The sequence below is a fragment of the Akkermansia sp. 54_46 genome (genome assembly GCF_001917295.1).
Classification (GTDB): domain Bacteria; phylum Verrucomicrobiota; class Verrucomicrobiia; order Verrucomicrobiales; family Akkermansiaceae; genus Akkermansia; species Akkermansia muciniphila.
The window spans coordinates 1-57,671 of record NZ_MNUD01000021.1; the positions used below are offsets into that span (position 1 = coordinate 1).

The window sequence follows — 57,671 nt, forward strand, 5'->3', positions numbered from 1 at the left end:
AATGTACCTCTTCAAATGCTTAGGGGACATGTAATGGTAAACGCCATAGTAACCTCTCTTCAGTAGAGACCAGAAGCTCTCAATGGAATTGGTATGAACATTACCATTGACGTATTGTTTCCCTTTATGGTTGATAACTCATGGATAAATCCGACAAGTCCCTTGTAAGACTTGAACTCATCCGTAAACACATTGGAATTCCTCTCTACATGTCTTCCGATGAATCCTTGTAAATTGTAAGCGGAAGTATCGTCGATATGTTTGACGATCACCTTTCCGTTCCTCTGTTTGGCCCCGATGACAATCAATTTACCTACTGAACCTCTTCCCTTGTTCAGCTTCTTGGAAAAGTGTTTGTTGGATTCCTTACCTCCAATGAAGTTTTCATCTACTTCTACAATACCATCCAACTTCTCTTTTTTATCCTTCATCCAAAATTCCCTGATTCTTTGACAGAGGAACCAGGCACTCTTCTGAGTAATTCCGAGTTCTTTTGAAACTTGAATGGAGGAAATACCTTTACGAGATGTTGCCAACAGGTACATACACATCAACCATTTGTGAAGAGGCAATTTGGATTCCTCTAAAATTGTACCAAATCTGACTCTGAAAAATTTTCTGCATTTCCTACATCTGTAAGGCATTGGAGAGTGATCCTTACATTCGGTGATATGGTCAGAACCACAATGAGGACAACGGACACGACCATTCCAACGCTTCTTCTCAAAATACTTCCGGGCAGATTCCTCATTAGGAAATTCGAAGAAGAACTCATATAAGGAAGTGTATTTGAGCTTAGTTTGTCCCATATCATTGCTTGGTTGATATAGAAATTTTGTCGTGTTTTGATTAGTTCGTACGCGTTTATTTTCAGCGTATTGAAGATTATTTTGATAGTTTATTTGGTATACAATTTTCTTACCCATATAGGGCGAGTAGAAAATTGTCCTTATAAATCTTAGGCGAAGAGTTAGATGGAGCTAATTTTTGACAATGTAGCGATATAACAGTATGATGTCCTTATGTCAGAAGGATATAGAATTAACGCAGAAAGAATCTTCCAAGACCTTGCCGCCGATGCCTATAACAAATATCTAAATGACATTGAGCATATACACACAAGAGTTCCTATCAGCGAAGGTGATGAAATTTCGGAATTTGAAACAGTTATTTGTCCTGAGGGAATAAAGAATGCTATTTGTGCAATAATTTTTTGGGGGCTTAGTATTGAAGCCTTCACCAACTCTGTTTTTAAGCAGCAATTAGAAAAAACAATAGGTCGTGAACAAAATATATTAGTGAAAAAACTTATCACATCGTTTAATATAATTGATAAAATAAATTATTTGAAAGTTATACCACCTCATAAAATATCAATACTGAAAAAATTATACGATGATCGTAATAGATTTGCACATTATAAAGAAGGGATGAAGTATACATGTGCAACACCCGATTTTCATTTTTGGTTTCCGAAAGAAAAAATGAAATCCTATTATGAAATATTTTCTGAAACAATTTCTCTATTGAAAGAAAAATACCCTAGATTTGTATACTCGGATGAGTACATAGAGGTGTGGCAGTGATAATAAGGTATAAAAACTAAGCTCCTGATTAGTCAAGTATGTAGATTCCAAAAAATACCTAAGGAATGACCCGCATATCAAAAAAGGCCGGGACCGCTTCGCCTTCTTTCCAGGGACAATACGCGCAGCCGCTTGTCCTTTACCTTGAATTTCACCTCCCAGCCAGAGAACGAAAGGCCGTAAACCCGTTCCGGATCATCCTGATACTGGGGACGGGGATCCAGGGACAGCGTATCTTCCAGCGCACTCCTCTCTTCCGGAGACATGGAACCGCCAAAAGATTCGGGAATTTCCACATCCAGCCGTTCATAGGGGACAGCCGTAAACCCTTCCGACGCCTCCGGAATGCAGTCCGCCAGAGGAACATAGGGCTTGATATCCAGAATGGGGGTGCCATCCACCAAATCCACGCCGGAAAGATGCAATACCGGGCCGTCCAGAGGATGCAATTCCACCCGTTCCAGCCTGACGGCAGACAACCCGATGGGATTGGGACGGAACGGCGCACGCGTGGCGAACACCCCCATGCGCACATTGCCCCCCAGCCGCGGAGGCCGGACCGTAGGGCTCCACCCCTTATCCACGTTTTCACTGAACACCCAGACCAGCCACAGATGGGAAAACCCTTCCAGACCACGAACGGCATCCGGATGACGGAACGGCGGCTCAAATACCAGCCGCGCCCGCGCATCCGGAACCAGGCCGCTCTGGCGCGGCGCACCGAATTTGTCCGGATAACACGTGCTGACGCGGGCGACGGGCTGCAAGCGGAGACTGATAGTTAATAATTAATAGCTGCCGGCCTTTCTCCGTGACGCTTTCATCAGAAGCGGTGGAGCTGTTCTCCGAACACCACGGCATCCACTTTTCCCTTCAAGGTCTTGCCCAGGAATGGGGTGTTGCGGGCGCGGCTGCGGAGCGTTTCATCCGTGACGGGCGTTTCTCCTTCCGGGTCAAACACCACCAGATTGACCGGAGCCCCTTCTTCCAGGGAGACGGGGGCCAGCCCCATCAGCCTGCGGGGAGCGTCGCTGCAGGCGCGCACCACCGTCTGCCAGGACATTTTTCCAGGTTCCACCAGATACTGGTAAATAGCGGGCAGGAACGTATCCAGCGCAATCATGCCCTGCGGGGCGACAACGAAATCCTGAAGTTTGGAAAACGGCGTGCAGGGCGTGTGATCGGAAACAATGCAGTCAATGGTGCCGTCATTCACGGCGGCAATCAGGGCATCCACATCCGACTGGTCGCGCAGGGGCGGCAGCGTCTTGTAGCAGGTATCGTACCGGCCCACGTCCTCATGCGTGAACAGGAGATGGTGAAGCGCCGCTTCCGCGCTCAACCCGGCGGTTTTCCGCTTGCAGCGGCGCAGGATATCCACGCTGCCGGCCGTAGAGACGGTCTGCACATGCAGGGAGTTGCCCGTATCCACGGAAAGGCGGATGATGGTTTCCAGCCCTATTTCCTCCGCACAGGAGGGGGAGCCCATCAACCCCAGACGGTAGGAAGTAGTGCCCGGGTGCATGGCCGCCCTGGCCGTCAGGGACGGCACGTCTCCGCGCAGGGCGAAAGTAAGGTTCAAATTGCTGGCGTACTGCATGGCGCGGTACAGCAGCAGCATGTTGTCCGGCGCACGGTCCCCGTCCGTGATGAAACGGACGCCCTTGGCGCGCAGGGAGTCGTAGGAGGCCTGCTCTTCCCCGCCGTCCCCCTTGGTCAGGCAACCGGAGGGGATAACCTCCACCAGAGCATCCGTCCGGCATATTTCCATGAACGTGGTAATCTGGGCGGCATTGTCCATCACGGGTTCGGTATCCGGCATCGCCATCAGTCCGGTCACTCCTCCATGCAGGGCGGCGGCGGTAGCCGTAGCCACACGTTCCTTGTCCTCCCGGCCGGGCTGGCACAAATGGGCATGGATGTCGAACAGGCCGGGCAGAACAAGTTTCCCGGAAGCATCCAGCGCCTTTTCCGCGGCGCTCTCCAAAAGCGTTCCGGCAGGAGCTTTCGTTGTAATCACCCCCCCGGAAACCAGAAGGTCCGCCGGGGCGGAACCGTCCGTCAGCCGGGCGTTGCGAATAAGTACGGAAGTTTTCATGAACAATCAGTGCTGGGTTTGCGGAGTGAGATGGTAAAGGATGGACATGCGGCAGGCGATGCCGTTTTCCACCTGGCGGTTGATCAGGCAGCGCTCATAGTCCATCGCCAGGTCACAGATTTCCACGCCGCGGTTGACCGGCCCCGGATGCATGATGTACAGGCCTTCACCGGAAATGCGCTTCAGGCGTTCTTCCGTGACGCCGTAAATCTTGTTGTACTCCCGGGCGCTGGGGAAGAAAGGGGCGTCCTGCCGCTCTTTTTGAACGCGCAGCAGGTAAATTACGTCCGGCTTCCAGGCAAACGCCTCATTGAAATCGGAAAAACGGGGAATGCCGGAATGTTCGGTGCGCGGCACCAGGGAACCCGGCCCCAGGAAGGCGACCTCCATCCCCAGCCTCTTCATCAGCAGGGAGGTGGAACGGGCCACGCGGGAATGCAGGATGTCCCCCACAATCAGAACACGCTTTCCCCTCACATCCGGAAACACCTCCCGGATGGTAAAGGAATCCAGCAGCGCCTGAGAGGGATGGGCGTGGGCTCCGTCCCCGGCGTTCACCACACTGGCGCAGGTATGGCGCGCAATCACGTTCGGCAAGCCGCTGTTGTAATGGCGCACGATTACATAATCCACTTTCATGGCCTGGAGCGTGGCGATCGTGTCCTGTACGGATTCCCCTTTCACCACGGAAGAGGTGGACACCGTGAAATTGGTCACGTCCGCAGACAGACGTTCCGCCGCTACCTCAAAAGAGGAACGGGTGCGGGTGCTGGGTTCATAAAAAAGCGTCAGAACGGACTTGCCTTTCAGGGCGGGCACCTTTTTGACGCTTTTGGTAAAAAGCTCCTTCATCGGGCCGGCCGAATCCAGCAGCGTGTGAATTTCCTCGTCAGTCAATGAGGAGATATTAAGAAGATCCTTGCGGGGATGATTCATGGGAAACGGAGAATGGATTGGAAAATTTTCAGTGGGAAGGAATGACCACGCTGTCCTCGCCGTCAGCCTCCTTCATGCTTACGATGACCTTGGCTCCGGCATGGTCCAGCACGTGCCCCGTATAATCCGGCTGGATGGGAACTTCCCGCCCGCCGCGGTCAATCAGGCACGCCAGTTCAATACGGGCCGGACGGCCGTAGTCGAAAAGGGCGTTCAGGGCCGCACGTATGGTGCGCCCCGTATAAAGGACGTCGTCCACCAGCACGACCCTCATGTCATCCGTGGAAAACGGCAAATTGGAGGAACGGAGGGAAGGCCGGGCTTCCAGCTTGAAGATGTCATCCCGGTACAGGGAAATATCAATAGAGCCGTACTGGGCTTCCACTCCCAGCTCCTTTACCTTGTCCACCAGACGCCGGGCAATCACATCCCCCTGGCTGAGCAGGCCGACGATGGCGAGAGGTTCTCCGGGGAAACGGGCCACAATGCCGTGGGCCATGCGCTCAAGCGCACGGGAAATTCCCGGACCGTCCAATACGATTTCCTGTGAAGGAGGAGTCATTTGCCGGATGGGGGAAAAAGTTCACGTTACAGCCCCGCCAGTTTTAAAATGCGGTGGGCGGCCATGGCGGCATTGACGGGGGTCTTCTTATGCAAGCCAACCGTAGTGCAGGGCACGCCGCCGGGACACTGGGCAATCGCCAGCAGGGCGTCAATACCGTTCAGGGGGCCTCCGGGGACCGGCACGCCGATAACCGGGAGGGAACAGCTCATCACCACCACGCCGGGAAGGGCGGCAGACAGGCCGGCCACAGCCAGGATAACCGCTTTTTCTCCGCTGGCTTCCAAATCCCCCAGGAACCTGATCAGCTCCGGAAGGTCGCGGTGGGCGGACAGAACGGTTTCTTCATAAGGAACATTCTCCTGAGCAAAATACTCGCGGGCCGGTTCCATAAAGGGCTTATCATTCGGGCTGCCGTAGATGACGATGACTTTCATGGCTGTGTGCGGTTGTGAAACTTGCAGATTATGCCCCCAAGCCCCCTGCCCTGGCAAGACTTAACCTGCAAAAAAAGGAAGGCCCCGGGTGGAAATGAACAACGGGAGAAAGGAAACACAGGAGTTCCGGAACCGTTCCGGGAAATTGGCCCGGCATCCCGGTCATTCCTCCAACCCAGATTCGCCCATCCCTCCGCCCTCTCCGGGAACCTTCAGTTTTCCGGAGAGGATATCCTTCCTGATACGGTAAAGAGCCTTCAACCTTTCCTTATCATCCAATCCTTCCGTTTCCCGCATCAGGAATAAAGAAAACTGTACGGAACAATTCTCCAGCCGATATTTTTCCAGAATGCTCCCCCCCATTTTCATGTATTGGCCTCCGTACTTTCCGTAAGCGTTCTGAATTTCATCGGCAGTCATCTTCTCTCTTTCCACCCGTTCCAGCAATTTCCCGGACTCCCTAATCATCTTCAGATGCATGGCGCGGTAATCGGAAGGGCATTTATCCAGAATCCCAGCCCATTCGGGAGATTGAATATATTTCAGCGTGGCCACCAGCACCGCACGATTATCCTTTTCCTCCAACTCCACAATGCACGTCCAAATAATGCCCAGCTGCAAGTGCCTGGCCATGGCCTCCCTGTACGCCGCTATTTTCTTTTCATCCTCCATTTCCAAATCCACATTAGCCATGGAGGGCGCCGCTATATCCTGGGACATGCCGGAAAAAGTCATCAAAAACGCAGGGAGAATTCCCCACCGGAACAGATTTGACATGAAATCACGTTACAGGAATCTTTTGCGCAGGGTCAACAATATTCTTCCCTTCCGCCGCATCCCGCAGCATTGACGGCCGCCGCCACGGCGGACTGTCTTTCCTTCCCGGAAAAAACAAGCCTGCCCCCATTCCCGGCTTGATGGCATCCGGTTCCGGCATAACAAGGCTCACAGGGGCGTATCTTCATCCAGAAACGCAGAAAAGCTGCATCGCTCCGGCGGCCGGACGCTTGAAAAAACCTAGCGGGTCGCCTGCTGCGCCATGGCCTCCGCACAACGGCGTCCGTCCAGGGCGGCGGAAACAATGCCGCCGGCGTAACCCGCCCCTTCGCCGCATGGGTACAGGCCCTCCAGACCGGGATGCTCCAGCGTGGCGGGGTCCCTTGGAATGCGCACGGGGGAGCTGGTGCGCGTCTCACAGCCAATGAGCTGGGCGTCCGCTCCGGCAAATCCCCGCCATTTACGGTCAAACTGCCGCAGCCCCTCCCGCATGCGCCAGACAATCCCTTCCGGGAGCAATTCATGAAGGGGATGGGATACGATGCCGGGATGATAGCTGGTAGGCAGCAGGGAAGAAGAAACGCGCCCTTTCAGAAAATCCTCCACCTTCTGGGCCGGGGCTTTCTGCATGCCTCCTCCGGCACGGCAGGAAGCCGTCTCCAGCGCTTTCTGGTACGCCACGCCCGCCAGCACCCCGTGTTCCCTGCAAAACGGTTCCGTATCTTCCGGATGCACGCTGACTACAAAACCGGCATTGGCAAATGGAGAATCCCTCCGGGCCAGAGACATGCCGTTGACCACTACCTCATCGTTCTCCGTGGCGGCGGGCACGATGAAGCCGCCGGGACACATGCAGAAGGAATGGACGCCGCGGTCCTGGATGGTGGTCGTCACGGAATAACGGGCTGCCGGAAGCTGCTCCGGGCGCCTCTGCTCCGGATTCAGGTGGTACTGGCGCGCATCAACAAACGCCTGGGGATGCTCAATGCGCACACCCACGGCAAAGGATTTCTGTTCCAGAGCCAGCCCCTCCGCCAGCATCATGCGGTACACGTCCCGGGCACTGTGCCCGGTAGCCAGCAAAACGGAATCCGCCGCAAATTCCCGGCCATCCGCGCAGGCCACGCCGCGTATGCGGCGGCCGTCCGCAGAACGGAGCAGATGCTCCACACGGGCATTGAAATGAATTTCCCCGCCCGCGCGAAGGATGGATTCCCTGATGGCTTTGACGACATTGGGCAACAGATTGGAGCCAATATGCGGGTGGGCGTCCGTTAAAATTTCCCTGGGCGCTCCGTGGGCTACAAAAATCTCGTAAACCTCCCGGACGGGGCCTCTCTTGGTCGCGCGCGTAAACAGCTTCCCGTCGGAAAACGTGCCTGCCCCTCCCTCTCCAAAACAGTAATTGGAATCCTCCATCACCGTGCCGCGGCGCAGGATGGGAGCCAGGTCAAACCGGCGGGAGGAAACATCCTTCCCCCGTTCCAGAACCACAGGCTTCATACCCAGTTCCAAACAGCGGAGCGCGGCGAACATCCCGGCCGGTCCGAATCCAACGATCAGCGCCACGGGGGAGCCGGGACGGACGGACGGATAATCCCGGGAGGGAAGACGTTCCGGCGGCAGCGGGCTATCCACCCCGACCAGCAGCCGAAGCTGGAAGAGAATTTTTTTCTGCCGGGAGTCAATGGACTCCTTCACCAGCCGCACATCTTTGATACGGGAGGGGGAAATACCCAGCTTCCGCGCCACGGCAGCGCGGCGCACGCGCTCGCTGCCGGCCTTTTCCATCGGCAGAATCACATCCACCGTTATTCCTTCCCCTCCGCTCACAGTCCCTCCTTCCCCGGCCGGGGCTGCTGCTGGGTGATGCAGTGGATGGCGCCGCCTTCCAGCACCAGCTTGCGGGCATCCACCCCTATTACCTGTTTTCCGCTGAAACATTCACGCAAAATGCCCAGGGCGCGATCGTCATTCCGGGGCTGGTTGAATACGGGAACAATGACGGCCTCATTAACAATGAGGAAATTGGCGTAACTGGCAGGGAGCTGATCCAGGCGCCAGTCCTCCGCATGGAGGGGATCCGGCATCGGCAGGGGAATCACCTCCACCCCGGAACCGTCCACGCATCTCAAATCCTGAAGGCGTTCATTATTCTCCGCCAGAGCGCGGTAATGGGGAGAGGAAGAATCCGTTTCCACGATGGAGACTACGGCATCCCGGCACACAAAACGCACCATGTCGTCAATATGGCCGTCCGTATCATCCCCTTCAATGCCGGAACCGAGCCAGAAAACGGCTCTGACGCCCAGCATGCGCTTCAATTCCTCCTCAATCATGGCCCGGCTCCAATCCGGATTGCGGTTGGGATTCAGCAGCACGGACTCCGTCGTCACCAGCAAGCCGTCCCCATTGCCCTCAATCGCCCCCCCTTCCAGAATCAGGGAAGAACTGCGCACGGGAAGCCCCAGCGCCGCCCCAATCAGGGCGGGAACGCCGTTGTCCAGGTCCCACGGGGCAAATTTGCCGCCCCACGCATTAAATTGCCAATCCGCCAGCATCAGAGAACCGTCCTTCACATCCTGGACGAAAACGGGGCCGTGGTCCCGGCACCATACGTCGTTGGTCGGGTGGTTGAACAGGCGGAATTGCTCCTCACTCATTCCGGCGGCCAGCATCGCCTGCCTGACGCCGGGATGAAGGGGAGCTGCGGCATTCACGCATACAAGGGCATGCGGAGCAATGGCAGCGGCCACGCTCCCATAAGTCTGCTGCAACTCGTCCAGCCCCCCTTGCCATAAATCCCTGCGGTGGGGCCAGGACAGCCAGACAGCATCCTGAGGCTCCCATTCAGCGGGCCAGCGTACATCGGGTTCCTTGTTCATGGCGGTATCGGGCGGTTCAACTGGGCTGGTCCTGAAATTCATAAGGTTCTTCAAAAGCCTTGCGGAAGCTCATGAAGCCCTTGAAATCATCCAGGGAATCCTCCGGCTGTTTGGAAAAAACGTCTTCCTCAATCAGTAAAAAAACCATCTCCCCCACATTCTTCCCGTTCCTAAGCCCCCATTCCTTCATCACGGTGGAAGCCATGGGCCCGAACTGGGCGAGGGCGTAATCCCGGAACCCTTCCAGCAGTTCCTGCCCGCTGACATGCCTCTGAGAGCCGTTTTCCCTTTCTTCAACGCGCTGCATGGTAAAATCCAGCGCATCTTTCAGAAAAGAATATGCCCGTTCCGCAAAACGGGGATCCTTCCGTACGATACGGCTCACGGCATCTTCAAACGTAGGGGTGGTCATAGCGGCTCACCGCTACCCTATACGGCTCCTTGTGAAAATCAAGATTTTTGGGAGCGCTCCAGCTTCAGCCCTCCCTTGGGGACAGCATGGGGAAAATGAAGGCAGCCGCCCCCTCGCTGGAACGGAACGCCGGACGCGGCAGACGGCAAAATTCCCGTCCATGATATAGAGCCTCAAAAAACGCACGCGCCCGCATTTTGAATATCATGCTTCTGCATGAGCTACCCTCCGGCAAGCAGCGGTTTTTACGTTCTGATGCCGTCAAAAAGCCCTGTAAGCAGGAAGGAAACCTTGCCAGCCTATGGTCTGTTTGTTATGAACGGAATACTTTATGTTCCGTTCCTCCATCATGCTTCTGGCAACCATGCTGTGCGTTTCCTGCGTATCGCACCGGCCTATCCAGGACAGCAGCTCCCCGCCCATTGACGCGGCCAATCCCCTGGACGGCACCCCCGTGGCGCTGGCGTGGAGCTCCGGAACGCAATTAATGATGGGCGTAGACACGGGAGCAGTCCAGACATCCCTGCTTTTCTCCCCGGCAGTGGAATCCATCGGCGCACGCCTGCGCGGCAGGGGCGCCATGCGCACGGCCAACGTGCCCGTTTCCCTGAAGGATGACGGGGAACCCATTTCCCGGAAACAGGACGTAGTAATGGCAGACCAGGCCCCGTATGACGGTTTGCTGGGCTGGGAATGCATCCGGAAATATGTGTGGAACATCAACTATCCCAAACGCTCCCACCGTTTTTTCAATAAACTTCCCTCCAGAATAAAAAGCTGGAACAAGCTTTCCCTGATTCCCGGGTCCGACTATCCGCAAATCGCGGACAAGCACGGAAGGCGCATCATTCTGGACACGGGAGCCCCCCACGCCGTTTACATCTCCAAAAAACGCTGGAATGCCATTAAGCAGGCCTACCCGGATGCGTTCGTCAGCGTCTATTCCGGCTACAGCCCCGCCGCAGGCGGCTTTTACGCCCACGAATGCATGCATGTAAGCTCCTTCCAGCTCGGTCCACTGGAATTAAAAAATATCCTGCTCTGTGAAAGCTTCGCCAACCCGGAAGTGATGGGCATCCCCGATGACATCGACATCATCCTGGGCTACGGCGCTCTGGCCGCACGCCAGTTCTGGCTGGACGGCCCGGGGAACGCCCTTTATTTCAGCTCCACCAGCCACCGGATGCCCGCCCCCGCCTCCTTCAACCTGATGGGAGGCACCTTTATCCAGGACAGCAACGGGAACGGCCCCATGAAAGCTTACGTGGCAGAGTGGTCGCCCGCATGGGACGCCGGCCTCAGAACGGGAGATGTTCTTATTTCCATCAATGGAAGAAAGAATCCCTATCCGGACCTCGTAGAATATGTTACCACCCAGCGGGGGGCTCAGGCCAGCGTGGTGGTCCAGCGCAGGAACAGGCTGGTGCGCATCCAATGGGAAGTTCCGGCCGCGCCCCCTGCCGGGGATTATTACCCCACGCCCCAGGCCATTACGGAACAGGAATTCGAAAACCACGTCAGGCAGCAGGAAAAAAAAGAACAGACCCAGCCCTCCGCAGACGGCCAGCAGCCTCCGGCTACGGCCGGAGAAACTCCGGATGAAGCCTCTCCCGCAGCTGACGGGAAAACGGACAAGGCCTCCGCTGCCTGAGCCGGGCCAGCAACCAGCCATCTCTCTACACCGGCATGAACAACGAACAACATCAGAATACCCAAACTTCCGCCGCCCTCGCCATTCCCTCCCCTTTCCAGAAAAAAACCTGCTGGCATGCCCTGACAGGCGCCTCCATTCTGGTGATGCTGGGCATTGCGGCCTTCGTCATTTTTGAAGTGGTGGAACTTCTGGGGTTTCTGGAACCGGTGCTCCTGCCCATCCTGATTGCCGCCGTCGTGGCGTATTTGCTGGAACCCATCGTTTCCTGGCTGGTGCGTCTCAAATTCTCCCGCCCCTGGGCCGTAGTCACGGTCATGTTTGCGGCTCTGGCTGTCCTGGTAGGCTTTGGAGCCACGATTCTTCCTCCCCTGATCAGGCAAACGGACGAATTGATCGACAACCGGATGGAGCTATGGAACAAAACCTCCGAACTGATTGACTCCACCATTGAAATACCTTTCATTTCCCGCACCATTGACAGTGTTTACAGAACCAGTCTGCGGGAACTGAATGCCAGCCATTATACGGAGGCGGAAATCCATGACCTGAGAAACGCCCGGACCGCCCGGGAAAAGCTGGGAGCCTACATGACCATCAATTCCTCCTTTTACCAGGACAGGCTGATGAGCTGGCTCACTTCCGGAGGGCGAGCCCTGTACAGCACCATAGGAATCATGGTCAGCATCCTGATTACGCCCATTTTCGCTTTTTATTTTCTGCTGGAGGCGGATAAAATCAAAGAGAAATGGCCCAGCATCCTGCCCCTGAAAGTCTCCAAATTCAGAAAAGACGTGGTGGACACCATGGAGGAAATCAACGGCTACCTGATTTCCTTCTTCCGCGGCCAAATGCTGGTAAGCATCATTGAAGGCATTCTGATTGCCATCTGCCTGAAGCTGATCGGCCTGCCGTACGCCATTACCATTGGCGCCGCGGTCTGCGTGCTGGGCATCATTCCCTACCTGGGTATCATCACCGCATTTATCCCTGCGGTGTTGCTGGCCTGGTTCACATGGGGGGATTTCCAGCACGTGCTGATTGTTTCGAGCATCTTCCTGGCCGTCAACCAATTTGACGGATGGATCATCCAGCCGAAAATCGTGGGGGATTCCGTGGAACTCCACCCGCTCACGGTCATGTTTTCCGTGCTGATCTGGACACTCATCCTGGGCGGCTTAATCGGTGCCCTGCTGGCTGTCCCCCTGACAGCCGCCATCAAGGTCCTTTACAAGCGGTACATCTGGCAGAATGCCAGCATGCGCCCCATGACGGAACCCGTGCTTCCGCCGGAACATCCCGGCGAACAGCCTCCGGACACCCCCGAAGGTTCGGCCCACGCTTAAACAGCGGCATCCTTCCGACCGCCCTTTCCGGAAAATTATAATCACACACACCTGACAACATGAATAAATCCGCATTACACCTGATGCTTGCCCTGGCGGCGGCAGCGGCCTGCCCGGCCGCAGTCACGCCAACGGTCAAGCCCCCCAAGGCCATCGTCATGATTTACGCTGACGACCTCGGCTATGGAGACGTAGGCTGCTATGGAGCCAAGGGAATTCCCACCCCCTCCATCGACAAGCTTGCCGAGCAGGGCTGCCGCTTCACGGACGCCTATTCCACCACATCCGTCTGCACCCCTTCCCGCTATGCCCTGTTCACAGGAGAATATCCGTGGCGCAAGGAAGGCACGGGCATCCTGCCGGGAGACGCCGCCCTCATTATCGATACCAAGAAGCCCACCCTGCCCAAGATGCTCCAATCCCACGGCTACAAAACCTACATGATAGGCAAATGGCACCTGGGCCTGGGGGAAAAGGGGAAGAAAATTGACTGGAACAAACATATCTCCCCCAGCCCGAACGAAATCGGATTTGACGAGAGCTTTATCTTCGCCGCTACGGGCGACCGCGTTCCCTGTGTGATTCTGGAAAACGGCAATGTCCGCAACCTGGACCCGAACGACCCCATTGAAGTATCCTACAGGCACAACTTCCCCGGGCTTCCCAATGGCAAGGACAATAAGGACCAGCTCAAACTCATGTGGAGCCACGGACACAACCAGGCCATTATCAACGGAATCGGACGCATCGGATTCATGAAGGGCGGCAAAAGCGCCTTGTGGAAGGATGAGGAAAACGCCGATGTCATTACGGATAAGGCCATTGAATACATTCAAAAGAGCGCCAAAGCCAAGGAACCGTTTTTCCTGATGTTCGCCACGCATGACATCCACGTGCCGCGCTGCCCGGAAAAACGCTTTGTGGGCAAGAGCCGGCACGGCGTGCGCGGTGACGTGACCGTGGAACTGGATGACTGTGTGCGCCGCATTACAGAGGCTCTGCAACAGGCCGGTCTGGAAAAAGACGCCCTGGTGATCTTCTCCAGCGACAACGGCCCCGTGCTGGATGACGGCTACAGGGATTTCGCCGTCCGGGACAACGCCACCCATTCCCCCGCCGGCCCCTTCCGGGCAGGCAAATACAGCATTCTGGAAGGAGGTTCCCGCATTCCGTTCATCGTCAAATGGCCCGGCGTGATCAACCCCGGAACCACGAGCAAAGCCCTGCTCAACCAGATGGATCTGGGAGCCTCCCTGGAACAACTGCTGGCCCCCGGCAAGGCCAATTCCTTCCGTGACTCTGAAAACGTGCTGCCCGCCCTTCTGGGCAAATCCGCCAAAGGGCGTGACTACCATGTCATCAACAGCACTGGCAAGGCGTTGGCGATTCGCCACGGCAAATGGAAATTCATTCCCGCCGGCGTGGCCATTCGCGACGGCATCAACGGAGCCTCCGCAAAAATGAGCAAGTCCCCGGAAGGAGGAAGCCTCTTTGACCTGGAAAAAGACCCGAAGGAACTTGACAACGTAGCCTCCCAGCATCCGGACATTTGTGAACAGATGAAAGCCAAGCTTGAGGAAATCCGCCAGAGGCCCGAAACCAAGGCTGACCAGGAGGACCTGCTTCCCTTGGACGACTAACATCCATTCGGGCCAGATCATGAGAGAATCCGCCACATGCTCCCAATGCGGCCACGGGTACACCTACCCGGCCGGACTGGACGCCAAAACCGGCATGCGCTGCCCGGCGTGCGGCGTTTTGATTCATGTTACAACGGGGCTTCCCTTCGGGGAAGCCTCCTCTTCGCCATCCGGCCGCAAACCGGAAAACGCCATGAAAACGCAGGCCGCCCTGCCTCCCGTCAGGAAAAAGCGGCCGGCTTTCTCCGGACGCGATACTGACGAACGCGGCATCCGGCAGGAAAACCTGCCGCAGCTGCCAGCCGCAGCATCCGGCCGCCGGATTCCCGCTACATCATGGCTGGCATGGGGGCTGTCCCTGATAGCGTTGATTCTGGCCTTTATTTTCCCCTCCTACGGAAACGGTTCCACAGATCCGCTGTACATGCTTCAGTGCCTGCCCTCCATGGTATTCGGCTGTACTGCGGCCATCCTTTTCATCCAGGGCCTGGCGGCTTTGCGCCGCTAAAAAACAAAGTCTGCGGCCCCATCCGGGGCCCATGCGGCAGCCCCGTCCCAAAAACGGCCGGAATGCCTGGTTTCCATGCCCCTTTCCGCGGAACCGGGCTTTTAGGCTTGCCTGTCAAATGAACAGATTTTAAGTTACGTCCCGGTAAACGTTATGGAACGGGAGGCAGAGGCGAAGGATAACCTGTGGAGGGCCAGACTGGATGCCGTCCTGATGCACAGGATATGGGGTTCTCTTATCTTCCTGGGCATCGTTTATATTATTTTCTTCCTGAGCTTCGCTATCGGGGATCCTCTGGTCAGGCTCATCCAGACGGGCACCCAGCTGTTCAGCGTCTGGGCCAGCCGCATGCTGGAACCGTGGCCCCGCCTGCAATCCCTGCTGGGGGAAGGCGTGGTAGGAGGCGTGGGCGGCGTACTGGCCTTTCTGCCCAACGTGGTTCTCCTCTTCGGGGCCATTACCGTCCTGGAAAACAGCGGATACATGATGAGGGTTTCCCGCCTGATGAGCCGCATCATGAAAATCATGGGGCTGAACGGCAGCAGCTTTGCCCCCCTCCTGCTGGGATTCGGCTGTTCGGTTCCCGCCATCCTGTCCACCAGGAGAATTGAAACGCGCAGCGACCGCCTGGTCACCATCGCCGTGCTGCCCATGATGAGCTGTGCGGGCCGCCTGCCGATCTACATGATGTTCGTCTCCGCCCTGTTTCCTTCCCGCCTGCAGGCCCCCGTGCTGTTCGGGATTTATGCCAGCGGCGTCCTGCTGGCGCTGTGCTGCGCCCGGCTTCTGAAAAACACGCTTTTCAAGGCGCCCCAGAGGGATTCCCTCCACCACATGAAGCGCCTGCGCCTCCCCTCCCTGCGGAAGGTGGGCATCCTGATGTGGTCGCGGGCCTTCATGTACGTCCGGAAAGCAGGCACTTTCATTCTTGGGGCCTCCATCATCCTGTGGTTTCTGAACACCTACCCCAGGCCGGAAGAAGACACGGCGCCGACAAACGCAGCGGCCATGGAACATTCCTACGCCGGACAAATAGGCCATTGGATGGAACCCGTCACGCAAGTGGCCGGATTTGACTGGAAAATCAATTCCGCCCTGGTAGGAGCCTTTGCCGCCAAGGAAATTTTCGTCACCCAGATGGGTATCCTTTATGCGGTGGAAGACGGAAATTCGGCCCCGGCGGCCCAGCAGACATTGAACGCCCGTCTTAAAGCCAGCTACACCCCACTCCAGGGCATCAGCATCATGATATTCTGCCTGATCGCCCTGCCCTGCATCGGCACCGTCACCGTCGCCAAGAGGGAAGCGGGCACCTGGTGGTTCGCTCTGGCTCAATTCGGCGGATTGACCCTCCTGGGTTTTGCAACGGCTACGCTGATCTACCAGGCAGGGCTCCTTCTGTAAAGGCCAGCCATAAAGAAACCGGAAGCAGGAAATATCCCCCGGAAGAAGAAAAAATGAACCTCGTGAAAAAAGAGGCGTTTACGATGAACTTCCGCAAGTTCTCCTGCTCTACGGTCAAATGATCACAACATCGCCATCATCCGGCCACGAAAGCCGCAGCATAACACCATGCATGGCCGTGCAAGCCTCCCCTCCGCAACAATCCGGAATCAGTATGCACCGCTGAAGCCTTTCCTGTTTTTTCAAGCCGTCCGGGTATCCTTTTCCGTTTGCAGAGGGGGGGACAACCTGCGGCAAAAAAGATCATGCAGCCATTTCCGGAAAATCAATGCCCTTTTGACAGGGAGTAATCAAAAAAGGGGCACCAATTATCCATTCGGTAATCTTTGCCCTGGATATGGGCCTTAACCTCATCTCCCTGGGAATCCCTCAGACAGCCCCGCGCCCCCGTCCGCGGACCGGAAGGACGGTGTTCATTAATCGTCATCCCATAGCGTAGACGCCCTTTCCCCGGGTCCTTCTCCGTCAACAGCTGTACCGCATTTTTCCCCACCAGCCGGACAGACTTGATGGCAATATCCTCTCCCTCAGCCCCCACAAGGGAAAAACCATAATTGCCAGGATCGTCAACCGTCTTCGTGTCCAGAACCAAAGGGGGGCAGGGAGCATAAAATGCCACTTCCACCGTCCAACCCTTTCCGGACTTCCTGATTTTATGGGTCAGGGGATGCACGGGTTTCCAGTCCGCCCCATCCAACAGGACTTTCTTCATGACATAGCCCACATACTCCCCATAAAGGCGGGACATGGGCGCCGTCAAATGGACTCCGTCGCTATACTCGAAATGATACATCGGGGTCGTCATCACATACCGGCTGTCCTTCTCCAAAGCCATCTCCAGCTGTTCCAGGGCAATAGCCGGATAATCCGTAGGATTAAACTGATAATAATTCAAATGGGAACCAACCTGATAGCCGAAACAGACCACATCGTTTTTCTGCCCGGTCACGGCCCTGGCGTCATGATTTATGTCCCTGATCAGCTTTTCCATTTTTTCCCGGTACCATTCCCTCGTCTTTCTGTCCTGGTGATCCGTCTCTCCCTGGGTCCAGATAAACGCAGGCATGGAAAGGGTCTTCCCTTCCCGGTCAGCCAGTATTTTGGCGGCCTTCAAATCATCCAAAATGCGGTTGTAGGCTCCAGTTCCCCTGCCCAGGGAACCAAGGCTCGCCCCACCCACTCCCGTCGCAGAACAAATCAACCGGATACGGGAAGCCGTAACGGGAGAATAATGCTGCATCAGGCGGAACAAACGACAGGCAGCCCCGGATACGGGAGTTTCGCCGCGCGGACCGTTCACTCCTTCCTCCAGAGGAACCAGCATCTTGCGGTCACTGCCGTTCTCATACGCTCTCACCCCTCCCCTGAACATATACAAGCCCCCTTTCTCCTGCTTTTCCGTTACAACGGGCTTAGCCGTCCAGCCCACAGAAAGGGATTGACCGTAAGAAGTTAAATAATTCCAATCCGCCCACTCTGTTTTCCGGGAAGCACAGATGGATGCGGAAGCCGCCGCAGCCATGTGGAAAGCAAGCAAAATCAAGGTAACAGGAATATTCATCAGATAATTCAACGGACTCTGTCCGTGAACATACGTTAGCCGTTCCCTCTTTTTATCAATTCCTGAACACAAAGCTGTCCATCCATTGCTGCAGTACCATTACGCCAGGAAATACGGAATTGCCGTTCCAGCCGGGTCCACGCCATGTTTCGGTACCATGCCGTACCGGCAGGAAAACGCATTCAATATACCAACGGGATTTTTTATCCTCCAAAAGAAAGGCGGCAGAAACATTCTCCGTATTGAATAAACAACATGAACCATTTCCCGTCTATCAACGCCATATCCGCCTCCATCTGCCTTCTGGGATGCGGACTCGCCCTGCCTGTTTTCTCCCAACAGCCGGAAAAAGGAAAACCCGATGCCGCCCACATTTCCAAAACAAAAGCTGACTGGTGGAGCCAGAGGCACGCCCTGTTAAAGCAGACCCTGGCGGAAACACCATGCCAACTGCTGTTTATCGGCGATTCCATCACCCACCGCTGGGAAACCGACGGCAAAAAAATATGGTCCCAATATTTTTCCCCCTATGCTCCTGTCAATTTCGGGATAGGAGGCGACAGGACGGAACATGTATTGTGGCGCATTGACGATTCTGCCCTTAAAACGCCTCATTCCCCCCAAGTATGCGTTATCATGGTGGGCACCAATAACACAGGGCAATACAAAGGCAGGCAGACCCCGCAGGAAACGGCGGAGGGTATCCGGGAAATAGCTTCCCGGGTCCATCGGCTCCACCCCGCCACTGAAATTATTCTTCTGCACATCTTTCCCCGGGGGAAAACGGCGGAAGACCCCCTGCGCATCCAAAATGAAATGATCAACAGGGAGCTGGACAAAACAAATATGCCGAGAGTCCATGTCGTCAACATTAATTCCGCATTCCTGGACAAGGACGGCACTTTCCTGCCGGGAATTACCGGGGACCTCGTCCACCTTACAGAAAAAGGCTACCGTCTCTGGGCGGACGCACTGCTGCCGGAAATCAAAAAATACATGAAGTAAGTCCGCTACCCCCTTCCGCCCGGCCAACGGCCAATTCGGCCTCATCTGCGCAGAAGCGGCCAGCCAATCATGGTTGTCACTCCCGCACATAAAAAACCGGAGGGATTATTTTCCCTCCGGTTTTCGGATACGGCCGTTAAAACCGTTTAAATTGTCTTAATCACGGAAGAGTCGTCATCATCCCTGTCCTCGGCAGAAGCGGCCTTCCTGGTGGGAACAGGCGTCTTCCTGACCTTTTCCAGAGCCTTGTCCACCGCCGCAATCACCTTGTCTTCCCCGGTCTTCTGACTGGACAACTCATTATAAATCTTTTCCTTGGCCTCATAATCGGCCTTGGCTGCCGCATCGCCGGGATTGGCCTTGAACTTGTCCTCCGCCTTGAACAAGGCCTCCTCCGCAGCCTGGAACTTTGGTTCCACCGCGTTTCTCTGGTCTTCCGCAGTCTGCTTGATGCGGCCCAGCAGGCGAATCACATACGGGCGGTTGCTGAGTCTCTTGAATGCGGAAACCAGAAACTGGCGGCGTTCGCTGGTTTTGGCATCCGCAATAAGGGGGTCAAACAACTTGAGCGTGGCGTTGTCATCCCGGTCACGGTCCACGGAGAGTACGCGGAGAATCGAATCATGGGCCTGGGAACGCACGCGTTCATGCAGGGATTCGTCTTTCCAGGCCTTGAACAGGTACGGAACGGCGTCATCCGTATTCCAGTCCCCCCAGGCGGTAATGATGGCAAGCGCCTTTTTGGTATCCTCCTTATAGCTCTTTTCCATCATGTCCAGCACCTTGGGATCACCGGTGCGGGCCAGCAGCTTGTAGAGCATTTTGACGTTTTCCTCCGGCATGTTTTTCTGATACTGGAGCAGTTTGGAGGAAAGCGCCTTGCGCTTGGCTGGAGGAGCTTCGTCAATCAGGTAGCGCGCCGTACGGAAAGCGGAGGAAATCAAATCCGGGGAAGCATCCTTCTTCTGGAGGATCTTCATCACGTCGTCAAGGTCGTCCAGCTTCATGGCAAAACGCATGTACTTGAGCACCACGGCCTGCTTGTCCTGGATCTTCTTATTCTTGCTTTCGCTGATGGAAGCGTACAGGTCTTTCAGCATGTCGCGCATGGCGGGGCTGGAAGACTTGGCCAAAAGGGTCACCATCATGGAATATTTTTCCTTACTGTACCTGCCGACATTTTTTTTCATGTCTTCCACCACCTGGCGGGCAATGTTGTCATCCATCTGGGCCATGATGGAAACCAGGTGGGCGGCGCCGGGCCAGTTTTCCCTGTTGCCCTTGACTCCCCTCACATTGGCGAGCAGCAGAGCGGCATCCTCCGCATCGGGAACGACTTTCACATCCGGAACACGGCTGAGATTCTTGGAGTCAAACAGACGGCTGCGGCCCAGTTTCCCGCCTTCCACGACCAGCGCATTCAGGCGGGCGTTCTCACCTTCCACCTTTTCTTTCTTGCTGCTGGTGCTCCATGCATAAATCCCTACGCCGGCAGCGATGACAACCAGGGCGCATACCCCATAAAGGACACCCCGCAGCAGGGATTTGGATTTATCCACGGAAGCGGCCATATCCCGGGCGGATTCCGTTCCGGCGGGAGGCTGAATACCGCCGTCGCCCGCCGGAGGAGCGCCAGAGGCAGGGGAAGCTCCCGCGGCAGCCACAGGCTGGGGAACCGCAGCGGGAGCCATGGGAGAAGCTGGTGCTGCCCCCACGGGGGATTTTAATACTTTCAGCTTGGGAACGGCGCTTTCCGGAGCGGCGGCCGGGGATTTCTCCGCCGCAGCGGGAGCCGCGTCCGTCTTGAAAACTTTCAATTTGGGAGCCCCCACCGCAGGAGCAGGCTCCGGAACAGACGGTTCCGGGGTCTGCACAGCCGCAGGCGCTACCCCTGCGGCCTGGGCCAGTGCAGCGGCCTGAGCCTCCGCCAGGGCTTTCTGGGCCTCCGCTACCTTGGCAAGGGCATCCTGAATCTGGGCATCCACGGAGGGCTCGGGCTGCGGAGCGGAAGCGGCTTCCTTTTTCTCCAGCTCCGCCGCAAGGCGTGCTCTTTCCTCTTCGGCAGCTACACGGGCGGCCTCCTTTTCTGCGGCAATGCGCGCGGCTTCGGCAGCCTCCTGCTCCGCCTTGATTCTTGCGGCTTCCTGCTCGGCAGCTATTCTCGCCGCCTCCTTTTCGGCAGCAATACGGGCAGCTTCCTGCTCGGCAGCCGCCTTTTCCGCAGCAATCCTGTCCGCCTCCGCCTGTTCCGCTGCGCGGCGGGCGGCTTCCTCCTGCTCCTGAGCCAGCTTGGCCTGCAACTCAGGAGTGAGAAAACGCGGCTTGACAACCTCCACGCCTTCCGCGGCGGGAGAAACAAACTTTACCTTGGGTGCGGCCGCAGGGGCTGCCGTTACCAAACGGCGTCGCAATTTGGGAGGTTCCGGCGAAGAAGGGGTTCCTGTCTGATCGGTCATCGTGATAAAATGGCTGGGAAATTGGAGTGATTTTATACGATTCCGCGGTCCCCTGCAACCTCAAAATACCGTCTGGAAAACGGGCGGGGAACAGCCGCCGTGCGTGGTTCAACAGGCAGATTGCGAAAAAAGGCTTCACCCGAGATATAACATGGAAAAGCGTTTAAATATCCCGCGTATTCTCCCGCAAAATCATAAAAAACACAATATGTTAACAACAACAATCATGAATAAAGTAAAGCGCCCGTAATAGAACTTCAAGAATACGTACCAGTCATTTAAGAATCCTCTTAAAAAATGTTATAACACATATACTTTTTTCTTGCCAGACCAAGGATGATTAGTTAAATAAATAACCACTCGTCAACATCATGAACTCCAACGACAGTACCAAAAATAAGAGGCGCTACACGCCTGAAGAAAAACAATCCGTTCTTGATTTCATTGCTGAACGGAAAACCCAAAACAAAAGGGGTGCCCAGAAAGAAGCCGCCGAACGCTTCGGCATCAGCACGGTGACCATCTCAAGCTGGATGAAGGCATCCAAGGCCAAGCGCGGCCGCAAGCCCGGCACCAAAAATACAACTGCTCCCAAAACACAGCCTCTCGCAGCCGCCCAACCCGCCGACCTGCGCCGCCTGGCGGCCGTTCTGGAAGAAATCGCCGACCTTGAAGCCCAGACAGCCAAACTCGACACCCTGCGCACTGAAGCGGAGGAACTCAAGAACAGGCTGACTGCCAAGCAGGCCTGATTGCTTTTATTCCTTCCTTTTCCGGAAAACCGGCTTCCCCTGACAAGGGAAGCCGGTTATTTTCTTTACGGAGATCGCGCTTGCCCCCCCGGAACAATTCCTTTAATATCCGCCGTCGTGACTCAACCCGCCCACATTGCTCCCGCGAGTCAGTCTGTGGAAGGCATGTATGCCGACTACTTTCTGGATTACGCCTCGTATGTCATTCTGGAACGGGCCGTACCCAAGATCAATGACGGGTTTAAACCTGTGCAGCGCCGTATTCTGCACGCCATGGACCGCCTGGACGACGGGCGTTATAATAAAGTGGCTAATATCGTGGGAGACACGATGAAATTCCATCCGCACGGCGACCGTTCCATTGCAGACGCGCTGGTGGGGCTGGGACAAAAAGGGCTGCTTATCGACACGCAGGGGAACTGGGGCAATATTCTGACAGGCGACCCCGCAGCGGCTTCCCGCTATATTGAAGCCCGCTTCACCTCCTTTGCGCGTGACGTAGTATTCAGCCCCAAAGTCACGGAATGGCAGCTCTCCTATGACGGCAGGAACAAGGAACCGGTCAGCCTTCCCGTCAAATTCCCCCTTCTTCTCGCTCAGGGAGCGGAAGGCATCGCCGTGGGGCTTTCCAGTAAAATTCTTCCCCACAACTTCAATGAGTTGATTGAAGCCTCCATCGCCTACTTACGCGGCCAGCCCTTCCAGCTTCTGCCGGACTTTCCGACCGGAGGCGTGATGGATGCCACCAACTACCGTGACGGAGAACGAGGAACGGGCCGCGTCCGCATCAGGGCGCGCATCCTCACGGAATCGAAGAAACTTCTCCGCATCACGGAAATCCCGTTCGGCGTCACCACGGAAATCTTAATTGATTCCATTGTCTCCGCTGCGGAAAAGGGAAAAATTAAAATCGCCCGCATTGAGGACAATACGGCCCAGCATGTGGACATCCTGGTCCATCTCCCGGCCGGAGCGGATCCGGAGCAGACGAGGAAAGCCCTGTTCGCCTTCTCCGCTTGTGAAGTCAGCATCTCCCCGAATGCCTGCGTCATTGTGGAGGAAAAACCCAGGTTCATGTGTGTCAGCGACATCCTGCGCTACAATACGGACTCCACCAAGGAAATCCTGCGCCAGGAGCAGGAAATCCGACTCAAGGAACTGAACGAGGCGTGGCACCAGGCAAGCCTGGAAAAAATATTCATTGAAAACCGCATCTACCTCTCCATAGAAGATTCCGAAACGTGGGAAGAAGTGCTCGGCACCATTGACCGGGAATTGCAGCCGTTTGCATCCCGGCTGCGCGCCCCCATTACCAGGGACGACCTGGTAAGGCTGACGGAAATCAAAATCAAGCGGATTTCCAAATTTGACGCTTTCAAGGCGGACCAGCACATCCGCCAGCTTGAAGAGGACATCGAACAAACGCAGAAGAACCTCAACCAGCTTACCAAATTCACTATCCGCTGGTTTGAAGCCCTGCGTAAAAAATACGGCGCCGCCTATCCGCGGAAAACGGAAATTTCCTCCTTCGGCTCCGTAAACCGCGCGCAGGTGGCTGTTGCCAATGAAACATTGTATATTGATGACGAAGGCTTTGCCGGTTACGGCGTCAAGAAGGGAAACCCTGTCTGCAAATGCTCCACGCTGGATGACGTGTTGATCATTGACAATGCAGGCGTGCTCAAAATCGTGCGGATTCAGGACAAATTTTTCGCTGGTAAAAACCCCCTTTATATTTCCGTCATCAAAAAAGGGGACGACCCCGTGTTCAACCTGATTTACCGGGACGGAAAAGACGGCCCCGTGTACGCCAAGCGTTTCCGCATAGGAGGGTTCACCAGGGACAAGGAATATCCGCTTACCCGAGGCGCAAAGGGAACGCGCATCTTCCACTTCTCCGTGCATGAAACGGAGGAAAACAGTTCCCAGATAAGCGTAAACGTTTATCTGAAAGCCGTTCTGAAACTCCGTAACCTGATCAGGCCCTTCCACTTCGCGGACCTGAGAATCAAAAACCGCGGTGCCCAAGGAAATATCATTACCAGGCATCCTGTGGAACGCGTCTCCCGCATCATGCCTCCGGCCAAGTCCGGAAATGAGGAAACGGAAGGGCCAACAACCGCTCCTTCCGCAACAGCGGAACGGACGGAAGGCTCACCCGCCCCCTCCGCGGAAACGCTGCATCCTGAAACAGCCCCACATTTGGAGGAACCGCCTGCCGATCCGCCGCTGGAACAGGGCTCCCTGTTTGACTCCTGAAACGTTTTCAATCTCTTAAAATGGAAATATCCATGCCTGACTATCCATTTTCGGCTTGCCACAACGGGCCATCTTCTGTAGATATGGACCACCTCATTACCATGCCGCTTTAGCTCAGTGGTAGAGCACCCGCCTTGTAAGCGGACGGTCGTCAGTTCAAATCTGACAAGCGGCTCCATCATAACCCGCTCAAGGTCAATCCTTGAGCGGGTTGCTTTTATGAGGCGTGCGCCATTACTCGTTCCCATGAATTTCCGGCGTGCCGCTTTTGAACATTCATCATCCATTCATATCTCCGGCGGAATGCGGCAGCCGCAGGAAGCAAAGCGGGACGCAACATCTGGCAAGAGGCCATTCCACCCACAGGCATCCCCGTCAACTTCCGGCAGCGAAGGGCCATTCCCGGAGCGGGAAGAAGGTTCCGTTGGCGATAACGCCGCCTCAGCAAGCCGTTTCCCCCCTTGAATACGCCTCCATTGCCATTTCGACCAAGGGAACCATGATTCAAGCCAATGGATACTACAGAAAAAAAGATGGCCGCGGCTATCCTCCGGTTTGAAGACAGCCGCGTTACCGGGCCGGATTCCCTGCGCGTTTCTCGCCTTCCTGCCGCCGACAAGGGCGGCAAGTGGGAGATTTGCGGCATTTGCGACGGTATTGAACCGACCGTGTTTAACAGATTGAAGGCCCTGCTGGATGCCGGAAGACGTGAAGAGGCCTGGGAAGGTTGTCTCCAGTATGTCCTGGATAATACCGCCGCCGTGCGTTCCTGGCTGGGTTCCGACGCTTATCCTGGCGTTGAATTCATCCTGCGCGACCATTTTTTCAATTCCGGGAGCAGGAATACCGGGAAGATTTTGCAGCGCGCGCTGAACATTCACGGCGCCGGGCTTGTGGTGGACGGCATCCCGGGAAAACAAACCCGGCAGATGTTGCAAACCGTTCTCGCCCAAACGGGAGAGTCCGAATTTCTCTCCACTCTGAACGAACGGCGCAAATCATTTTACCATTCTTGCAAACAGTTCCCCGTGTTCGGCAAAGGATGGCTGAACCGCAGCAATGAGGCATACCGGTTCGCACAATCCCTGATTTAGGGAAGTTCCTGCAAAAAACTCCCGGAAAAGGAGTACAGGAAAATTTAACCATCGTTGCAGCAACCTGTTTCCATGCGCCGGATGCCATGAAAGAGCCTCCGTGCAAACATCCGCACGGAAGCTCTTTCATTAACAGGATCAGGAAAACGCTTCGTCCCCCACAAATGCTCCCAGCAGACGGCAAAACCGGGAAGCAGGTAATTTTACCAATCTCCCGTCCCCCCGCTTGCCATGCTGGGTCAGAATCCAGGGCAGGGAAAGAATCTCCCGTTTATAAGCCAGCAATTCCCGTACATCTCCCGCCAGAAAATGGAGATGCCAGGCATCACACCGTCCCGGCTCAAAACGGAAGCGGACATCGACAACCTTTCCGAAAGGTGCGGCGGAATCCACCCTGCGCGCCATCAGGACAAGCTCCGGAGTACGGATATAGACATCCTGGAGGCGGCCGTCTTCCTCCATTTCTTCCACCCTCCGGCCTGCAGCCAGATAATAGGAAAAGGCGGCAGATAAAGCGTTCATACCCAGTTTTTTCTTATGCCGCCCCAACCGCTGGCTCACCGGACAATCCCCATCGGAACGGCTCCTGAAGAGCCGTTTTTCCTGAAACCGCCGGGGCAAAAGATCGGACGGCGCCCAGTCATTTACCCTGCCGGATTTTCCGGATAACCGGAGGCATCTCCGTTTTCGGCTGTTTCTGGGAGTAGGACAAATGCCCCGGTTCCAGCACCAGGCAGGAATCGTCCCTGCATATCTCCGCCCGCTCTGCAGTCACGTCTACGGTATGCCCGCAGCCGGAGAGGAGGGAGGACGCCGCATAAGCCGCTCCGGCCAGAACCACCCACAAGAGACGTTCCCACCAGGTCAATCCGGGTCGTGTTCCGCTTTTTTCATAAGCGTTTTTCATGCCCTGTTTTCCTGCCTCCAGAGCCGCTTTCTTTTGTTCTTCTGTCAAATTGAAGTCCATTTGAGAGAGGGGGTGAGTGGTTTCAGGAATTCTCGCGCATGTTGTGCCGCAACGGTTCCGCGGGGAAAACTGGCGCTGCGGCAGGACTGTTTATTGCTATTCATTTTGTTCTTTTTTTGTTCATTGCCCGGAAACGGCCTTTGCCGGCATGGAACCGGCGGTGACATCAGACCGCTCCCGGACACAGACATCCTTGCCCTGCCCTTGGGGCGGGAGCAACACGCCTGATACGTCCGGGAACAAGGAATATTCCGCCAGAGACAAACGCCGGAATTTCCGCCGCGGATAACAAATACCCTGTTGAAAACGGAACCGGTTCATGCTAGTCTCTTCCCTGCTATGGCAAAACCGGCTCTGGGGAAAGGCTTTGACGCCCTTATCAATCAAAATTTGTCTCGTGAATCCTTGGCGGCTCCCCAGGCGGGAGACGTTGTGCATCAGCTATCCCATGCCGCCATTATTCCCAGCTCCCTGCAGCCGCGCGCCATTTTCACGCCGGAACAACTGGCGGAACTTGTAGATTCCATCAAGGAACACGGCATCATCCAGCCTTTAATCGTCCGTGAAACGCAAAACGGCAAATATGAACTGATTGCCGGGGAAAGGCGCTGGAGAGCCTCCGGCATCCTGGGGCTGTCCACCGTGCCCGCCATCATCCGGGAAGCTTCCGACAAGGACGTGCTGGAATTGGCCCTGATTGAAAACCTCCAGCGGGAAAACCTCAGCCCGCTGGAAGAAGCCGCCGGCTATATGCGCCTGAAAACGGAGTTCCGCATGAAACAGGGAGACATCGCCAAGCGCGTAGGCAAATCCCGCGCCGCCGTAGCCAACAGCATGCGGCTGCTCGACCTGCCGCAGCCGGTTCAGGACATGCTGGGCAATACCTTTATCAGCGTAGGGCATGCCAAGGTACTTCTCTCCCTCAAAAACAAGGACCAGCAAATCCAGCTCGGGCGCGACATCGTCAACAAGGGCTACACCGTCCGCCAGACGGAAAAGGCCATTCAGAAGATGCTCAACCCGCCGGATCCGGCTCCCGCTAAAAAGCCGTCCTCCCCTCAGTACAAGAAAATTTCCGGCATCCTCGCCAAACAATTCGGAACTCCGGTGAACATCTCCGGCCAGGGAAGCCGGGGCTCCATCGAAATCACCTTCTCCAGCAAAGCGGAATTCATCCGCATCCTTGAGCTTCTGGGCCAGGATGAATGGCCCGATTCCAAGTAAACTTCCTCCCCCCTTTTCCATGACGCCCCGCATCGGACTTCTCCTGTTCACGGCCCTGCTGATGCAGTGCGAAAACCCCGTGGAAACGCCCCTGCCCGGTGTGGAAACCGTTCCCGCGCAAATCCGGCAGACGGACTGTTTCAATGGAGGAAACGCTCTGTTCCACGCCGCGCGGATAACGGAAATGGGGAACCGCGCTTCAGGCACTCCCGGTTACCGCAGGCAGATGGACTACCTGAAGGAGGAACTGACCAAATACGGCTGGACCTGCCGGGAACAGGATTTTGAAAAGGAAACGCCCCAGGGCCCCGTCCGTTTCGTCAACCTGAGGGCTCGTTTTGGCAAGGCTCCAAATTTCCTGGATCCGGTTCGAGGCCTGCTGACCTGCCATATTGACACCAAGCGGGGCATTGACGGATTCACCGGAGCCAATGACGGAGCATCGGGAGCTGCGGCCATTCTGGAGACAGCCCGCATTCTGTCCGGAGACCCCGCACGCGCCAGAAATTTGGAGCTTGTGTTTTTTGACGGGGAAGAAAGTTTTGCGGAACATATGGACAGCGACGACGGCCTGTACGGCTCCAGGCATTACGCATCCTCCATGCAACAACCGCTCCCCAAATGGATAATCAATCTGGACATGGTGGGGCGGCAGGGTAAAAAGATACGCATCCCGGCCATGACGCCCCAATCCATGTACCGGGTTTATTCCCGCGCTATCCGTGAACTGGGTTATTCCCCGGAAGAATGGGGAGTATCCGGCTATGCCATCCTGGATGACCACGTTCCTTTCATGGAGCGCGGCGTGGACACGCTGAACCTGATTGACGACTTCCAGGACGGCAACTGGTGGCACACCTCCAAGGATAACATCGGCATTCTGGGCGAAAAATCCTTCCAGCAAACCGGAGAAATGACCCTTCATATCCTCCGGCAACTGCTGCCCGGACCGCCCTCCACCTGACCAGGCAGCTCTGACCCTCCAATTATCCCTGTCCCGCCATGTCCTTCAACTCTCCCTGGCTGCTGTGGGCTCTCTTTGCAGCCTCCGTTCCCATCATCATCCACCTGGTCAACCGGTGGCGGCACCGTTCCGTCCCCTGGGCGGCCATGGAATTCCTTCTCCGTGCGGCCAGGGAAACACGTGGAACGAAAAAACTGCTGCACTATCTGATTCTGGCGCTGCGCGTGATGGCCGTGGCGGCACTGGTAACGGCCTTTGCGCGGCCCCTGCTCGGAAGCTTCTTCGGCTGGGGAAGCTCCGGATTGAATGAAGTCCTGCTGGTTCTGGATCGTTCCGCCTCCATGGATGCCCATCCGGACAAAACCAGCTCCCTTCGGGATGCCATCCCCCCTCTGGTGGAATCCACTTTCGCGCAGCTCGGCCACTGCCGCCTTTCCCTGCTTGATTCCGCCACTGGAACCGTTACCCAGATTCCCGCTCCGGAAGCCCTGGCGGACCTGACTGTAAGCAAGACAACGGATGGAGGCGCAGATATTCCGGCACTTCTGCAAAAAGCCATCCCGTACCTGGAAGAATCCGGCGCAGGAAAGACGGAAATCTGGATTGCCTCGGACATGCAGGCCTCTTCCTGGAAGCCAGACTCCCCTCTCTGGCCCGGTGTGCGCCAGAGGCTGGCCGCCCTTCCCCTGCCCCCTTCCATCCGCATCATGGCCCTCCGCGACAGGCCGGAAAGCAACCGCGGCATCAGAGTCCGGCAGGCTCAGGTAAATAACGGGAAACTGGTGCTGGATATGGAAGTGCTGCGGCAGGGGTTCAATCCCAACCAGCCGGAGGACGTGCCGGTGCAGCTTTCCGTGGATAACGCCTCCACCGCTGCCACGCTGCAACTGGCAGGGGAAAACACCTCCATCCGGAAAGAAATCCCCCTGCCGCAGGGCAAGGAATCCGGCTTCGGCTTCGTTGCGCTTCCTCATGACGACTTCATCAGGGATGACATTTCCTTCTTCACCTTCGCCCCCAGGCCTCTCGCCAACATCCTGATTTTCGGTCCTTCGGGAGAAGTGGGGAAAACCCTTTCCCTGATGTCCGCCCCTCCCGGCCTGGCCAGCAGGAAAGCCACGATGCCCGGCAATACGCGGGAAGCTCAGGCTAATCTGGCCTCCCAGTCCATGGTCGTTTGGTACGGGCCGCCACCGCGCGCGGAAATGGGGAAAAAACTCCAGACATACATTGAAGAAGGAGGAATAGCCCTTTTCCTGCCTGACGACACGGAACACGGAACACGGCATTCCTTCCTGGGCGTTTCCTGGGGCGCAACGGAGACGGCTCCGTCCGAACAATACTACCGTCTGGAAACGTGGGACCGGCAAAGGGGATTCCTCCGCGACGGTTCCGATCAGACACCCATCCCCGCCAACCGTCTCCGCGCCGTGCGCAGGAAACCCCTGCTGGGCAAATACCGCACTCTGGCCTCCTGGGATGACGGTTCCTGTGCCCTGGCCCAGGTCAGGGCCGGAACGGGGTCCGCTCTGTTCCTGGGAACGCTGCCCAGATATTCCTGGTCCAACCTGGCGGACGGCCACCTGCTGCTCCCCCTGCTCCAGCGTATGGCGGACCGGGGGGCGGAACGCTTTTCCACCTCCATTTCCCTACGGGTGAATGACGCCTCCCTGCCGCAATCCGCCACGGATACCCCCGTGCGCCTGGATAATGCCCAGGGAAGCCACCCCTCCGGTTCTCCGGCTGATACGGCGGGCGTGTACCGACTGGGAGGACAGACCTACGCCGTGAACCGTCCCTGGCCGGAAGACATGCCTGACCAGATTACGGATGAAAAACTCCACCTCCTTCTGCCGGAAGCTTCCATCAGTTCCATGCAGAGTGCAGAGGAAGCCCCCACCCTGGTGCAGGAAGCATGGAAGCTCTTCCTGTTCTTCGCCCTCGACTGCCTGCTGATGGAAGCCCTCCTGTGCCTGCCCGGCCAGACGGCCAAACTCCCCTCCCCCACCACCCGTCCATGAACCTGAGCCTTCAACCTACTGCGTCAAGCGTCATCCTGACCGTCCTGGTTATGGCGGCCGGCATCTGGATGAGCTATATCGCCTGCAAGCGCAACCGCCGGCCGCTGACATTCAAACTGGAAATTCTTCGCCTGGCAATCCTTGGCTTCATCTGCTTCCTGCTCTTCCAGCCGGAATGGCTCATCACCTCCTCCCCGCAGGAAAAACCCAAGGTTTCCATTCTGGAGGACCGCTCCGGCTCCATGGAAACGCAGGATGTGGAAATCTCCCCCCAGCATGTCGTCACACGCACGGCCTACGTGCAGGAACTGCTCAAGGGCAACAGTACGGAATCCCTCAAAGACACGCATGTAGTGGAATACGCCTCCTTCGGCGCGCCACCTGCGCCGGACTCTCCGGATTATGCCATGGCCGGCACAGACCTGGCCAAACCGCTGGAGGATGCCATGCAATCCTCCGACAACCTCCGGGCGGTCATCATGTTCACGGACGGCAGCCACAACGCCTCATCCTCCGTGCTGACGCAGGCCCAGCGCATGCGCACCAGGGGAATCCCCCTGTTCATCATTTCCGCAGGCAGCCCGTATCCCCTCCCGGACCTGGCCCTTCAGGACGTGAAAGCCCCCACTTACGGCATCATCGGGGAAACGGTGCAAATACCCTTTACCATTAAAAGCACGCTGGGCAAGGAAACGCGCGCCACGCTCACCATGATTTCCAGGGACACAGGGAAAACCGTCACCCGCACGGTCACCATTCCGGCCCAGGGAGAGGTATCCGACGCCGTTCTGTGGAAAATAGAAAAAGAAGGGGCGGAAACGCTGGAACTCAAACTCCCCGCCCAGCCCCAGGAACGGATGCACAATAATAACGCCTCTTCCTTCAGCATCTCCGGCAGGAGGGAATCCATCAAAGCACTGGTCATCGATACACTGCCGCGCTGGGAATACCGCTTCATCCGGAACGCCCTGTACCGGGATCCCGGCGTGAACGTGCACACCCTGCTCTTTCATCCGGAACTGGAAGAAATGGGGGAAGGCCCCGGATACCTGGTCAAATTCCCGGACAGAATGGAAGACCTGGCCCGGTATGACGTCATCTTCATCGGCGATGTGGGGCTGGGCTCCAAAGGGCTGACGGAAGAACAGGCCTCCCTGCTCAAAGGCATGGTAAAAAACCAGGCCAGCGGCATCGTCTTCCTCCCCGGCTACCAGGGCAGGCAAATGGAACTCCTGAAATCGGAACTGGGGGACCTGATGCCCGTTACATTTCTCAACACCAAACCGGAGGGGACAACCCAACCTTCCCCATCACCCCTTATCCTGACGCCGGAAGGCCGCGGCTCCCTGCTTACCATGCTGGCGGATACGGAGGGCGAAAACGAAGAAGTATGGCGCAATCTGCCGGGCTTCAACTGGTACGCCCCCGTGGAACGGACCAAAGCGGGAAGCACTGTCCTGGCCGTGCATGCGGCGGATAAGAATGCCTATGGCCGCATTCCCCTTATTGTCACCCAGTCCTGCGGCAACGGGAAAGTCCTCTTCATGGGAACGGATTCCGCCTGGCGATGGAGGCGCGGAGTAGAAGATAAATACCATTACCGTTTCTGGAGCCAGGTGGCCCGCTGGATGAGTTACCAGCGCAACATGGCCGCAGGAGAAAGAATCCGTCTGATTCCCACCCCGGAACGGCCCCGGCCGGGAGACACGCTGACCGTCACCGCCATGGTCTCCGACAAACTGGGGGCCCCTCTCCAGAATGGAGAGGTTTTTCTGGACATTACAACTCCGGAAGGAAGCTCCAGCCGCGTGCAAATGGACACGATGAACCATACATGGGGCTCCTTTACCGCCTCCGTCAAAATCAACCGTCCCGGCACCTGGAAGCTCACAGCTTCATCCTCTGCGGAACCGGATAAATCCGTTACGCTTCCCATCATCACCATGAGTGAAACGCTGGAAAAAATCGGCAGCCCCGTCAATACCGCGCTCATGGAGGAAATGGCCTCCATCACACGCGGGCGCATGGTAAAAGCTGAGGAAATACAGCGGCTCATTAAGGAAATCAGGGATCTCCCGGTGCCGCCGCCCATGGAAACGCGCATCCTGCTCTGGTGCAGCCCGTATACGCTCTCCATCCTCATCCTTCTGCTTACCCTGTTCTGGATAGGGAGAAAACTCAACGGCACCATTTGAGACGCAGGTTTCCCACACCTCCCCGGCAGGAGTTTTTCTTCCCTCCCTTCCCGTTATTTTTCCGCGGACTTCCCGTCCGCGGCAGCAGAAGCCGGCTGAGAAAATCTCAGCCTCAATCCCATTTTTTTCCAGGCCGCGGCCATTTCCCCCTGTACATCCTCCGGAGTCTTCCCATCCAGCAAAACAGCACGCGCCTTCCCGCCGCCCTCCGCATCACGAACCCTCAAATAGCTTCTGAGGCGCTCCGCCTTTCCGTTCCCTTCCAGGTGGCTCCAGTAAACCATCCACAACAAATCGGCCCAATACTGAAGCGTTCCTCCCCTGGAGGAAACGCCATGCTCCGCGGCGGAATGTGCTGAATCCCTGGACAGCATGTCCGCCAGGGCCGGCAGAGTTTCTCTGCCCGTGCGGACGGCGCGCGGAACCATTGCGGCCAGCCTTTCCGGAATCTTCCGGAATACAGGCGCTTCCTTCTCCATGGGAAGAAAAGCCATGTACGCGGAAAAGCCGTCCACCAGCCAGTGCTCCCAATCCATGGACTGCGCCGCCCAGTGCGTGACGGCAAAGCGCGGATCCAGTTCCGGCTTCAGCAGCTTTCCCTTCTTATTCCGCAACAGCAGAGCCGTGAAACTGGTAGGGGAAAACTTGAGATGCCCGTTCCGCAGGCCCGGAGCCCTGTTGAAATCCTCTTCCTGGAAACATACCCTCACCAGATACTTGCGGGAAGGCCGGCGGGCCACCGCCAGATTCAACGGAACAGACGCCAGGGCAGACAGAACGGTTTCAAAGCGCCGGGCCAGGGCCATACGCTCCGCTTCCGGCAGCTTTCCGGGAGACTCTATAATGAAATGATCCGTTTCATACACGCTCAATTCCTCCGTCTCCTGTACGGTTTTCACCAGCAGGAAACCGGGAACGGCCACCCTCTCCGGCCAGGGAACATCCCAATTCGGCTCCAGAGGAACGTATCGGCTGCCGGAATCTCCCTGCGCAGGAGGGTTCTCCGCCCCTGCATCCGTATCCGGAAGCGTCCCGTCAGACTTTGCCCATTCCAGAATATATTCCTGATCGGCTCCGGAAAAAATATTCCGGGGAACAACCACCACGCGCCCGTCCTGAAGCTTCAAATCCACCTCCGCATCACGGACGGCCACCAGCACGGCTACGACGGTAGCGCCCCGGTCATTCGTCCAAATACGCGCCCGGGCGCTTCCAGCCAGGCTCAGCCCCGCCAATACGGACAGTATCTTTACAGGTACGGTCATAGGGTTCCCTTTGCCCGCACAAGCTATCACATTGTCCCGCAGACGCAACCCTTTTTCCATCCCCCTCTCTTCCGGAACCTGTTCCTTGAAAAGAATATGGGAAAGGAATCCTCCGCAGCCTGTCCCCCGGAGGGGTTGACACGCTCCGGCAAAACCCATAATCTTAGGGAAGGAAGGAAAAGAAAGTATGCATATCAGTCCCCTCAGAAAAAATATTCCGTTGACTGTCGTCACCCTGGCGGCCCTGGGCATCATGTTTTTCCTGTTCTTCATGCATCCCGCCTCTACGGAAGAATCACTGGAATTCTATGCGCCGGACGGCAACATCGCAGGCTCCTTCCGGGTGGAAATCACGCATGCGCCCACCAACCCCGCCTATACGGAAGTAACAATCATCCCGGAAGATATGGAATCCTTCCAGCGGTTTTTGACCCAGTTCCGCAACAAACCCGTTACTGCAAAAATTCCCTCCCGCGGCAGCCACATCATTGTTCCGGGCCGGGACATGCAATACGACGGCGTCCTGCGCCTGACCGGACATTGAGAGGGCGGGCAAACAGAGGCCCTCTTAAAGTTGTTCTCCCTTTCCCACGTCCTTCGCCCACTTTCGGGCCAGGAAGGAGCAAACCATCAACTGGAGCTGGTGGAACACCATGATGGGAATCACCAGCAGCCCGATGGGGGCTCCGGCAAAAATCACGTTCATCATCGGAATGCCGGTAGCCAGGCTCTTTTTGGAGCCGCAGAAAATAATCGCAATACGGTCCTCTCGGGAAAAACGGAGCCTGCGTGAAAGGAAAGCCGTCAGCCACAGGGCCGCGGCCAGCAGAAGGCCGCAAAAAGCCAGCACCTCCACCAGGGAAAGCCAGGGCAGATTTTTCCATACGCCGTTAATCATCGCATGGCTGAATGCCGTGTAAATAACCAGCCAGATGGTGCTGTGGTCTGTCCAGGAAGTGAGGTTCCGGTGCGTGACTACCCATTTGCCAATCCAGCGCTGGGCGAACTGGCCGGCCACAAAAGGCACCAGAATAATATAGCAGATGTTCAGGAAAGTGGAAAAATCCACGCCCCCTTCCCCTCCGCGGGACCACACCAGCCCCACCAGCAAGGGGGTGAGGAACACCCCCAGCAGGCTGGAAACGGAAGCAGAGCAAATGGCAGCGGCCACATTGCCGCCCGCCATGGAAGTGAACGCTATGCTGGACTGCACGGTGGAAGGCAGCATGCACACATACAGCATTCCCATGCACAAATCCGGCCCCAGCACACTATTCCACAAGGGCATGCTGACCATGCCCAGCAGGGGGAAAATAACAAAGGTGCTCGCAGCCACCAGCCCCTGAAGGCGCCAGTGCATCACCCCTTCCCATACGGAACGGCGGGAAAGCTTGGCCCCGTACAGGAAAAAAAGCAGAACGATGGCTGCATCGCTCAGGCGGCTGAACACTGTATCCCATACTCCGGAACAGGGAACCAGAATTCCCGCGCCCACACTGACGATGAGGCCGATGGTGAAGCGATCCAATTTGGCAAGGAATCCCGGCATGGAAAAGGAAAAAAGGTAAATACCGCCTCCGGCGTTCTATTTGAAACGCACAGCATGCTTCTTGCTCAGGCGCAGGACGTTGCCCGGAGCCAGTTCCAAAACGGCGGAGGGGTCTGTCATTTTCACATCATTCAACTGGATGGCGCCGGGCGTGAAATGCTCCTTGCGGAGAACGCCATTGGATTTTTTCACCTGGAAAACATTCTCAAACAGGAAGGAAACCAGAGCCAGGGCATTCATGCCGGCAGGCAGGGAGGCAATCTCCACTTCCGGCAAATCCGCGGCGGCCAAATCCCTCTTGGAAAAACGGGTTTCCCAGTCAGAACGCGCGGCATCCGCAGCGGCGGAATCATGATAGCGGGCCGTGATTTTCCAGGCCAGGAGCTTTTTGGCTTCCATCGGATGCAATCCCATGTCCCGCTTCTCACCCAGCAGCACCAGGTAATAGCGGTCCATCAGTTCGTCGCTGGCGCTCATCATCTTGCCGAACATCATCTCCGGAGCCTCATCCACGCCCACGTAATTCCCGTAGGACTTGGACATCTTCCGCACGCCGTCCAGACCTTCCAGAAGAGGCATCGTCATGGCGATCTGCGGCAGCATGCCTTCCTCCTTCTGAAGGTCGCGGCCCACCAGGATGTTGAAAAGCTGGTCCGTCCCGCCCAGCTCCACGTCCGCACGGATTTCCACGGAATCCCAGCCCTGCATAATCGGATACTGCATCTCATGTAGGCGCACCTCTTTACCTCCCTCCACACGGGCCTTGAAATCCTCCCGGGCCAGCATCTGCTGCATGGTCACGCGGGAATTAAGCTTCAGCACCTCCTCATACGTCATCTTGCGGAACCAGTCCCCATTATACACGATCTCCGTCTTGTCTCGGTCCAAAATCTTGAATGCCTGCTTGGTATATGTCTCCGCATTCTCCAGCACCTGTTCACGGGAAAGGGGGGGGCGGGTCACGGAACGGCCGGAAGGGTCGCCAATCGTGGCGGTGAAATCCCCGATGAGCAAAACAGCCTGGTGGCCAAGTTCCTGGAACTGGCGCAATTTCTCAATAGCCACGGTATGGCCCAGGTGGATGTCCGGCGCAGTAGGGTCCACGCCCAGCTTCACGCGCAGGGGGCGGCCCAGCTTGAGACGCTCCTTCAGCTCTTCGCGGCTGATCACGACGGCGGTACCGCCCATCAATATGTCTAATTGCTCATCTATAGTCATTGATCTGGCGCATAGAGTGCCGGGGGCACCGCGCCTTTTCAAGCCTATATCCTGTGCGCGGCTCATCGAACGCGGCCAAGAGTCCCCCGCCACCGGTCCCGACGTGAGGGAACAGGCACGGAATCCATTCCGAAAAGCGGAATAAACGGCACGCCGGTGCTGGCATTTTCCCCGCATGGCCCTTCCTCCTGTTCCATGTCACGGACCTGCCCTGCTCCCTTCCGGATGCAGAGAAATGTCCCCGCGAATCTACAGGAGCTGGTACAGGCGGGGATAGGAAGCATGATTGGCGGTTATGTAATGCGGGCGCGGCTTGGGGACCGGCTTTGTCCGCCTTTGCTCCCAGCCGTCACGGTCATGATGATAATGATCATGGCGCGGCGGCCCGGAACGGTAATAATCACGATCATGGTGGCGATGATGGCAGCCTGCGGCCAGAACGATTGAGGCTGCTGCGGCAAAAACAGGAATTATGTTCATCTTCATCTTTCTTCAGGGTAAGACAGTCCGGAGGGAGGAATGCGAACGGAAAAAGTCTGTCACCCGAACAAACGCTCCCTGTTGACGAAGAAAACGGCTCCCAATACACATAAAAACGCCCACAGGTAATCCCACTTCCATTTTTCTCCGATGTAGAACAGGGCGAAAGGAATAAACACGCACAGGGTAATCACCTCCTGAATAATCTTGAGCTGGGCCACGTTAAGCCCGCCCGCACTGCCCAGGCGGTTGGCGGGAATCATGAAGCAATATTCAAAAAACGCCAATCCCCAGCTCATCAGGATAATCATCAGCAGGGGCTTGCCATCCGCCCCGGAACCCTTCTTCAGATGGCCGTACCACGCCCACGTCATAAAAACGTTGGAGACCACCAGCATGGAAATCGTTAACGCAATCTTCATGATTTTTACTTAAAAACATCAGTCCTTGGAGGACTTGGGATCCAGGGCGTCCCGCAGTCCGTCCCCCAGGAAATTCAGCGCCAGCAGGGTAGCCGAAAACAGGAGCGCCGGGAACAAAAGCAATTCCGGACTTACCTCCATGCGGTCCGCCCCTTCCTTGATCAGCGTTCCCCATGAAGAATTGGGAGCCTTCACGCCCAGCCCCAGAAAGGACAGGACGGCTTCCAGCAACATGATGCCGGGAACGGCCAGAGTCGTGTACACGATGACGGCCCCGAACAAATTCGGAGCAATATGGCGGAACAGAATCTTCATGTGACCGATGCCCAGGGAGCGGGCGGCTTCCACAAACTCCTGCCCTTTCAGCTCCATCGTCTGCGTCCGGACAATGCGCGCCAGCGTCAGCCAGCCCAAAGCGCCGATGGCGATGAACAGGGGAATCAGCCCGGTCATGGGGCTCACCATTTCCACAGACCAGCCCGTCATGCCGGAAACCCACTGCGTCAGCCTCCGGGCCGGCTCCTCCACGGACAGGGAAAAAATAATCACCAGCACAATGAACGGCAGGGCAAAAAGCACATCCACCAGGCGCATCATCAGGGCATCCAGCCTGCCTCCGGCATAACCGGAAACCAGTCCGTACGCCACGCCAATCACCAGGGAAACGCCCGTGGCGACCACGCCCACCAGCAGGGAAATGCGGCCGCCGTACAGGACACGCGCCAGCAGGTCCCTCCCAAGCTGGTCCGTGCCGAACCAATGGTCCCAGGAAGGGCTTTCCGCAATCCGGGACAAATCCTGCACATTAGGATGAGGCAGCCACGGCAGCAGGGGCCCCAGAAAACAGGCCGCCGCAATCAGCGCCAGCGCCAGCAGGGAAAACATGGCTGCCCGGTTGCGGGAAAGACGCAGAAAAGCGTCCTTCCACAGGGAGGAACCCTGTTCCTCCGTCCTGTTCCATCCTCTTTTTCTCATGATTCCTTTCTCAATCTCGGGTTGACGGCCATTTGCACCAGGTCTACACCCAGGTTGGCTGCGACGATCAGAATGCCGTAAAACAGGACAAGCCCCTGGATGAGGAAATAATCCCGGTCCGTGGTTGCGTTCACGAAATGTTGGCCCATGCCGGGAACATGGAAACAGGTCTCCACCACAAAAGAACCGGTAATCATGGCGGCAAAAGCAGGCCCCAGATAGGAAAGGGCCGGAATCAGGCCGCCTCGCAAAGCGTGCTTCCAAACCGTACGGAAAGGCCCTGCCCCCTTGGCTCGAGCCGTCCGGATGAAATCCTGCCCCAGCACTTCAAGCATGCCGCCGCGCGTCAGGCGCGCCAGATACGCGGCATTCACCAGCCCCAGCGTCAGCGCCGGAAGCACCACGCAACCGGGAGAATCCCATCCGGCCACGCTCAAGCCGGGCACATGCATGCCCAGAGCTACGCCCAGCACCGGAGCCACGACAAAGGCGGGAATGCAGATGCCGGCCATGGAAACCAGCATCACCCACCAGTCCATCCACCGGTTCTTGTACAGTGCCGCCACAATTCCGGCGGGAACCCCCGCCAGAATGGAAATAGCCATGCCTATGACTCCAAGTTGGAGGGAAACAGGGAATGACTGGCCGATCATATCCGCCACGCTGACGCCTTCCTTCACCAAAGACGGTCCCAGGTCGCCATGAACCAGCATGTTCCACCAGTAACGCCCGTACTGGATCAGGGGAGCCTGATCCAGCCCGTAACTGGCCTGGAGCTGCTGGAGGACATGCTCCGGAAGTTTCTTTTCTCCCATGAAGGGGTGCCCCGGCAACAGGCGTATCAGGAAAAACGTCACAGTTTCCAGCACCAGCAGGACCAGAAGCCCCTGCCCCAGGCGTTTCAGAATCATCCTGGTCAAGGCGCGGCCTCCTTCCCATGTTCCCGGGCGTCGTCCAGGCTGATATCCTCAAACAAATGGTTGTCCAGAAGCAGGGGATGCCATCCCCGCACTTCCGGCCTCTTCAAATAGGACCGTTTGGCCCAATACAGGGGAATCACCGGGGATTCGGAAAGCATCAGCGCTTCCGCACGGGCCAGCAGGGCCATGCGCTTCTCCTGGTCTCCCGTGGCGCGGCTCTCCGCCAGCAGGCGTTCATACTCCGGATGAAACCAGCCCGTATTATTGTTCCCGGAGGCGGAACCCCACAAATCCAGAAAACTGGAAGGATCCAGATAATCCCCGGACCATGAGGAGGAACTAAAATCATACTGCATGGAATTCTGCGCGAACTTGTAGGCCGTCCACTCACAGGAACGGATATCCACATGAATCCCCAGATGCTTTTTCCACATGCCCTGGATGGCTTCCGCCATCGTCTTCTGAACTTCGCGGGATGTAGTCATCAGCTCCAGCCGGGGAAAACCCTTCCCGCCGGGAAAACCAGCCTGGGCCAGCAGGGAACGCGCTTTCTCCGGATTGAACTCCACCCCATGCGGCGTCTTGTATCCGGCGCCGTCCGGCGTAAAGCCGAAGCACGGCTGGCCGCCGCCGCACACCACATCCCGCACCAGGGCCTCCCGGTCTACCGCCAGGGAAAGGGCCCGCCTGACCCGGGCGTCATTCAGAGGCGCACGCGACGTATTCAAACGGTAAAAAATAGTCACGTAATAATCATCCTGGCAAAAATCATCGCCGCCGCGCTCCCGGGCGTAAGCCGTCATCTCCGGAGGCACGTTGTTGGTGACATGAAGCTTGCCGTTGAAAAACATGCGGGTTTCCGTAAAGCCGTTCACGGTGGGAAGAAAACGGACTCCATTCAGCCGGACGGCGGAAGCGTTCCGGTACCGGGGATTGCGGCGCACCTCCACATAATCATTGAAACGGTGCTCCGCCATGAGAAAAGGCCCGTTCCCTACGGCCGCTCCGGGCCGCGTCCATTTCCCCGTCCTGTCCAGCATGCCGCCGCGGGCTTCCACGGCATGGCGGGGAACCGGAAACCAGGTGCAGTGAAGCAACAGCAGCGGAAGCTGGGGCATCGGGGAACGCAGCTCCATCTCCAGGGTATAATCATCCGCGGCGCGCACGCCCACGCGGGCTTCCTCCCATAAATCCGGCTTTCCGGCCCGGACATCCTCCAACATCCGGGACGCAATCTTCCGCGCTCCTTCCTCCGGCATCCCATTCGGCCACTCCATCAGGGAAGGATCATCCCGCAGGGCCTCCAGCTCACCGGCTCCCATACCATCCAGCCTCTCCCAATCCACCCGGGCCAGAACCATCTCTTCCAGCCCCTCTTTCCCGGCCAGCCGGGAACCGGGACCGCACAGCAGCAGGCTACGCCTGTTCCGGTTATAGGCTTCCGCATTCTTCAACGGATAAAGCATGTCCGCGTACCTCCCTCCAAACCCCGGATGAAGCAGGCGGTGATAGGCATACACGAAATCATGGGCCGTCACAGGAACGCCGTCGCTCCACACGGCGTCCTTCCGCAGGGAAAAACGCCACTTATCCGCCTCCGGACTGTGCGTCCACGACTCCGCCACAGCGGGATGAAAAACGGCGTCATCCCTGGAATCCCCGCGCAGCAGCCCCTCCATAACGGCATTGATCATCTTGAAATCGGAAACGGAAGTGGCGATGTGGGGGTCAAAACTCTGGGGCTCCGCATTATTGCCCACGATGAGCACTCCTGCCTCCTGCGCCCGTTCCACGCTCGTGCGCGTATCGCATCCGGCGAGCAAAAGCATCACACAGAACATCATGAACAGGCGCATGGCGGGATTCTGTCAGGTTTCCTTCCCGTGCGCAAGGCTTCACGTCAAGAAACGGCAACAACTCCTGCCTTTCACCATTTCCGCAGCAAAACACGCCGAAAACACGCTCCACAAGAGAACAGCGTCCCTCCCATAAGCCACAATGCCTCCTTTCCATCATCCCTTTTGAGTAACCGGAGAAACAGAGAGAAAGCAAAAACCCCGCAACGGAAGAAAACCGTCGCGGGGCCATTTTCCCAAATCAGGGGAAAAGAAAAAGCAACTTTAGTTATTTGCTCTGCGCCTTTTTGGCGGCGTCAATCTGGGCCTTGATCTTATCCTTGTTGGCAAGAATGCCGGCCTTGATGCGGGGGGCCTGCATCCCGGCTTCCGTTCCCGTCTTCAACTCGGCCACCTTATCCAGAATCAGAACGGCGCCGTCCACGTCACCGGTGGAATTCAGATAGGTCCCGAACTCCATCATCAGCAACTGCTGCTGCGTCTCCGGCAGAAGCTTGTCACGGTCGGGATACGCCTTAACCACCTGAAGGGCTTCCGCAGGCGTCGTCTTGTCCGTCAGCTTGCCGGCAAGATAATTCTGAACGTCCTTCTGTTCCTTTTTAAGCAGGTCAGCATGGGCGTCTGCGGCTTTCAGGCCGGACTTATCCTCCTTGTCCAGCTTCTTGATTTCCGCTTTTACGTCACCATAAAAATTGTCCACATATTCCTGAGGAGCCAGCTTGAGCACTTCCATCAGAGCGGCAACCTTCGCTTCATCCGTAGCAGCCTTGGCGACATTCGCTTCCGCGGCGCTCAGCGCTTCCTTGTTCTTCAGGGCATCCTGCATGGCTTTCATCACATCATCCCCGGAACGCCCCCCGACAAATCCCCCAAAAGGCTTGCCGGAAGCGTCCGCAAACACAACGGTCGGGAATCCCCGCACGCCGTACTGCTGGGCAAGCTTTTCATTGGCGGCTTTCATTTCCTTGGACTGCTCCTTGCCGCGCGGATAATCCAGCTCCACCAGAACGAAATTTTTCTGCGCTTCCTTCTGGAAGTCAGGCTTGCTGAATACGTTGGCGCGGAGCTGCATGCAGGGAGGGCACCAGTCGGAACCGGTGAACTCAATCATTAAATCCTTTTTCTGTTCGGCGGCCTGTTTTTTGGCGGCATCCATATCGGTAATCCACCCTTCCGCGGCAAAACAGGGAGCGACGCAGGCGGCAACAACTACTGGCAGAATTTGTCTAATCATATCTACAATTTGATATTGTAAAATCGGACAGCCCGCGTCAATCCCCTGTTCAATCATTTTTAGAAAATCTCCAAAAGGGTGCGTCTTCCGCAGGGAAGTCCGCATCCGGCTGATGCCGGAAAAACTGATGCCCCATGGGAAGACGGTGTCATTATTGAAGCAAATCGGGAGTTGCCTTTCAGCCTGTTTTCACTTATGTACTGAACCTATCATGAACACGGTTTTAATCATTGGAGCAGGCGGCGTTGGGCATGTGGTAGCCAACAAATGCGCCCAGCTGCCGGATATTTTTCAAAACATTCATCTGGCCTCCCGCACGAAAAGCAAATGCGATGCCGTTGCGGAGGACGTACGCTCCAGAACGGGCGTCAGCATCACTACCCATTCCGTAGATGCGGATGACGTGCCCGCCACCGTAGCCCTCATCCGGGAAATCAAGCCGCAGCTGCTGATCAATGTGGCCCTTCCCTACCAGGATCTCACCCTGATGGAAGCCTGCCTGGAAACCGGCGTCAACTACCTGGATACCGCCAACTATGAACCCCGTGACGTAGCCAAATTCGAATACTCCTGGCAATGGGCGTACCAGGAGCAATTCCGCAACGCCGGGCTTTTCGCCCTGCTGGGTTCCGGCTTTGACCCCGGCGTCACCAATGTATTCACGGCATGGGCTCTCAAGCATCATTTTGACGAAATCCATACGCTGGACATCATTGACGTCAATGGCGGCAACCATGGCAAGGCTTTCGCCACCAACTTCAACCCGGAAATCAACATCCGGGAAGTAACGGCGCCCTGCCGCCATTGGGAAGACGGAGCCTTCCGGGAAACCGCCCCCATGAGCATGCACCAGAGTTTCACCTGCCCGCAGGAAGTGGGCACCTATGAAATCTACCGCATGTACCATGAAGAAATGGAAAGCCTGGTCAAGCACATCCCCACCATCCGCCGGGCGCAATTCTGGATGTCCTTCTCACCGAACTACCTCAAGCACCTGGAAGTGCTTCAGAACGTGGGCATGACCCGCATTGACCCGGTCATGTACAACGGAGTTGAAATCATCCCGCTGCAATTCCTCAAGGCCGTTCTGCCGGACCCCGGGGACCTGGGCAAGACGACCAGGGGAAAAACCTGCATCGGCAACGTCATCACCGGAATCAAGGACGGCCAATTCAAGGCTGTGTACATTTACAACATTTGCGACCATGAACAATGCTTTAAAGAAGTAGGTTCCCAGGCCATTTCCTATACTACGGGGGTTCCGGCCATGATCGGCGCGGAAATGATCCTTACGGGCAAATGGACTGGCGCAGGAGTCTTCAATATGGAACAAAATGACCCGGACCCCTTCATGGACGAGCTCAACAGGCGCGGCCTCCCCTGGCACTGCGTGGAACTCACGGAAGAACAGGCCAAAATACTGAAGGTCAACCAGCAATAAATTTCAGCCAGCGCTGTAGGCCCCCTCAAAGCCGGACATTGAATTTCCAATGTCCGGCTTTTCCGTTTTCAGCGGGGAACAGAATTCCCCAGGACAGCACGTCAACGCCTGCCTCGGGAAAAAGAAAAAGCCCCGGACGGCATCTTTCCGCCTCAGTCATAATTTTCTGGCGGGAAGAGCAGGCAGGTTGTAAAAATCCAGTGCCATGAAATATCTTGCGTTATTTCTCATGTTCCTGCTTCAGCCGGCACTGGCGGAAGATACAGCCCCATGGAAAATCGCGATCATCGGCGATACGCACGACTCCCCCAAGCGCATGGAAGGAAGCGAGGGAGTAGCAGTCAACTTCATCAAAACCCTCTATGGGGAAATCCTGAAACACAACGTGGACATGGTCGTCCAGGTAGGGGACATGGCGGATATCGAAGGAAGCGCCCCCGTCAAGGGACTCGCCAAACGCAAGGAACTCAACAACATTCTGAGAGAAAAAGGCATCCCCTTTTATGCCGTGCGCGGCAATCATGACTCCCTTCCTTTCCGGGCGGAACAATTCCGGGAACTCTTCCTGCCTACGCGGAGGCAGGGCGTCCAAGGGCTGGCCACCAGAAAACTGAACTACGGTATCCGCCATAAAAACGCTTCCCTGTATTTCATGGATATTGACCTTACTCCTGACCAGCTCGTGGACTTCAGCGCATGGGTTAAACGCAACAGAAGCAAGGCCAACACCGTTCCGCGACACTGCCTGGTTTTCACCCACCGCACCCTGCAGACGCCCATGCAATTCCGGGAATGCCTGTGGGGCCGTTACAATGACAGCGCGGCGGAACAGCAAAATATCTTTTACCGCAATCTCCGGGATGCCGGAGTGCGCTTCGTCATCACCGGGCACCTGCACGCCCATGACCTGTATATAATTACCTCCCCGGACGGGAAAAACACCCTTACCTCCCTGATCTGCGCCCCCGCGGGAAACAAGGTGCTCCCCATTCCCTTTTTGCCGCCGGCAAAATCCCGGGTAAAAACCCTGCAATACCGCTCCGGCATTACGGCCTACTATATCCTGACCATTTACCCGGATTCCATGACCCTGGACACCTACGCCGCCCCCAATAACGGCATTACCGACGAAGGCCCCCAAAGCGGAGAGTTCTACAAATTGAACTCCTACGCAATTCCGATGGATTAGAACATACAACTTCCCCTGTTTCTTCCATAACGCGGCATCCCGGAATTTGCCTGCTCCCGTCCGCTATGCACCCTGGCGTCCCTGGCGAAACAATGAAATTTCCGGGAAGTTCCCAATCCCCCATGTTATTTCATATGCCCGGAGCCACGGGACTTGATTTTTCTATCGTGCTGGCGCCCCCGGCCGCCCTTATATAAAAACTCCGTTTTTCCATCGCGGCCTACAGTCCGGTCAATCAAGTCTCCGATTTCCTGATCAGCGTACCCGGCCTTCTTAAGATACTTAACCACTTCACCAGCCTGCCCCGGATAAAAACGAACCAGCATCTCCACAAACGCAGGTTCCAATCTCTTTTCCAGAAAAAATCTGCATAAACTGTTTCTTTTTTCATTAGCCAACAACTTATTATTGTAGTAGAGGCTGCGGGAATCACCTCCTCCGAATAAGCTCAGCTTCCTGGCCTGCACCAACTCCCATGTTCTGGCAGCACTCATTTTATCATATTCCTCCTTCATCCTGGCCTGTTTCCGCTTTAATTCCGGATCATACTGAGTCCTGAATGTTTTCAATACGGCCGCTCCATATTCTGACCATATTCTGCACAACTCCTTTCTCTTTACGCCGCATCGGGAAACGATTCCGGATATATCCCGGGATAAAACGCTCATCCATTCCACAACCCTAACCTTCAGATTATAATCCATGTTGTCGCACAAGCCGTCCTTCGGAGTATTCTCATCATAATTCAGAGGAAATACATCCATTGAAGAGACAGCGTAAAAAATCCATGACAACACCCTGACGTCTTCTGCGTTCACATCTCCAGCTCCCTTGGAACTAAAGGCGCCAAGCCTCTTCCGCGCCTCCCGGCAACAATCCGGCAGCTCTTTTTCATGCAACAGGGAAAGGAACTCCTTCTTTTCCTGAGGAGACGTTTTGAACGCGGAGATGCTGTCGGGCAACGGAAGCCGGAACAGGGCAGGCTTTCCTTCACCGCACAGGATGCCGGTGGAACAGACGGTTAACAACATTATTTTAACGAACGGATTCATGATGATAGTAATATTTGTTGCGATAGGTTACGGTATCCCGATCCACACAGCATCCGAATTTAGAAATCGTCACGAGATGGTATCGCTGCGGCCCCCAGATTTCCTGCCTGTAAAATTCCGAAAAACTGAAATGGCACCGAACTTCCATGATTTCGCGGCCGTCAAGATATTCCGTTCCCTCTCCCCCTTCTCCATCATGGATGCTCCACGAACATACCCAGTCCCACGACTGGGGGAAACGGGCATGCTCCACATCTGCGGCAAAAATGCCGGCCATTACATTATCCTGCAGCTGATTTGTTTCTGAAACCTCCGCCGCTTCATTCGCACCATTCCTGGAATGACCGGGATCAAAATCCGTACCGGGAGGCTCCGAGCCCTTGTCCCTCTCTATAATCTTGACATTTTTGAAGCTGACGCTGGTCGGATGCAGCGTCAGCTTCAGGACGGCAGAGGCCCCTATGACGGACGTTTTCCCCTCAGGAAGCCTTTCCGTAGCCATTCCTCCATTTTTGTGTTCGGCTCTGATTACCGACGGAACAACCACATTTAGTGTCACCTTTACTTTTCTCCCCTCACTGGTAACAGCCAGGACGGTTGCGGAACCATCACGTTGAAGCCGTTTTTCGCAGTAACCACAATGGATATTTTACCCTTCGTTTCTTCAGGCATTTCTACGTATTTATCTCCATCTTCCACCAAATTCCATTCCAGTTCATCAACATTTCCCAACGGTTTTCCCGTCAGGGTCAATGTTATCCGTTCCCCCACACCTATCGTCTTTCTTTCCCTGTCAGCCTTCCGGTCATCAGTATTTCCCAAATATATATCAGCGGAATATTCCTCTGTTTCCGTTTCAATCCTCAACGCGCCGGAATCCTCTTCCTCCACGTCCGCATAGGAAAGACCGCACAGGAAAACTGCGCAACCTATTAAAAGGATTCTTATATTGTTAACAACAACTGCCATCAGACGCAGATGATATCTTATTGCCATTTCCCATTATTTCATAGCAAAAAGCTCTAACATTCCGCATCCTTTGCCTGCTAAAAGATTCTGATGCTCTTCACGCCATAATACATCGCCGCGCCTCTGTTGACGTAGTCTTCCGGGTTTTGCGACAGGTCCACCCAGAAAATGAAAGAACACCACGGGGAGGGAGGAGAGAGGGGAGGAACAATGATTTCCTGAATACCGGCCTTTTTCTGCTCCAGAATCAGGCGGACGCGCTTTTCATGCTGCCCGAACAGAAGCAGATGATCATGTATGGTTGAAAAAACACATATTCCGGACAACGCCAGAAAAACAGCCACAGTTATCTGCGGACGGGGCACGGCACCGGGGATGCCGTACCACATACGAAGAAGGGCCAGCACGCCGATACCGAACAGCAGGGTGGCGGAGAACATGGCATGATCCGCCGGAATGACGGCGGCGGCGAAAGAAAGAGCCATGGCATAAGACGCCAGAATATATGCCGCCGCTATTCCAAAGGGAATTTTCCATGCCCGGAAAGAGTTCCGGTCTCTGTGGAATTTTTTCCAAAGAACCCAGGCAGCCGCCACGCCCAGCAACACCGGAAGAGCCAGGTATTCATGCATCCGGAGCAGGAGCGAAGGGAGAGCTTCCCATCTGCTCCAAAAACCGGAAAGGGGTTCCGCGCAGCCGGGAGTGGCGGAATGCATCCGGGCGGAAATGCCGGGCGCAAGCAGCATGCACAGGGAACCTGCCACCTGAAACGCAAGGCCCGCATAAAACCACAGGGGAAGTTTTTCCTTCCGCACCAGGCGGACAAAGACGAACAAGGCTCCCAGCAACAGCCAGGTTCCCGGAATATTGTTTTCATTGGTCATGCCCGCCGGAAATCCCAGAACAGCCGCAGCGGCAAACTTTCCCCAGCTATTGTTTCTTCCGGAATCTCCCTTTCTCCCGGATTCCGCGTCTTCCAGCAAACCGCGGTACAGACACAGAAAGCCCAGCCAGACGGCGGCGCCCCAGGAATAGTTGGTGGCTCCGGAGAGCCAGTAAATCGTGACGCCGGGCCGGGCCGTGCACGTGAACAGCAGGAGAAGCCCCAATCCGAACAGACGCACGTCCGGCCAGGAACGGGGATCCACCCTGCGCCCGGAAGCCAGATAAAACATCATCAGCGCAAGACCGACCTGCACAAAGGGGTTGAGCAGCATGAAGAGCCATTTTCCCGCCGTCGCTACGGCAAAGGCCAGGTATTCCCCTATTCTGGGATTCCAGGTCATGTAGGAGGCTACGCAGCGCTCCCAGACCAGGCTGAAAGAGAAGCAGTGCTCCATGCCCGTCAGGGCATGATGGTACGTATCGGAAGTGAGAGGACTCCACCAGCTGAGCAGCGCCGTATACAATAAGGCGGCTGCGGTCAGCGCCCAAAACCACACCCTGGACGTGCGGGGGGACATCATCAGCTCGGATCCGGTTTCCTTTTCCGCAGTGCGGGAGGCAAATCCAGGTCTTCCCCATCAAGAATGAGGGGGCGCACACGGGCAAAAAGGCCGTGGCCCGCACGCTCTTCTTCTCCTTCCTCCGGAGGCAATCCTTCCTCCAGCTCCTTGATGTCAGGCATCGGGACTGACTCCAATTCCGGCTCCGCCTCCGTTTCGGAAATTTGCGCAACAGACGCGGACTCCCGGAGCGTTTCCCCTTCATCCGGAATATCGGAGACAGGCCTTACGGGCACCAGTTCCTCTTCCAATTCACGTTCATCCCTCCTGGAGACGGCAACAGGGGCGGGAAGATCCGGCTCCGGATGCCGTTCCGGTTCGTCAACCGGGGCAGGAGGAGCAGGCTGAATAATGGTTTTCCCCTCTCCGAGGAAAGATTTTTCCTCCGGCACAAGCACTGTCTGCGGCTCCGCTTCCCGCTGAAGCACAACAGACGGGGAAACAGAGGTCTCTGCCACAGGCACGGCGCCCAGCACGGTCAGGGACAGGCGGTCTTCCGGCTGCTGCTCCACGGAAGCGCCGATGTGGAGGCGCACTCCCCTTCCCAGAATTTCCGCCACACCATCCACCAGGTCTTCCAGACGCTGCAGCGTCAGGGAACCTCCGCCGCGCACCAGAACCAGGACATCGTCCACTTCTCCCAAACGTTTTTCCAGAAAAAGCGGGGAATGCCGGACCTGGTTCAATATATCCGCCACGGAAGCATCCGCAGACGCTTCACCCACGCCAAAGGAGCAAATCCCTTTTCCCGTTCCGGCTACGCTGAGCAGGTCGTCCAATCCCACCCGGAGCAGGTTTCCGGAAGAATTCAACAGAGACGGCACAATAAGCACGGCGCGGGCAATAAGAGCATTAACCACGGAAAAGGCTTCCAGCACCCCCTTGTCGGGATCTATGAGGCTTTCCATGGCGTCATTATCAAACCGCAGCACCATGTCGGAATACAGGGCAAGCCGGGCCAAAGCTTCATCCGCCTGGGCAGAGCGCCGTTCCCCCTCAAACCTGAAGGGACGGATGACAACGCTGACGACATAAGCCCCCTGTTCCTTGGCCAGACGGGCCGCTTCCGGAGCTACGCCGGATCCCGTTCCCCCTCCCAGCCCGGCGGCAAGGACGGCCAACGCGCTGCCTTCCAGCGCACGGAGAATGGAAGACTCGCTTTCACAGGCCGCCTGGGCTCCTACGGAGGCGTCTCCGCCGGAACCGAGGCCCCTGGTAAGCCTGGCGCCCAGATGAATCTTGCATGGAACGGATGAAGCGTTCAATAGGCGGGCATCAAGATTCATGGCGCAAACGGAAGCTGACTGGGGAGCCAGCAGCAGCACTTCCTCCATTACCTTGGTTCCTGCGGCCCCAATGCCGCACAGGCAGATTTTTCCGGGCAGGCCGGACGGCCCCTGGGGAGAGATTTCCAGCATGGTTGTTAATTTGGATAAAGGTTGATCAGGAGGTCTTCTTTCCGAAGAAGCCCAGCATCCGTCCCAGCCAGCTGCGCTGCTGCGGCAGTTCGGCATCCAGAATCTGGGCATACCGTATCAGGCCTATGGCCGTGCAGTAGCGCGGATCATCCAGGTAGGAAGGCGCACCGTTTTTAACCAGCGTAGGCCGGCTGATGGCCACGCCGAACACGTGGGAGGCCAGTTCCCCCACGCCGCGCATCAGGCTGGCGCCCCCGCACAGGTAAACGCCGTGGCAGCGGTTGCCCTTGAAAGTATCCTTGGGCAGGGAAGATTTGACCAGGTTGAAAATTTCCAGCAGGCGGGAACGGATGATTTCATTCAGCACGTTGCGTTCAATGGCGGCATCCTTCATATGCCCCTCTCCGCGCACGCGCACCATCTCGTTGGTTTTCCCGGAAAAGCTGTTGGCGTCCCCTTCCGTCTTCTTGAGCAGTTCCGCCTGGGCCAGAGGAATGCCGGTCATCAGCGTGATGTCATTGGAAATGTGGTCGCCGCCCAGCGGCACACATCCGGAGGCCACAAGCTGGCCGTCCAGGTAAAGCACATAGTCCGTCGTGCCCGCACCCATATCAATAAGCAGAGCGCCCGCCTGCTTGACCTGCCTGTTGAGCACAAACTGGGCCGTGGCAATGGGGGCGAAAACCACATCCGCAATATCCAGCGGGACTTCCCGCACGCAACGGAAGGAGTTGGTGATGCGGGATTTGATTCCGTGGATGATATGGCAGTCGATGTCCAGGGTTCTTCCGGTCAATCCGGCGGGATTGGTCAGGTTCTCCTGCCCGTCCACGGAAAAGAGACCGGGCACGCGGTGCAGGACGAATTGTTCCGGCCCCAGGGCGACGTCCCGGGCGATTTCCGTCACCTCGTCCATATGCTCCTGGGAAATAATGCTTTCATCCGGGGGAAGACGGAACGTTCCCCGGTTGTTCTGCCCCACAATATGGGCGCCTGTCACGGACAGATAGACGGTCATGATATCCACGTCCGCATGGTCCTGGGCCATATTCCAGGCATCGTAAATGCACTGGATGACCTTGGAAGTGTCTTCAATCTCTCCGCGAACCACGCCCTCGCTAGGAACCTCACCCACGCCGATGATTGTCACGGTCGCATCGGGCTTCACTTCGCCCACGACCATGCAAGTCTTGCTTGTCCCTATCTCAAGCCCTACGTGAATTTTTGTCTTAGCCATGAAAATCAAGGAACTATCAACGTCCTCGCACCTGATAGCACATTACTTTCCATTATTCAAGAAAGCCTGCGCGAACATACGCAGAAAACGCGGTTTTCCTCCGCGCTGCCCCGGTTCAAAGGCCTGTGGGATGGCGCACCAGGAAGTGCCTGGTATTGCGGCCGTCCACTCTCCAGCGGGGGCCTTCGCCGCGGCGCCCGCTTCCCGTAGTGTCAAACCGGAGGCCGCAGATGACCATGAAGACGTGTCCATTCTTGGCATAAATGGAAATCCAGTCCCCGGCGCCTTTCTGCCCGTAATTCAGGAAAAGCCTGGAATGGCGGGTGGACGTAAGAAGGCCGGCTTCCTTCAGCACAAAGGAAGTGCTGCCGGAACAGTCATAATGGGTATCATGATGCCTCCTGTGCCCCCCGCCCAGCCGGTACGGCTTGTTGACCAGGGAATTGGCCGCCGCAATGGCGCGCTTGACCTGCGAAGGGGCATTTCTGGGGGGAATGGCTTTCCCGTTGTGAAGCACGGCCGTCTTGCCGGGCACAAAGTGGTAGGCGGGAAGACGCGCAGGAGCTTCAACTTGTTGCTGGGAGGAGCAGGAAGAGAGAAAAAGGCCGGCCAAAAGGGCGCCAGCCACGGAGAGAGTTTTGTGGGCCGCAAATGTCATGAGAATTATAAACTGCGGAATTCCCGCCTCCTTGGCAAGAAAATAAATTTCCCCCGTCCACATTACATGGTAGACGGGGGAAAGAAATCAGCAATATTTAGCCATTGGAACGGCTGTGGGCATCTTTTTCCACGGCCGTCCACAGGGAATCCAGGGAAGCCTGGACTTTCGCCAATGCTTCCTTCACAGGATCGCCCGGTTTCCCGTGCCCGAAGAGGTAGTATTTAATCTTGGGTTCCGTTCCGGAGGGGCGCACCGCAAAACTGCGGCCGTCCGCCAGATCTACGAAAATCATTTTTTCCGCCGGAATGGGATCGCCTTCCGCATCCACCATGTCGCCCTTGGAAAAGTCCCGGATGCCGCTGACGGCTACGCCGTCCACTTCCGTGGGAGGATTGGAGGAATAGGAAGCGGCGAGGGCGGCGATTCTGGCCGCGCCGTCCGCGCCTTCCATAACCAGCGATTTTCCCATTTCCAAATACACACCAAACTGCTCAAAGAGTTCATGCAGCAGTTCCAGAAGGCTCTTGCCGATGCTTTCCGCATATGCGGCCAGTTCCGCAAAGATGATGGCGGCGGAGTTGGCGTCCTTGTCCCGCACGAAGTCCTGGGCCAGGTAGCCGTAGCTTTCCTCCCCGCCGAAGACAAAGTAACGGCTGTATTCCAGACGCAGGGCGCGCGTCTGTTCTTCGCTCATCTTGCGGTAGCCCTCCCGTTTTTCCGCCGGAATGGCCTGTTCATATTTACCGAGTTTCTGGGCAATATACTTGAACCCCGTGAGGACGTTGACCACTTCATAACCGAAGTGGTGGCCGATGGCGTCCTGAAGCCCCGTCGTCACAAAGGTTTTCACCATCACGGCGCGGGAACGGTTGGAGTCATTGATGATGCCAAGATCGGACATGCTCATGCAGCGGTACCACGCCAGCAGGGAACCGATCTGGTTGCCGGTCAGCAGGTGCATCTTTCCGTCTTCCCCGCGCACGGCCACTCCCATGCGGTCCGCATCCGGGTCCGTGGCGATGACGATGTCCGCTCCGGAAGCATCCGCCTGTTCAATAGCCAGGGCCAGAGCCGGCGGATTTTCCGGGTTGGGGGAAGCAACCGTTGGGAAACGGCCGTCCTGAACATCCTGCGCCGCCACGGTCTGCACGTTGCAGCCCAGTTCCTTCAACAGGGGCACGATGATATGGCCGCCCGTCCCGTGGAGGTTGGAGTAAACGATTTTAGCTCCCCCCTTGTTGAAAAGTTCCGGACGGAGCAGCACGGTTTTCAAGCGGTCCATGTAAATACGGTCAAAGGAGGAATCCAGCACATGAAGGGTTCCGCGCCGGTCTTCCGGCAACGGTTCATATTCTTCGGAAGTCAGGGAATTGACCTCCCTGATCACGGCCTTGTCATGCGGAGGCACCAGCTGGGCTCCATCATTGAAGTAAGCCTTGAAACCGTTGTCATGGGAGGGGTTGTGGCTGGCGGTCAGCACCACGCCGGAATCCGCATGAAGCTCCCGGATAGCAAAGGAGATCTCAGGAGTGGCGCGAGGACTGTCAAACAGGTAAATGTCACATCCCAGGTCCGTGCCGATTTTTGCGCAGAATTCGGCAAAATCACGGGAAAAGTGGCGCGTGTCGTGTCCGATGACCAGGCGGGGCTTCCTGCCCGGGTCCGTAGCCTCCACATGCTTGTTCACATAAATAATCAGGCCACGCATGGCCCGCCCCACATTGAAGTAGTTCATGCAGGCGGTTCCCACGCAGGGATATTCCGGCCGGCCGTTCACGCCGCCGTTCCCCTGCTCGGCCCGGGTGACGATGCTGCCGATGGTACGTCCTCGCAGCCCCCCCGTGCCGAAGGCCAGAGTTTTGTAAAAACGGTCGTTCAGCTCCTGCCATTCCCCGGCGGCAGCCAATTCTTCTACGGCCTCGCGCGCTATGGGGGATTCGGTACCATCCAGCAGAAGGCGGATATTGGTCCGGGAAGACTCCAAAAGCTTCCCTTCTTTAACGGCATTCATCAGGGATTCGTCCAGTGTATTCATGCTGGCGGAATAGTACATCATGCCCCTTGTTTGACAATAGCTCTTTCCATCATGGCCTGAGAAAAAACGCCATATTCATCCCGGTGCGGGCGCGGGAAATGCTTTCCTCCCCGTCCCCTTGTTATTTAAAGGGTATTTAAAGGGACTGGCGGTCATACAACTCCCGGTACAACGGGCAAGAGGCATAAAGCTCTGCATGGGAACCGTCCCCGACGATGCGCCCGCCCTCAAACACCAGAATGCGCGTCGCCACGCGGATGGAACTGAAACGGTGGGCCACAATAAGCGCCGTCCTTCCCTCCACCAGCCGGTCCAGTTCCTGCTGGATCAGAGCCTCGCTTTCCGCATCCAGGGACGCGGTGGCTTCATCCAGAATCAGGATGGGAGCATCCTTCAGGAAAGCGCGGGCAATCGCTACACGCTGCCGCTGGCCGCCGGACAATCCGCTGCCTCCGTCGCCAAGCATGGTTTGATAGCCGTCCGGCATGCCCATGATGAAACCGTCCGCAGCCGCGGCGCGCGCCGCGGCCACCACCTCATCATCCGTAGCGTCCTGACGTCCCAAACGGATATTTTCCATAATGGTGCCGTGGAACAGGACGGGGTGCTGGGAGACGAAGGCGATATTCTTGCGCACATCATGCAGGGAAGCGTCCCTCACATCCACGCCATCCACGCGCAGGGCTCCGGAACTAACGTCATAAAACCTGGGAAGGAGGCTGGCAAATGTCGTCTTTCCGGCGCCGCTGGGCCCTACCAGCCCCACTACTTCCCCGGGGCGGATATGCACGTTGATGCCGTCCAGCACCTTGCGGGCGCCGTCATAGGAAAAGGAAATGCCGTCATAATCCAGGCGGCCGGCGGCGCGTCCCATAGGAACGGGGTCAGCGGCCTCCGGCATGGTATCCGGTTCTTTCAGGAGGTAATTGATGCGTTCCAGGGAAGCGTAAGCGCTCTTCAAATTGGTAAGCGTCACACCCAGCCGTTTGAGAGGGTCGTAACACATGAACAGGGCGGCAGCCAAAGCAGTAAAATCAGCTTTGGTGATGCCCATTTCATGCCCCCTTACCAGCAAAACGCCCAGACCCAGCGCCGTCACCATTTCCAGCACGGGAACCAGGAAGTGCCTGTACTTCACCGTTCTGAGATTGATTTTGAAAAAACGCTGAATCAGCCCCAGGAAAAGATTTACCTGCTGTTCCTGCATTCCGTAGGAACGGATTTCACGCTGGGAGGCTAAATTTTCCTGGGCTGCGGCCGTAATATTGCCCAGTTCGTCCTGAGCCTGTTTGGACTTCTTCATCACGCGGCGGCCGAAAAAGCGGATGGGCCATATGGCCAGCGCAATCAGCCCCAGATTCATCAGGACCACTGCCGTATTCGGATCAACAAATACCTTGTACACCAGGAAGGCAAGGGCGGTCAGCAGAGTCAGGGGCTGCTTGATGATGTCATTGGCCGCTACCACCAGCCCCCCCTGCACGTTGGCGGCGTCATTAATTAGGCGGCTGATCAGGTCCCCCCGTTTCTGGCGGTCAATGAAGGAAAGGGGCAGCGTCTGCAATTTGGAAAAGGCGTCCAGCCTGATTGCCTCCAGCACTTTCATGCTGACGATGCTGATCCAGTACACGTTGAAGAACGTGCCTATGCCACGGACGGCGAAGACCAGAGGCAGCAGGGAACATACGGCCAGCAGCACCGCCAGGTGCATGTGTTCCGGGGCCACCAGCCGGGCGATCATGTCCTGAAGCTCCGGGGGAATCTGTGTATTGTCAAACACCACCGGAAATACTTTGGCAATCATCAGCGGAAAGCCGAAACCGCTGGCGGCGGCAGCCAGAGCCCCGGCAGCCAGAGCGGCGATGAACAGCTTCATCACGGGCTTCAAATACCGCGCATATTCAAAAAACTGGCTTAACATGGAGCGCCTCCTTCCTCCTCCGCAACCATCTGCTGCTTATTGTAAAGTTCCCGGTACAGGGGAGAAGAAGCCATCAGCTCCTCATGCGTGCCGTCCGCAACCACACGGCCTTTCTCCAGCACCAAAATGCGGTCCGCCATCCGGATGGTGCTGAAACGGTGGGCAATAATGAACGTCGTGCGGCCGGAAGCCAGCCTCTCAATCTCCTTCTGAATCTGCTCCTCGCTCTTCATATCCAGGGAAGCCGTGGCCTCATCCAGCACCAGGATGGGAGCGTTTTTCAAAAAGGCCCTCGCCAGGGAAACGCGCTGCCGCTGGCCGCCGGAAAGGCCCTCCCCCATTTCCCCGATCATGCGGGAATACCCTTCCCCCGTCTCATTGATAAAACTGTCCACAGCGGACATGCGGCCGGCTTCCTCCACCTCCGCGTCGGAAGCGTCTGGACGGCCGATGCGTATATTGTCCGCTACGGAGCCGCGGAACAGAACGGGATACTGGGAAACCAGCGCTATGTGGGAAAGAAGTTCCTTTTTACTCATCTCCCTCACGTCGATGCCGTCCACCTTCACGCTGCCGGAAAGGACATCATAAAAACGGCACAGCAAATTAATGAAAGTCGTCTTCCCCGCTCCGCTGGGACCGACTAGGGCCACCACCTGCCCGGACGGAATGCGGAGATCAATGTTCCTCATGACAGGAGAGTCCTGCTGGTAACCGAAGCAAACGTTGCGGAACTCCACTTCCCCCTTCCATGCCGCCGGGCTCCTTGGGTTTTCCGGTTCGGGAACGTCATCAGGAGCATTCAGCACGTGGTTGATGCGTTCCAGACCGGCATTAAGGGTTTCCGCCTTGTTATGGACGGCCCCCAGCTTTTTGACCGGCTCATAGCAAAGATACATGGCCGTAGCCAGCGCGGCAAAATCCCCCATGTTCATGCCGTTCATGTTGCCAACCAGCAGGGTGGCGGCCATGGCTATGGCGCTGACGAACTCAATCAAAGGGGTCAGCAGGCTCTGCCACCTGACCGCGCCGATGGATGCCTGGATGTAACGGCGGATCCTGTCCCTGAACAGCCTTATCTGCTGCTGTTCCAGTTCAAAGGCCCGGATATCCCGCTGGGAAGAAAAATTCTCCTGGAGCGTGGAGGAAAGGTCCCCCTGGCTGGACTGCACTACCCGGGCGCGCGCAAGCATTTTTCTGCCGATGTACCGGATGGGAATCACGCAAACGCCTACCAGGAGCATATTCGCCAGCAGAATAAGAAACTGCTCGCTGACGGAGGCCCTGTAAATCAGAAACCCTAACGCGGCCAAAAGAGTCAGGGGCTGGATAATAAGGTCATTGGCAATCTGCACCAGGCCGCCCTGGAGAAACTGGGTATCCTGCATCAGGCGGCTCAGCAGGTCTCCCTTCTGCTGCCGGTCGTGAAAAGCCAGGGACAAATCCTGATACTTTCTGTACACCTTGAGCCGCAATGTCTCCAGCACTCCCAGCCCTATTTTGGAAAGCAAATAGACATTGACA

50 protein-coding genes and 1 tRNA gene (1 of these 51 running past the window's edge) are annotated in these 57,671 nt (G+C 56.6%); 18 read left to right on the plus strand and 33 right to left on the minus strand.

Annotated features, from left to right (window positions below; all coding sequences use genetic code 11):
• Positions 1-59 precede the first annotated feature (59 nt).
• Positions 60-809: an IS1595 family transposase gene (locus BHW66_RS02920; protein ID WP_286688899.1), complete on the minus strand. Its 750-nt coding sequence runs from the start codon at positions 807-809 to the stop codon at positions 60-62.
• 213 nt (positions 810-1,022) lie between these two features.
• Between BHW66_RS02920 and BHW66_RS02925 the strand changes: the two genes are divergently transcribed.
• Complete coding sequence (locus BHW66_RS02925; protein ID WP_046435985.1) at positions 1,023-1,586, plus strand: hypothetical protein; 564 nt, start codon at positions 1,023-1,025, stop codon at positions 1,584-1,586.
• A gap of 77 nt (positions 1,587-1,663) precedes the next feature.
• Here the strand turns inward: BHW66_RS02925 and tsaA are convergent, their stop codons facing one another.
• The 9 genes from tsaA to BHW66_RS02970 all read right to left on the minus strand — a co-directional run bounded on the left by tsaA (position 1,664) and on the right by BHW66_RS02970 (position 9,693).
• Positions 1,664-2,353 (minus strand): tRNA (N6-threonylcarbamoyladenosine(37)-N6)-methyltransferase TrmO, encoded by a 690-nt coding sequence (gene tsaA, locus BHW66_RS02930; RefSeq protein WP_102758780.1) that lies wholly within the window; start codon positions 2,351-2,353, stop codon positions 1,664-1,666.
• 56 nt (positions 2,354-2,409) lie between these two features.
• Positions 2,410-3,684 (minus strand): dihydroorotase, encoded by a 1,275-nt coding sequence (locus tag BHW66_RS02935; protein ID WP_046436155.1) that lies wholly within the window; start codon positions 3,682-3,684, stop codon positions 2,410-2,412.
• 6 nt (positions 3,685-3,690) lie between these two features.
• A complete protein-coding gene (locus tag BHW66_RS02940; RefSeq protein WP_012419172.1) occupies positions 3,691-4,620 on the minus strand; it encodes an aspartate carbamoyltransferase catalytic subunit in 930 nt (309 codons plus the stop codon).
• A 28-nt stretch (positions 4,621-4,648) separates the two neighbouring features.
• Positions 4,649-5,182, minus strand: a complete 534-nt coding sequence (gene pyrR / locus BHW66_RS02945; RefSeq protein WP_012419173.1) for a bifunctional pyr operon transcriptional regulator/uracil phosphoribosyltransferase PyrR — start codon at positions 5,180-5,182, stop codon at positions 4,649-4,651.
• Between the two features lie 26 nt (positions 5,183-5,208).
• Positions 5,209-5,619, minus strand: a complete 411-nt coding sequence (locus BHW66_RS02950) for an AIR carboxylase family protein (protein WP_012419174.1) — start codon at positions 5,617-5,619, stop codon at positions 5,209-5,211.
• 162 nt (positions 5,620-5,781) lie between these two features.
• Positions 5,782-6,357, minus strand: coding sequence for a hypothetical protein (locus BHW66_RS02955; protein ID WP_146019785.1), 576 nt, complete (start codon positions 6,355-6,357; stop codon positions 5,782-5,784).
• A gap of 279 nt (positions 6,358-6,636) precedes the next feature.
• The gene (locus BHW66_RS02960; protein ID WP_094139805.1) at positions 6,637-8,229 is read right to left on the minus strand and encodes an FAD-dependent oxidoreductase; all 1,593 of its coding nucleotides are present in this window, start codon (positions 8,227-8,229) and stop codon (positions 6,637-6,639) included.
• Positions 8,226-9,281 carry an agmatine deiminase family protein gene (locus BHW66_RS02965; protein WP_046436151.1) on the minus strand — a complete coding sequence of 352 codons (1,056 nt, stop codon included), beginning with the start codon at positions 9,279-9,281 and terminating at the stop codon, positions 8,226-8,228. Before BHW66_RS02965 ends, BHW66_RS02960 begins: the two co-directional genes overlap by 4 nt.
• Before the next feature lie 16 nt (positions 9,282-9,297).
• Positions 9,298-9,693: a Minf_1886 family protein gene (locus tag BHW66_RS02970; RefSeq protein ID WP_012419178.1), complete on the minus strand. Its 396-nt coding sequence runs from the start codon at positions 9,691-9,693 to the stop codon at positions 9,298-9,300.
• A gap of 331 nt (positions 9,694-10,024) precedes the next feature.
• Here BHW66_RS02970 and BHW66_RS02975 point away from each other — a divergent pair, with 331 nt between their 5' ends.
• The 5 genes from BHW66_RS02975 to BHW66_RS02995 all read left to right on the plus strand — a co-directional run bounded on the left by BHW66_RS02975 (position 10,025) and on the right by BHW66_RS02995 (position 16,242).
• Positions 10,025-11,344: a PDZ domain-containing protein gene (locus BHW66_RS02975; protein ID WP_022198663.1), complete on the plus strand. Its 1,320-nt coding sequence runs from the start codon at positions 10,025-10,027 to the stop codon at positions 11,342-11,344.
• A 35-nt stretch (positions 11,345-11,379) separates the two neighbouring features.
• Positions 11,380-12,690 carry an AI-2E family transporter gene (locus BHW66_RS02980; protein ID WP_046435976.1) on the plus strand — a complete coding sequence of 437 codons (1,311 nt, stop codon included), beginning with the start codon at positions 11,380-11,382 and terminating at the stop codon, positions 12,688-12,690.
• A gap of 59 nt (positions 12,691-12,749) precedes the next feature.
• Complete coding sequence (locus BHW66_RS02985; RefSeq protein ID WP_046435974.1) at positions 12,750-14,330, plus strand: arylsulfatase; 1,581 nt, start codon at positions 12,750-12,752, stop codon at positions 14,328-14,330.
• Between the two features lie 19 nt (positions 14,331-14,349).
• Positions 14,350-14,838, plus strand: coding sequence for a hypothetical protein (locus BHW66_RS02990; RefSeq protein WP_046435972.1), 489 nt, complete (start codon positions 14,350-14,352; stop codon positions 14,836-14,838).
• Between the two features lie 153 nt (positions 14,839-14,991).
• Positions 14,992-16,242: a ferrous iron transporter B gene (locus BHW66_RS02995; protein ID WP_102758779.1), complete on the plus strand. Its 1,251-nt coding sequence runs from the start codon at positions 14,992-14,994 to the stop codon at positions 16,240-16,242.
• Positions 16,243-16,567: 325 nt separating this feature from the next.
• Here the strand turns inward: BHW66_RS02995 and BHW66_RS03000 are convergent, their stop codons facing one another.
• Positions 16,568-17,863 carry a sialate O-acetylesterase gene (locus BHW66_RS03000; RefSeq protein ID WP_143247044.1) on the minus strand — a complete coding sequence of 432 codons (1,296 nt, stop codon included), beginning with the start codon at positions 17,861-17,863 and terminating at the stop codon, positions 16,568-16,570.
• A 255-nt stretch (positions 17,864-18,118) separates the two neighbouring features.
• Between BHW66_RS03000 and BHW66_RS03005 the strand changes: the two genes are divergently transcribed.
• A complete protein-coding gene (locus tag BHW66_RS03005) occupies positions 18,119-18,868 on the plus strand; it encodes a GDSL-type esterase/lipase family protein (protein ID WP_012419184.1) in 750 nt (249 codons plus the stop codon).
• Between the two features lie 146 nt (positions 18,869-19,014).
• Here the strand turns inward: BHW66_RS03005 and BHW66_RS03010 are convergent, their stop codons facing one another.
• On the minus strand, positions 19,015-21,324 hold the full coding sequence (locus BHW66_RS03010) for a hypothetical protein (RefSeq protein WP_146023948.1): 2,310 nt from the start codon (positions 21,322-21,324) through the stop codon (positions 19,015-19,017).
• Positions 21,325-21,695: 371 nt separating this feature from the next.
• Here BHW66_RS03010 and BHW66_RS03015 point away from each other — a divergent pair, with 371 nt between their 5' ends.
• The 4 genes from BHW66_RS03015 to BHW66_RS03030 all read left to right on the plus strand — a co-directional run bounded on the left by BHW66_RS03015 (position 21,696) and on the right by BHW66_RS03030 (position 25,429).
• A complete protein-coding gene (locus tag BHW66_RS03015; protein ID WP_022198672.1) occupies positions 21,696-22,076 on the plus strand; it encodes a hypothetical protein in 381 nt (126 codons plus the stop codon).
• 117 nt (positions 22,077-22,193) lie between these two features.
• Positions 22,194-24,335 carry a DNA gyrase/topoisomerase IV subunit A gene (locus BHW66_RS03020; protein ID WP_232051436.1) on the plus strand — a complete coding sequence of 714 codons (2,142 nt, stop codon included), beginning with the start codon at positions 22,194-22,196 and terminating at the stop codon, positions 24,333-24,335.
• Between the two features lie 103 nt (positions 24,336-24,438).
• A tRNA-Thr gene (locus BHW66_RS03025) sits at positions 24,439-24,513 on the plus strand.
• Between the two features lie 334 nt (positions 24,514-24,847).
• Positions 24,848-25,429 carry a putative peptidoglycan-binding domain-containing protein gene (locus BHW66_RS03030; protein ID WP_233465502.1) on the plus strand — a complete coding sequence of 194 codons (582 nt, stop codon included), beginning with the start codon at positions 24,848-24,850 and terminating at the stop codon, positions 25,427-25,429.
• Positions 25,430-25,567: 138 nt separating this feature from the next.
• Here the strand turns inward: BHW66_RS03030 and BHW66_RS03035 are convergent, their stop codons facing one another.
• Both BHW66_RS03035 and BHW66_RS03040 read right to left on the minus strand, forming a co-directional pair.
• Complete coding sequence (locus BHW66_RS03035) at positions 25,568-25,951, minus strand: hypothetical protein (RefSeq protein ID WP_022198675.1); 384 nt, start codon at positions 25,949-25,951, stop codon at positions 25,568-25,570.
• 118 nt (positions 25,952-26,069) lie between these two features.
• Positions 26,070-26,384 (minus strand): hypothetical protein, encoded by a 315-nt coding sequence (locus BHW66_RS03040; RefSeq protein WP_128191260.1) that lies wholly within the window; start codon positions 26,382-26,384, stop codon positions 26,070-26,072.
• 351 nt (positions 26,385-26,735) lie between these two features.
• Between BHW66_RS03040 and BHW66_RS03045 the strand changes: the two genes are divergently transcribed.
• From BHW66_RS03045 to BHW66_RS03060, 4 genes are read left to right on the plus strand one after another with little or no spacing between them, the layout of a single operon-like run.
• A complete protein-coding gene (locus BHW66_RS03045; protein WP_022198677.1) occupies positions 26,736-27,620 on the plus strand; it encodes a ParB/RepB/Spo0J family partition protein in 885 nt (294 codons plus the stop codon).
• Positions 27,621-27,639: 19 nt separating this feature from the next.
• Positions 27,640-28,584 carry a M28 family peptidase gene (locus tag BHW66_RS03050; RefSeq protein WP_022198678.1) on the plus strand — a complete coding sequence of 315 codons (945 nt, stop codon included), beginning with the start codon at positions 27,640-27,642 and terminating at the stop codon, positions 28,582-28,584.
• A 38-nt stretch (positions 28,585-28,622) separates the two neighbouring features.
• A complete protein-coding gene (locus BHW66_RS03055) occupies positions 28,623-30,605 on the plus strand; it encodes a BatA and WFA domain-containing protein (RefSeq protein ID WP_046435959.1) in 1,983 nt (660 codons plus the stop codon).
• The gene (locus BHW66_RS03060; RefSeq protein WP_128191261.1) at positions 30,554-32,800 is read left to right on the plus strand and encodes a hypothetical protein; all 2,247 of its coding nucleotides are present in this window, start codon (positions 30,554-30,556) and stop codon (positions 32,798-32,800) included. Before BHW66_RS03055 ends, BHW66_RS03060 begins: the two co-directional genes overlap by 52 nt.
• A gap of 53 nt (positions 32,801-32,853) precedes the next feature.
• Here the strand turns inward: BHW66_RS03060 and BHW66_RS03065 are convergent, their stop codons facing one another.
• Positions 32,854-34,065 (minus strand): hypothetical protein, encoded by a 1,212-nt coding sequence (locus BHW66_RS03065; protein ID WP_146023947.1) that lies wholly within the window; start codon positions 34,063-34,065, stop codon positions 32,854-32,856.
• Positions 34,066-34,252: 187 nt separating this feature from the next.
• Between BHW66_RS03065 and BHW66_RS03070 the strand changes: the two genes are divergently transcribed.
• Complete coding sequence (locus BHW66_RS03070) at positions 34,253-34,609, plus strand: hypothetical protein (RefSeq protein WP_046435953.1); 357 nt, start codon at positions 34,253-34,255, stop codon at positions 34,607-34,609.
• A gap of 24 nt (positions 34,610-34,633) precedes the next feature.
• Here the strand turns inward: BHW66_RS03070 and BHW66_RS03075 are convergent, their stop codons facing one another.
• From BHW66_RS03075 to BHW66_RS03110, 8 genes are all read right to left on the minus strand, one after another.
• Positions 34,634-35,614, minus strand: coding sequence for a bile acid:sodium symporter family protein (locus tag BHW66_RS03075; protein WP_046435951.1), 981 nt, complete (start codon positions 35,612-35,614; stop codon positions 34,634-34,636).
• A 36-nt stretch (positions 35,615-35,650) separates the two neighbouring features.
• Complete coding sequence (tyrS, locus tag BHW66_RS03080; RefSeq protein ID WP_046435949.1) at positions 35,651-36,832, minus strand: tyrosine--tRNA ligase; 1,182 nt, start codon at positions 36,830-36,832, stop codon at positions 35,651-35,653.
• 249 nt (positions 36,833-37,081) lie between these two features.
• Complete coding sequence (locus tag BHW66_RS03085; protein ID WP_146018365.1) at positions 37,082-37,312, minus strand: hypothetical protein; 231 nt, start codon at positions 37,310-37,312, stop codon at positions 37,082-37,084.
• A gap of 59 nt (positions 37,313-37,371) precedes the next feature.
• Complete coding sequence (locus BHW66_RS03090) at positions 37,372-37,734, minus strand: DMT family protein (protein ID WP_046435947.1); 363 nt, start codon at positions 37,732-37,734, stop codon at positions 37,372-37,374.
• Between the two features lie 18 nt (positions 37,735-37,752).
• Complete coding sequence (locus BHW66_RS03095; RefSeq protein WP_046435945.1) at positions 37,753-38,709, minus strand: ABC transporter permease; 957 nt, start codon at positions 38,707-38,709, stop codon at positions 37,753-37,755.
• Positions 38,706-39,620: an ABC transporter permease gene (locus BHW66_RS03100; RefSeq protein ID WP_046435943.1), complete on the minus strand. Its 915-nt coding sequence runs from the start codon at positions 39,618-39,620 to the stop codon at positions 38,706-38,708. The genes BHW66_RS03095 and BHW66_RS03100 overlap by 4 nt, the downstream gene beginning before the upstream one ends.
• A gap of 5 nt (positions 39,621-39,625) precedes the next feature.
• The gene (locus tag BHW66_RS03105) at positions 39,626-41,473 is read right to left on the minus strand and encodes a peptide ABC transporter substrate-binding protein (protein ID WP_215711842.1); all 1,848 of its coding nucleotides are present in this window, start codon (positions 41,471-41,473) and stop codon (positions 39,626-39,628) included.
• A 280-nt stretch (positions 41,474-41,753) separates the two neighbouring features.
• On the minus strand, positions 41,754-42,719 hold the full coding sequence (locus BHW66_RS03110) for a thioredoxin family protein (protein ID WP_180975849.1): 966 nt from the start codon (positions 42,717-42,719) through the stop codon (positions 41,754-41,756).
• A 211-nt stretch (positions 42,720-42,930) separates the two neighbouring features.
• Between BHW66_RS03110 and BHW66_RS03115 the strand changes: the two genes are divergently transcribed.
• Both BHW66_RS03115 and BHW66_RS03120 read left to right on the plus strand, forming a co-directional pair.
• On the plus strand, positions 42,931-44,160 hold the full coding sequence (locus BHW66_RS03115; RefSeq protein WP_022198691.1) for a saccharopine dehydrogenase family protein: 1,230 nt from the start codon (positions 42,931-42,933) through the stop codon (positions 44,158-44,160).
• A gap of 229 nt (positions 44,161-44,389) precedes the next feature.
• A complete protein-coding gene (locus tag BHW66_RS03120; protein WP_022198692.1) occupies positions 44,390-45,349 on the plus strand; it encodes a metallophosphoesterase in 960 nt (319 codons plus the stop codon).
• Positions 45,350-45,474: 125 nt separating this feature from the next.
• On the opposite strand, the gene BHW66_RS03125 is transcribed toward BHW66_RS03120, so the two are convergent.
• The 10 genes from BHW66_RS03125 to BHW66_RS03170 form a co-directional block, all read right to left on the minus strand.
• Entirely contained in the window at positions 45,475-46,401 is a 927-nt protein-coding gene (locus tag BHW66_RS03125) for a hypothetical protein (protein ID WP_128153391.1), read from the minus strand.
• Positions 46,385-46,903 (minus strand): hypothetical protein, encoded by a 519-nt coding sequence (locus BHW66_RS03130; protein ID WP_046435934.1) that lies wholly within the window; start codon positions 46,901-46,903, stop codon positions 46,385-46,387. Before BHW66_RS03130 ends, BHW66_RS03125 begins: the two co-directional genes overlap by 17 nt.
• A gap of 59 nt (positions 46,904-46,962) precedes the next feature.
• Positions 46,963-47,397, minus strand: coding sequence for a hypothetical protein (locus tag BHW66_RS03135; protein ID WP_128153392.1), 435 nt, complete (start codon positions 47,395-47,397; stop codon positions 46,963-46,965).
• A 50-nt stretch (positions 47,398-47,447) separates the two neighbouring features.
• Positions 47,448-48,836 carry a DUF6056 family protein gene (locus BHW66_RS03140; RefSeq protein WP_046435930.1) on the minus strand — a complete coding sequence of 463 codons (1,389 nt, stop codon included), beginning with the start codon at positions 48,834-48,836 and terminating at the stop codon, positions 47,448-47,450.
• Positions 48,836-50,293 (minus strand): hypothetical protein, encoded by a 1,458-nt coding sequence (locus BHW66_RS03145; RefSeq protein ID WP_046435928.1) that lies wholly within the window; start codon positions 50,291-50,293, stop codon positions 48,836-48,838. Before BHW66_RS03145 ends, BHW66_RS03140 begins: the two co-directional genes overlap by 1 nt.
• A 25-nt stretch (positions 50,294-50,318) precedes the next feature.
• Complete coding sequence (gene ftsA, locus BHW66_RS03150) at positions 50,319-51,530, minus strand: cell division protein FtsA (protein WP_046436134.1); 1,212 nt, start codon at positions 51,528-51,530, stop codon at positions 50,319-50,321.
• Positions 51,531-51,645: 115 nt separating this feature from the next.
• Positions 51,646-52,188, minus strand: a complete 543-nt coding sequence (locus BHW66_RS03155) for a peptidoglycan endopeptidase (RefSeq protein WP_232051439.1) — start codon at positions 52,186-52,188, stop codon at positions 51,646-51,648.
• A 97-nt stretch (positions 52,189-52,285) separates the two neighbouring features.
• Positions 52,286-54,247 carry a phospho-sugar mutase gene (locus tag BHW66_RS03160; protein ID WP_102758773.1) on the minus strand — a complete coding sequence of 654 codons (1,962 nt, stop codon included), beginning with the start codon at positions 54,245-54,247 and terminating at the stop codon, positions 52,286-52,288.
• A 115-nt stretch (positions 54,248-54,362) separates the two neighbouring features.
• Positions 54,363-56,147, minus strand: coding sequence for an ABC transporter ATP-binding protein (locus BHW66_RS03165; RefSeq protein WP_046435926.1), 1,785 nt, complete (start codon positions 56,145-56,147; stop codon positions 54,363-54,365).
• On the minus strand, positions 56,141-57,671 hold the 3' portion of the coding sequence (locus tag BHW66_RS03170; protein ID WP_102758772.1) for an ABC transporter ATP-binding protein. It continues 320 nt past the right edge of the window; the window shows 1,531 of its 1,851 coding nt (coding positions 321-1,851); its start codon lies off the right edge, out of view; the stop codon is at positions 56,141-56,143. Before BHW66_RS03170 ends, BHW66_RS03165 begins: the two co-directional genes overlap by 7 nt.

Coding starts and splice junctions, on each gene's coding strand:
- BHW66_RS02920 (WP_286688899.1), bottom strand. CDS start 809: ATGGGACAAACTAAGCTCAAATACACTTCCTTATATGAGTTCTTCTTC.
- BHW66_RS02925 (WP_046435985.1), top strand. CDS start 1,023: ATGTCAGAAGGATATAGAATTAACGCAGAAAGAATCTTCCAAGACCTT.
- BHW66_RS02935 (WP_046436155.1), bottom strand. CDS start 3,684: ATGAAAACTTCCGTACTTATTCGCAACGCCCGGCTGACGGACGGTTCC.
- BHW66_RS02940 (WP_012419172.1), bottom strand. CDS start 4,620: ATGAATCATCCCCGCAAGGATCTTCTTAATATCTCCTCATTGACTGAC.
- pyrR (WP_012419173.1), bottom strand. CDS start 5,182: ATGACTCCTCCTTCACAGGAAATCGTATTGGACGGTCCGGGAATTTCC.
- BHW66_RS02950 (WP_012419174.1), bottom strand. CDS start 5,619: ATGAAAGTCATCGTCATCTACGGCAGCCCGAATGATAAGCCCTTTATG.
- BHW66_RS02965 (WP_046436151.1), bottom strand. CDS start 9,281: ATGAACAAGGAACCCGATGTACGCTGGCCCGCTGAATGGGAGCCTCAG.
- BHW66_RS02970 (WP_012419178.1), bottom strand. CDS start 9,693: ATGACCACCCCTACGTTTGAAGATGCCGTGAGCCGTATCGTACGGAAG.
- BHW66_RS02975 (WP_022198663.1), top strand. CDS start 10,025: ATGTTCCGTTCCTCCATCATGCTTCTGGCAACCATGCTGTGCGTTTCC.
- BHW66_RS02980 (WP_046435976.1), top strand. CDS start 11,380: ATGAACAACGAACAACATCAGAATACCCAAACTTCCGCCGCCCTCGCC.
- BHW66_RS02985 (WP_046435974.1), top strand. CDS start 12,750: ATGAATAAATCCGCATTACACCTGATGCTTGCCCTGGCGGCGGCAGCG.
- BHW66_RS02990 (WP_046435972.1), top strand. CDS start 14,350: ATGAGAGAATCCGCCACATGCTCCCAATGCGGCCACGGGTACACCTAC.
- BHW66_RS02995 (WP_102758779.1), top strand. CDS start 14,992: ATGGAACGGGAGGCAGAGGCGAAGGATAACCTGTGGAGGGCCAGACTG.
- BHW66_RS03000 (WP_143247044.1), bottom strand. CDS start 17,863: ATGAATATTCCTGTTACCTTGATTTTGCTTGCTTTCCACATGGCTGCG.
- BHW66_RS03005 (WP_012419184.1), top strand. CDS start 18,119: ATGAACCATTTCCCGTCTATCAACGCCATATCCGCCTCCATCTGCCTT.
- BHW66_RS03010 (WP_146023948.1), bottom strand. CDS start 21,324: ATGACCGATCAGACAGGAACCCCTTCTTCGCCGGAACCTCCCAAATTG.
- BHW66_RS03015 (WP_022198672.1), top strand. CDS start 21,696: ATGAACTCCAACGACAGTACCAAAAATAAGAGGCGCTACACGCCTGAA.
- BHW66_RS03030 (WP_233465502.1), top strand. CDS start 24,848: ATGGATACTACAGAAAAAAAGATGGCCGCGGCTATCCTCCGGTTTGAA.
- BHW66_RS03035 (WP_022198675.1), bottom strand. CDS start 25,951: ATGAACGCTTTATCTGCCGCCTTTTCCTATTATCTGGCTGCAGGCCGG.
- BHW66_RS03045 (WP_022198677.1), top strand. CDS start 26,736: ATGGCAAAACCGGCTCTGGGGAAAGGCTTTGACGCCCTTATCAATCAA.
- BHW66_RS03050 (WP_022198678.1), top strand. CDS start 27,640: ATGACGCCCCGCATCGGACTTCTCCTGTTCACGGCCCTGCTGATGCAG.
- BHW66_RS03055 (WP_046435959.1), top strand. CDS start 28,623: ATGTCCTTCAACTCTCCCTGGCTGCTGTGGGCTCTCTTTGCAGCCTCC.
- BHW66_RS03065 (WP_146023947.1), bottom strand. CDS start 34,065: ATGACCGTACCTGTAAAGATACTGTCCGTATTGGCGGGGCTGAGCCTG.
- BHW66_RS03070 (WP_046435953.1), top strand. CDS start 34,253: ATGCATATCAGTCCCCTCAGAAAAAATATTCCGTTGACTGTCGTCACC.
- BHW66_RS03075 (WP_046435951.1), bottom strand. CDS start 35,614: ATGCCGGGATTCCTTGCCAAATTGGATCGCTTCACCATCGGCCTCATC.
- tyrS (WP_046435949.1), bottom strand. CDS start 36,832: ATGACTATAGATGAGCAATTAGACATATTGATGGGCGGTACCGCCGTC.
- BHW66_RS03085 (WP_146018365.1), bottom strand. CDS start 37,312: ATGAACATAATTCCTGTTTTTGCCGCAGCAGCCTCAATCGTTCTGGCC.
- BHW66_RS03090 (WP_046435947.1), bottom strand. CDS start 37,734: ATGAAGATTGCGTTAACGATTTCCATGCTGGTGGTCTCCAACGTTTTT.
- BHW66_RS03095 (WP_046435945.1), bottom strand. CDS start 38,709: ATGAGAAAAAGAGGATGGAACAGGACGGAGGAACAGGGTTCCTCCCTG.
- BHW66_RS03100 (WP_046435943.1), bottom strand. CDS start 39,620: ATGATTCTGAAACGCCTGGGGCAGGGGCTTCTGGTCCTGCTGGTGCTG.
- BHW66_RS03105 (WP_215711842.1), bottom strand. CDS start 41,473: ATGATGTTCTGTGTGATGCTTTTGCTCGCCGGATGCGATACGCGCACG.
- BHW66_RS03110 (WP_180975849.1), bottom strand. CDS start 42,719: ATGATTAGACAAATTCTGCCAGTAGTTGTTGCCGCCTGCGTCGCTCCC.
- BHW66_RS03115 (WP_022198691.1), top strand. CDS start 42,931: ATGAACACGGTTTTAATCATTGGAGCAGGCGGCGTTGGGCATGTGGTA.
- BHW66_RS03120 (WP_022198692.1), top strand. CDS start 44,390: ATGTTCCTGCTTCAGCCGGCACTGGCGGAAGATACAGCCCCATGGAAA.
- BHW66_RS03125 (WP_128153391.1), bottom strand. CDS start 46,401: ATGAATCCGTTCGTTAAAATAATGTTGTTAACCGTCTGTTCCACCGGC.
- BHW66_RS03130 (WP_046435934.1), bottom strand. CDS start 46,903: ATGGCTACGGAAAGGCTTCCTGAGGGGAAAACGTCCGTCATAGGGGCC.
- BHW66_RS03135 (WP_128153392.1), bottom strand. CDS start 47,397: ATGGCAATAAGATATCATCTGCGTCTGATGGCAGTTGTTGTTAACAAT.
- BHW66_RS03140 (WP_046435930.1), bottom strand. CDS start 48,836: ATGATGTCCCCCCGCACGTCCAGGGTGTGGTTTTGGGCGCTGACCGCA.
- BHW66_RS03145 (WP_046435928.1), bottom strand. CDS start 50,293: ATGCTGGAAATCTCTCCCCAGGGGCCGTCCGGCCTGCCCGGAAAAATC.
- ftsA (WP_046436134.1), bottom strand. CDS start 51,530: ATGGCTAAGACAAAAATTCACGTAGGGCTTGAGATAGGGACAAGCAAG.
- BHW66_RS03155 (WP_232051439.1), bottom strand. CDS start 52,188: ATGACATTTGCGGCCCACAAAACTCTCTCCGTGGCTGGCGCCCTTTTG.
- BHW66_RS03160 (WP_102758773.1), bottom strand. CDS start 54,247: ATGATGTACTATTCCGCCAGCATGAATACACTGGACGAATCCCTGATG.
- BHW66_RS03165 (WP_046435926.1), bottom strand. CDS start 56,147: ATGTTAAGCCAGTTTTTTGAATATGCGCGGTATTTGAAGCCCGTGATG.